This window comes from Mediterranea massiliensis, from assembly GCF_900128475.1.
Classification (GTDB): domain Bacteria; phylum Bacteroidota; class Bacteroidia; order Bacteroidales; family Bacteroidaceae; genus Bacteroides; species Bacteroides massiliensis_E.
The window spans coordinates 387998-445668 of sequence record NZ_LT635837.1 but is presented as its reverse complement, the minus strand read 5'-3'; the positions used below and the strand labels follow the sequence as shown (position 1 = coordinate 445668).

Here is a 57671-nt window from a genome sequence, read left to right as displayed (position 1 = left end):
GCACCCGCCAAACAGCATGCAGCACAAGGCAGGGATTGCCAGTTTGCTGAGTATATTCATTCGCTTGCTTTTTTTGGTCCGTTGGCAAAGGTAGGTCATTCGCTTGGCCTGTCAGTGTCCCGATTTTCCTTTTTAGAGTTCTAAAGAATGCTTTTTGAGATATTTGTATAAATATGTTTCCTCTTTGTTCGTAGTTTGTTGAATTGAATATTTTTTTTACTGTGTTGCAAAATTGTGATTTTATTTGAAGAATTCTCAATCTCTTTTATTGGATAATATGAAGTATATTGGATAGAAGTATGCTGGAAAAAGAAGAAACGCGGATTCATAGCTTTTCAATGCTACGAACCCGCGTTTCTTTTTCTGTATATGCTCTTTATTTGTTGGCGATAGCTCTCAGTATGAAGTAGCCGCCCAGCCATTGGAGCAACATGCCTGGTACTCCGATGCGGAAATCTTGCGCAGCGAGGTGAAAATCACCGCATAAAGCCCATTCGAAACCGGTACCGATTACCTGATAAGCTAATACAGCAATCAGCAGGCCTCCGAACCATACTTTGTTTTTGGCGTAACGGGCTACTGCGGCGGTTGCAAGTGCCAGCAGACCGGATTTGATAAGAATGGCCGGCAGTACGGCTGCAGCAGGCATTCCGAACAACAGGTGGTTGATGACGGGGGAAAGGATGGCTGTCAGCAGTCCGACGCGGAAGCCGAACTTATAGGCTGCTATCAGGGTGAAGAAATAGATGGGCAGCAGCGTAGGGCCTCCCAGGGGGACCAGGTGGCAGAGTTGCGGCAGAAGGATGTTGCCTGCCACGAACAACAAGGCAAACAGATAAGTTTTTACGTTTCCGAACGAAAGCGAATAGAGTTTTGCAGATGTATTCATAATTGTAATGTTATTAGTGTTGGGAGATTAGACAATCAGTTCATAGTTGCGGGTACCGATACCGATTTCTTCGGCATGTTTCAAGCCGGCCTGCCAGTTGGTATTGGGATGAATCAGGTGGAACTTGTCGCAGCCGCAGAGGTCCTCATGCTCGTGCTTGTTGCCCAGCACGTTGTTGCCGTGGAGCACGGGTGTATTGTTTACCAGGTCGGCACAGGCCTGGTCCAGTGCGACCGGATCGGTAGAAGCCAGGATGCCCAGGTCGGGGATGATGGCGGCATCGTTGTGGTTCCAGCAGTCGCATTCGGGCGACACGTTCATCACGAAGCTGACGTGGAAGTGAGGCTTGTCCTTCAATACGGCTTTGGTGTATTCGGCTATCTTGTAGTTCATGTTCTCGGAGGTGTCCCAGCTGCCTACGACGGCACCGTCGTGTTGGCACAGGGCCACACATTGGCCGCAACCCACGCACTTTGAGTAGTCAATCTCAGCCTTGCGGTTGGCATTCAGGTGTATGGCATCGTGGGCACAATGTTTCACGCAGATGTTGCATCCGATGCAGTTGTCCGTTTCAATTTTTGGCTGGGCCGAAGCGTGCAGTTCCAGTTTGCCGGGAACGGCAGCAGCTCCCATGCCGAGATTTTTCAGTGCTCCGCCAAATCCTGCCTGCTCGTGTCCCTTGAAGTGGGTCATGCTGATGACGATGTCCGCATCGGCGATGGCAGCACCGATTTTGGGAGCCTTGCAATATTGTCCGTCAATAGGAATTTCGCGGTAGTCAGTGCCTTTCAAGCCGTCGGCGATGATGACCTGGCATTGGGCGGAGATCGGATTGAAACCGTTCTCCATGGCGCTTTCCAGGTGGTCTACGGCATTGGAACGTCGGCCGGAGTAGAGGGTGTTGCAGTCGGTCAGGAACGGTTTGGCACCATAGCTGCGCAGCAGGTTGGCCATGCGTGCCGCATAGTTGGGACGGATGTAGGCCAGGTTGCCCGGCTCGCCGAAATGTATTTTGATAGCCACGAAGCTGTCTTTCAAAGGCAGTTGGGCGATGCCTGCCTTCTTCACCAGCCGTTCCATTTTGTCGAGTAGGTTGGAGGTGGGTGAAGTACGCAGGTCTGTGAAGTAGACTTTTGCTTTTTCCATGTCGTTTTACCTATTTGTGATGATATGTAGCGCAAATGTAGCTGAAAATATCCATATATATAGGTATTTGTTTCTAAAAAATACAGCAGCGGGCTTTTCTTCTGTAATTCTGGTAGTCGGAGCAGTAAATGGGGTATAATTATGTTTGTCGATAGAGAAGATAAGGTAGAAGATGAACTTAAGTAGTTTTATTTTTACAATTGGAGCGCTATTTCCAAAGTGCTCGTTTCCCCTCGCAATAAATGGGTTTCAACCCTACGGGGCTTATGTTTGAAACATAAAGGGGGAATGTTTGAAACATAAGGCCGCCATGTTTGAAACATTCCCCAAGACGCTCCTGGAAGTTGTTGCGGAAGCGGTTGAGGAATGTTTTTCGAAGAGAGTTATTTAATTTTACATCTTGATGAATTTCAAGCAGACGGGTTTCGTGGTTTTGATGCTCTGCCCGGTGTCGGTCAGCAGGCCGGTCGAGGCATCGCGGGCGAATACCTGGATTTCGTTGGTGTCGCGGCAGGCCACGAGTACATACTTCCCGTTGGGTGTGATAATGAAATTACGCGGATGGATGCCGGTAGGTTGATAACCGATTTTGGTCAGGGTGCCGCCTTCTCCGTTGATTTGGAAGATGGCCAGCCCGTCGCCTTTCAGGCGGTTGGAGGCATAGAGGTGGCGGCCGTCAGGCGAAAGGTGGATATCGGCACTTCCGCGGGCGTCCAGCGTGTCGGCCTGGATGGTCTGCATCCATGTCAGGCTGTCACCGTTATAGGTGAAAGCCATTACTTCGCCGGAGAGCTCTGTTATCAAGTAAGCAAACCGTCCGTCGGCGGAGAACTCGGTGTGGCGTGGGCCGGAACCGGGAGCCAGGAGGATGTCCGAAGCACTACTTTCGTCCACCAGCGGTGTGTCGCTGCCTTTCTGCCGGTTGTTCAGCGGGAAGCGGTGGATGCGGTCGGTACCCAGGTCGTTGGCCAGCAGGTATTTGTTGTCGGGAGTGAAATAGACAAAGTGCAGGTGCGGTTGGGCCTGGCGTTCCTTGTCGGCGCCATGACCGTCGAAACCGATGTTTTTTCCTGGTTTCAGGCGGCCTTCCGCATCGAGCGGGAAGAGGGTGATGTTGCTGCCGTTATAGTTGGCCGTTACGACGTAGTCTTCTTCAGGGCTCAGTGCGATGTGGCAGGGGGCGGCGCCTTGGGTGGGTTGGCTGTTGACCAGCGTCAAGATGCCGGTGGTGGCGTCAAAGGTCAGTGCATTGGCGCAAGCTGTTCCTCCGTCGTCTTCGCCTACGCTATATACTCGCTTACCGTCTACCGATACAGTCTGATAAGATGGGTTGGAGATGCCTTTCAGGCCGCTTACGTATTGTCCTTTGCCAGTCTCCTGATTGAATTTATATACTTTGATGCCTTCCTGGTCGGCAGGGCCATAACTTCCCACCAGCATATAGAGGGTATCTGTCTCGGTGGCAGGTGATGCCGGTTGTTTTTTGCCTGTGCAGGCTGTCAGAATGGCGGCTCCGGCACAGCAGCATAGAATCAGTTTCTTGTTCATAGGTTGATAAAGGGATAAAAAAAGGCTGCGTCATTCCGGAGAAGATGCAGCCTTTGGTGTGTTATCGGATAATTATAGGATTATGCGATACCGTGGGCAGATACGGTGCTGTCAATCTTCTTGATCAAGCCCTGCAGTACGGCGCCCGGTCCGCATTCGGTGAAGTCGGTAGCACCGTCGGCAATCATGTTCTTTACAGACTGTGTCCAGCGTACGGAAGCCGTGAGCTGTGCCACGAGGTTCTTCTTGATTTCTGCGGGGTCGGTGTGGGGCAGGGCATCCACGTTCTGGTAAACGGGGCACTTCGGCGTGTGGAAGTTGGTAGCGTTGATGGCAGCTTCCAGTTCAACCTTCGCGGGGTTCATCAGCGGAGAGTGGAAAGCACCGCCCACCTTCAGCGGCAGGGCACGCTTGGCACCGGCAGCCTTCATCAGTTCGCAGGCCTTGTTGATGCCTTCGATGGTACCGGAGATAACAATCTGTCCCGGGCAGTTGAAGTTGGCAGCGACACAAACTTCACCTTCCTTGCTTACCTGCTCGCAGATTTCCTCAACCTTCTCGTCGGGCAGGGCAATGATGGCGGCCATCGTAGAAGGATGGGCTTCGCAAGCCTTTTGCATGGCCATGGCACGTGCATATACCAGTTTCAGGCCATCTTCGAAGCTCAGGGCACCGGCAGCAACCAGGGCCGAGAATTCGCCGAGCGAGTGTCCGGCAGTCATTTCAGGCTGGAAGGCATCGCCCATGCAGAGGGCAGAGATTACGGAGTGGAGGAATACGGCAGGCTGTGTAACCTTTGTCTGACGGAGGTCTTCGTCCGTGCCGTTGAACATGATATCAGTAATGCGATATCCGAGGATATCATTCGCTTTTTCAAACAATTCTTTGGCTAAAGCCGAGTTCTCGTACAGGTCTTTGCCCATTCCTACGAATTGGGCGCCTTGGCCCGGAAATACAAATGCTTTCATCTTTTTAATTATTTGGTTGGTAAAAAATAAGCTTTTGTTTCTGAAAAACGCTGCAAAGGTAGGTCTTTTTCTGATAACCACCACACAAAATCGGTCTTTTTGTGCAATGGTGTCCTTTTCTTCTATATATAAGAGCCTTGTTGCTTTCGTTTATGTTGAGGCTGCATGTTGCGAGCGTTGATTTATGACCTTTTATGCAAAAAGCAGGTGCATTTCTTTTTCCTTTGGCGAAACATGCCTATCTTTGACAGGAACGAATCCTAAAAAGAATCATGATATTATTAGGTTACGACATAGGGAGCTCGTCGGTCAAGGCGAGCCTGGTGGATGCCGTGAGCGGCAAGTGCGTGGCCTCGGCTTTCTATCCGAAGACGGAGGCATCTATCTTGGCTGTCAGGCCGGGATGGGCCGAACAGGACCCCAAAAGCTGGTGGACGAACCTGAAGCTGGCCACGCAGGCTGTGCTGCACGAGTCCAGTGCCGATGGCAGGGACGTCAAGGCCATCGGCATCTCCTATCAGATGCACGGGCTGGTGTGTGTGGACCGTGAGCAGCGGGTGCTGCGTCCGGCCATCATCTGGTGCGACTCGCGCGCCGTGCCCTACGGACAGCGGGCTTTCGAAGCCCTGGGGCAGGAACGATGCCTGACGCATCTGCTCAACTCGCCGGGCAACTTCACCGCCGCCAAGCTGGCATGGGTCAAGGAGAACGAGCCGCAGGTGTATGAACGGATAGATAAGGTGATGCTTCCCGGCGACTACATCGCCATGCGCCTGACGGGCGAGGTGTGCACCACCGTCTCCGGCCTGTCCGAAGGCATGTTCTGGGACTTCCGTCGCGGCTGCGTGGCCGACTTCCTGCTGGACTACTACGGCTTCGACCATTCGCTGATAGCCGATATCCGACCTACCTTTGCCGAGCAGGGACGGGTGAGGGCTGACGTGGCCCGCGAGCTGGGTCTGGCCGAGGGTACGCCCGTCACCTACCGTGCGGGCGACCAGCCCAACAACGCCCTTTCGCTCAACGTCTTCAACCCCGGTGAGATAGCCTCGACGGCAGGTACGAGCGGCGTGGTCTATGGTGTGAACGGCGAGGTGAATTACGACCCGCGCAGCCGTGTCAACACCTTTGCGCACGTCAACCACACGGCCGACCAAACCCGCCTGGGCGTGCTCCTCTGCATCAACGGTACGGGCATCCTCAATTCGTGGGTGAAGCGCAACGTGGCTCCCGAAGGTATCTCCTATGCCGAACTGAACGATTTGGCCGCCCAAGTGCCCGTGGGCAGCGGCGGCGTCAGCATCCTGCCCTTCGGCAACGGTGCCGAGCGTATGCTGGAGAACCGTGAGACAGGTTGCTCTGTTTGCGGCTTGAACTTCAACCTGCACGACCGTCGCCACGTGGCCCGCGCCGCACAGGAAGGTATTGTTTTCGCCTTCAAGTATGGCATCGACATCATGGAGCAGATGGGCATCCCCGTGCAGAAGATACACGCCGGACGGGCCAACATGTTCCTTAGCCCGGTCTTCCGCGACACGCTGGCCGGCGTGACGGGCGCCACCATCGAGCTTTACGACACGGACGGCTCCGTGGGTGCTGCCAAGGGGGCAGGTATCGGCGCAGGTTTCTATCGCGATAACGTCGAGGCTTTCGCCACGCTGGAGCGCCTGGCCGTCATCGAGCCGGACATGAAGCGGCGCGAGGAGTATCTCGCTGCTTATGCCCGCTGGAAGCGGTGGTTGGAGAAACTGATTTAAGGAATAACGATCAATCATAGAAACCGAGGCTTGGGCCTCGCAAAACATCAGAAAGAATATGGCAACAAAAGAGTATTTTCCTGGCATAGGAAAGATTAAGTTTGAAGGTAAAGAGAGTAAGAATCCCCTGGCGTTCCGCTACTACGACGCCGGCAAGATGATTATGGGCAAGAAGATGAGCGAATGGCTGAAGTTCGCCATGGCCTGGTGGCACACGCTGTGCGCCGAGGGTAGCGACCAGTTTGGCGGCGGCACGAAGACTTTCCCGTGGAACGATTCGGTCGACCCCGTGGAGGCTGCCAGGCACAAGGTGGATGCCGGTTTCGAGTTCATGCAGAAGATGGGTATCGAATACTACTGCTTCCACGACGTGGACCTCTGCGCCGAGGCCGACACCATCGAGGAGTACGAAGCCCATCTGAAGGAAATCGTAGCCTACCTGAAGCAGAAGCAGCAGGAGACGGGTATCAAACTGCTGTGGGGCACAGCCAATGTCTTCGGCCACAAGCGCTACATGAACGGTGCCGCCACGAATCCCGACTTCGACGTCGTAGCCCGTGCCGCTGTGCAGATCAAGAATGCCATCGACGCCACCATCGAGCTGGGCGGATCGAACTACGTCTTCTGGGGTGGCCGCGAGGGCTACATGAGTCTGCTCAACACTGATCAGAAACGTGAGAAGGAACACCTGGCCACGATGTTGCGCATGGCCCGCGACTATGCCCGCGCCCACGGTTTCAAGGGTACTTTCCTCGTGGAGCCGAAGCCTATGGAACCCACCAAGCATCAGTATGATGTGGACACGGAGACCGTCATCGGCTTCCTGAAGGCACACGGGCTGGACAAGGATTTCAAAGTGAACATCGAGGTGAACCACGCGACCCTGGCCGGACATACATTCGAACACGAACTGGCCGTGGCTGTGGACAACGGTATGCTGGGCTCTATCGACGCCAACCGTGGTGACTATCAGAACGGATGGGACACCGACCAGTTCCCCATCGACAACTTCGAACTCATCCAGGCCATGATGCAGATTATCCGCGGTGGTGGCTTCAAGGACGGCGGTACGAACTTCGACGCCAAGACGCGCCGCAACTCCACCGATCTGGAGGACATCTTCATCGCCCACATCTCAGGCATGGATGCCATGGCCCGTGCTTTGGAGAGCGCTGCCAAGCTGCTCGAGGAGTCGCCCTACCGTCAGATGCTGGCCCAGCGCTACGCTTCCTTCGACAGCGGCCTGGGCAAGGACTTCGAAGACGGCAAGCTGACGCTGGAAGACATCGTGGCCTACGCCAAGCGGAACGGCGAGCCGAAGCAGATCAGCGGCAAGCAGGAGCTGTATGAGGCCATCGTGAATATGTACGTTTAATGATTTCTGAAATCTTAAATATCATGACAAACGAGAATGCTTATGAAAAAGTTTTTTATTCCTGTCCTGCTGGCCGGTGCCTTGATGTCGGCCTGTCAGCAGAAACTTCCCTATCAGGATGCCTCCCTGTCGCCCGAGGAGCGTGCGGCTGACCTGGTTCAACGCCTGACGTTGGAAGAGAAAGTGTCGTTGATGCAGAACAATTCGTCCGCTGTGCCGCGTTTGGGTATCAAGCCTTATGAATGGTGGAACGAGGCCCTGCATGGGGTAGCGCGCAACGGTCGGGCTACCGTTTTCCCGCAGGCCATCGGTATGGGCGCTGCCTTCAATGATTCGCTGCTTCACGTGGTGTTTACCGCCGTGAGCGATGAAGCACGTGCCAAGAATCACATGGCCCGCAGGGACAGCAGTTACCAGCGTTATGAAGGTCTGACTTTCTGGACACCCAATATCAACATTTTCCGCGATCCGCGATGGGGACGCGGGCAGGAAACCTACGGTGAAGATCCGTACCTGACGGGCCGGTTGGGCATGGCCGTCGTCAGAGGTCTGCAAGGCCCTGAAGACAGTCAATACGACAAGGCGCATGCCTGCGCCAAGCATTATGCCGTCCACTCCGGTCCCGAATGGAACCGTCATAGCTTCAATGCCGAGAACATTGATCCGCGCGACTTGTGGGAAACTTATCTGCCCGCTTTCAAGGACTTGGTGCAGAAGGCCGGCGTGAAGGAAGTGATGTGTGCCTACAACCGGTTTGAAGGATCGCCTTGTTGCAACAGCGACCGCCTGCTGATGCAGATCCTGCGTGATGAATGGGGGTACGAAGGACTGGTGGTAAGTGATTGCGGCGCTATTTACGACTTCTTCGAGGAAGGCCGTCACGGGACGCACAAGGACAAGGCGGATGCTTCGTCGGCAGCTGTCCTGTCGGGGACGGACCTGGAGTGTGGCGATGCCTATAAGTCGCTGCCCGACGCTGTCCGTCAAGGCAAGATTAAGGAGTCTGATCTGGACCGTTCGGTATCGCGTCTGCTGAAGGCCCGTTTCGAACTGGGCGAGATGGACGAGACTACGCCTTGGGATGCTATTCCCGACTCGGTTGTCAACTGTCATGCACACCAGGCGCTGGCTCTTCGTATGGCCCGCGAGAGTATGACTTTGCTTCAGAACAGGAACAGCTTGTTGCCGTTGAAGGCCGGCATGACCGTTGCCCTCGTCGGTCCCAATGCCAATGACTCGGTGATGCAGTGGGGTAACTACAACGGTTTCCCCGGCCATACCGTGACGCTGCTCGAGGCTCTGCGTGAACGGCTGCCCGAAGAACAGCTGATCTATGTGCCCGGCGCCCTTTATGCAGAAGGTTTTGTGCCGGAACACAAGAAAGAAGAGATGGAGCAGACGAAACCATTGGATGCGGCATCCCTGTTGAAGCAAGTAGGCCGTGCGGATGTCGTGGTCTTTGCCGGAGGCATCTCGCCGATGTTGGAAGGCGAGCAGATGTCGGTCAATATCCCTGGCTTCAAGGGGGGTGACCGTACGGACATCGAGCTGCCTGCCATCCAGCGTCAGTTGCTCAAGGCGTTGAAGGCTGCCGGCAAGAAAGTGGTCTTCGTCAACTTCTCGGGTAGTGCCATGGGACTGGAGCCTGAAACGCAGACGTGCGATGCCATCCTGCAGGCATGGTATCCCGGCGAGGCTGGTGGTACAGCCGTGGCCGATGTGCTTTATGGCGACTACAATCCGGCCGGACGCCTGCCCGTCACCTTCTACAAGAATGTGGGCCAGCTGCCCGACTTTCAGGATTACAGCATGAAGGGACGCACGTACCGTTATTTCGAAGGTACGCCGCTCTTCCCCTTCGGCCACGGATTGAGCTATACCACCTTTGCCTACGGCAAGGCCGAGGTGAAGGAGGGCTGTCTGCTGGTGCCCGTCACCAATACAGGTCGTATGGACGGCGATGAAGTGGTTCAGCTTTACCTGAACCGTCCCGACGATGCCAACGGGCCGCTCAAGACGCTGCGCGCCTTCAAGCGTGTACACATTCCTGCCGGAGCTACCCGCACGGTCAGCTTGCCGTTGACGGAGGAAACCTTCAACTGGTGGGATACGGCGACCAATACGGTTCATCCTCTGAAGGGCAGTTATAAGTTGCTATACGGAGGAAGTTCGGACGACCAAGCCTTGCAGACACTGATGTACGAGTTCTGAGGTGTGTAGTAAAGGAATAGTTGGATAAATCCCCTGCCTGGCGGTGAGGCCTGGCAGGGGATTTTTTGTACCGCGGGCGTCTCGTTGCTTTGCTTCACAGGCTTTGTACTTTCGGTTTACAGGCTTTAAACTGTCAGTTTACTCCGTTTAAACTATCAGTTTAACCGCTTTAAACTATCAGTTTAATACGGATAAACTGTCAGTTTATTTCTGGTAAACAAAAATAAACTCGTTTGTTGCTGACAATCAGTGGCCTATCTTTTCTCCATAAAAAGATGCCTGCCGTCGAACCGCGTGCTGAAATAAACCGTAACTTTGCACCCGAATTACTAAAAACATCCGAACCATGATACATTTTGATACCGACTATATGGAGGGCGCACATCCCGAAGTGATGCGCCGCCTGCTGGAAACCAATCTGGAGCAGACGCCCGGATATGGTTGCGACGACTATACGGCCCGTGCCAAGGACCTGATACGTGAGGCTTGCGGACAGCCGCAGGCAGCCGTGCAGTTCCTGGTGGGCGGCACGCAGACCAACGCTACCGTCATCGACGCCCTGCTGGCCCGTCACGAAGGCGTGCTGGCGGCCGAGTCGGCCCACATCAACGTGCACGAAGCGGGTGCCATCGAGGCTTCGGGCCACAAGGTGCTCACCCTGCCTGCCCATGACGGTAAGGTATTAGCCGCCGACGTGGAGGCCTACATCCGCAACTTCTACCGCGATGAGACCTACGAACATATGGTGGCGCCGGGCATGCTCTACATCTCGCACCCCACCGAGCTGGGCACGCTCTACACCCTCCGCGAACTGGAAGACCTGAGCCGCGTATGCCGTGAGGCGGATATACCTTTATATATGGACGGCGCCCGCCTGGGTTACGGGCTGGCAGCCGAGGGAACGGACGTCACGCTGGGGGACATTGCCCGTCTGTGCGACGTGTTCTACATCGGCGGCACCAAGGTCGGTGCCCTCTTCGGGGAGGCGGTGGTGGCTGCCCGTCCCGAACGGTTGCCCCATTTCTTCACCCTCGTCAAGCAGCACGGTGCGCTTCTGGCCAAGGGACGTCTGCTGGGCATCCAGTTCGGCACGCTCTTCACCGACGGCCTCTATCAGCGCATCGGCGCCCATGCCGTCCGTCTGGCCCTGAAGCTGAAGCGGGCGTTTGTAGAGAAGGGCTACCGTCTCCATCTCGATTCGCCCACCAACCAGCAGTTCGTCTGCCTGCCCAACGAGACCATTGACCGCCTGAAGCGCGAAGCCACCTTCGAGCTGTGGGGCCCCCGCGGCGAAACGGAGACGGTGGTACGCTTCGTCACCAGCTGGGCCACGCGCGAGGAAGACGTGGACAAGCTGATAGCCTTGCTTTGACTGTAACAGAAACGGATAACAAATAAAACTATAACGAAATGGATTCCATCAAGATTAACAAAGTGCAGATACGCAATCTGCAGATTGAAGACTACGACCAGCTGGCCCAGTCGTTCACACGTGTCTATACGGACGGAAGCGACGTCTTCTGGACACACAAGCAGATAGAGAAACTGATACGCATCTTCCCCGAGGGGCAGATCGTGACGGTGGTCGACGAGAAGATTGTGGGCTGCGCCCTTTCCATCATCGTCAATTATGACGACGTGAAGAACGACCACACCTATGCCCAGGTGACGGGCAAGGAGACGTTCAATACCCACAACCCCAAGGGGAATATCCTCTACGGCATCGAGGTCTTCATCCATCCGCAGTACCGCGGTCTTCGCCTGGCCCGCCGTATGTACGAATACCGCAAGGACCTCTGCGAAAAGCTCAACCTGAAGGCCATCATGTTCGGCGGCCGCATCCCCAACTACCACAAGTATGCCGACCAGATGCGCCCCAAGGAATACATCGACAAGGTGCGCCAGAAGGAAATCTACGACCCCGTGCTTACCTTCCAGCTCTCCAACGACTTCCACGTGCGCAAGGTGATGCGAAACTACCTGCCCAACGACGAAGAGTCCAAGCACTACGCCTGCCTGCTCCAGTGGGACAACATCTACTACCAGCCGCCCACGCAGGAGTACATCAACCCGAAGACCACTGTCCGTGTGGGCCTCGTGCAGTGGCAGATGCGTACCTACACTTCGCTGGACGACCTCTTCGAGCAGGTGGAGTTCTTTGTCGACGCCGTGTCCGACTACAAGAGCGACTTTGTTCTCTTCCCCGAATACTTCAACGCGCCGCTTATGGCCCGCTTCAACAACGAGGGCGAATCCGAAGCCATCCGCGGTCTGGCCGCCTATACCGACGAAATACGCGAACGCTTCATCAAGCTGGCCATCAGCTACAACATCAACATCATCACGGGCAGCATGCCGCTCATCAAGGAAGACGGCCGCCTGTACAACGTGGGCTTCCTCTGCCGCCGCGACGGCACGTACGAGATGTACGAAAAGATTCACGTCACGCCCGACGAAATCAAGAGCTGGGGCTTGAGCGGAGGCAAGGCCCTGAAGACGTTCGAGACCGACTGTGCCAAGATTGGTGTCCTGATCTGCTACGACGTGGAGTTCCCCGAACTGTCGCGCATCATGGCCGACCAGGGCATGCAGATTCTGTTCGTGCCTTTCCTGACCGATACGCAGAATGCCTACAGCCGCGTCAAGGTATGTGCCCACGCCCGTGCCATCGAGAACGAGTGCTTCGTGGTCATTGCCGGCAGTGTGGGCAATCTGCCCCGTGTGCACAACATGGACATCCAGTATGCCCAGTCGGGTGTCTTCACGCCTTGCGATTTTGCCTTCCCCACGGACGGCAAGCGTGCCGAAGCTACGCCCAATACGGAAATGATTCTGGTGTCCGACGTCGATCTTGACCTGCTGAGCGAACTGCACACCTACGGCAGCGTCCGCAACCTGAAAGACCGTCGTCACGACCTGTACGAGGTGAAGATGAAGAACCGCAGCGCAGAGTCGCAGAAGGCGAGCGAATAAGTCTGTCATCATTGACAAAGCAGATAAAGGCTGTGTCAGAACTTACCGCAGATTAACAAGGGCGGTTTCGTTTTGATACAGCCTTTTTTGTATGGGAGACTACGGACAGCTGTCTGCTGATGGGTGTGGACAAAGTCGTGGCTTTTGAAAACCGTTTATATGTGTTCGATAGCCAGCGTCCGGCATTGTACGAATTTGATGAAGAAGGCCGATTTGTGCGGCAAATTAGTCGTAAGGGCAACGGGCCGGGGGAGTATCAGTTGATTTGTGATTTCATGATCGACAGAGACAGACGGAACATTTGTCTGTTGAGCCCTTTTGGATGGATGGGAAGATATGGTTTGGATGGAAGTTTTATCAGACAGGACGAGCTGCCCGCCAAGCCCAATTATTATGCTGTCTCTTCTCTGGATGCGGAGAATCTGGTGTTTTGGTCGTGTGTGAGGGAGGACGAAGACGGACTGTCTGTTGTGGGGAAGGACTCCTTGAATGTGGTCTGTGGTTTCTGGAGGAACGACCGCATACTGGATATGGGCTGCATGCAGCCGTTCTATGAATACGCCGGTAAGGTATATTTTGCTTCGGGCTACCAGAATGTGGTCTATGAACTGGGACGGGAGAGTATGGAGCCGGCCTATTCGTGGGACTTCGGAAAGGACGGTATCAGTGAACAGATGTTGCAGAAGTATCGTTCTATCGAGAATGAGAGCCAACGGAACAGGCTTTTGATTGAAGATTTGTCGGAGGGTATATTGCCCTTCTGTATGAAGTTTCATCGGGAGAACCCTACGTATTATTATGTAAACCTGCAGAAGGGATTGGGTACGGCTGACCGTTCCATCCATGTCTTCTACCGGAAGGACGACGGTCGTACGTTCGTCTTTGAGACGATGGAAGGTGGCTTACGCTTGCGTCCGTTGTTGTTTACGGACGGATATTTCCTTTCGTTGGTCAATTTTACGGAGTATGAACTTCTTCGTCCCTACTTGTCGGAACAGGAATTTGCCGAACTGTCGTTGCGGACGGAGGAAGACAATCTTTGTCTCATCCGTTGTCGTTTCAAAAAATAAGTTGTGACCGTTCGGGCCATCGGACAATAAAATAAACGGACTTACCTGGAAGGTGCATTCAGACACCTCGGGTAAGTCCGTATTTTTTCTGGCTGAAGGAAGGACGGATACCTCAATATTCCACCTTGTCGGCCTTGTTTTCCCATGCCTGGAAGGCGGCGATGGCTTCGTCGGGCAGGAGTTCTTCCATGGCCTTGTTGCGGTCTTCGCGCTTCAGGGCCAGTTCGTCGTAGATGAACGAGTCGTCGAAGCCGATGCGGGCGGCGTCGGTCTTGTTGTTGCCGTAATAGATTTTGTCCAGATGGGCCCAGTAGATAGCTCCCAGACACATGGGGCAGGGCTCACACGAAGTATAGATTTCGCATCCGCTAAGGTCGAACGTGTCCAGCTTCTGGCAGGCGGCACGGATGGCACTTACTTCGGCATGTGCCGTAGGGTCGTGGTTGGCCGTCACGCGGTTCACGCCCGTGGCTACTATCTCGCCGTCTTTCACGATGACGGCTCCGAACGGACCTCCGCCGTTCTTCACATTTTCGATGGAAAGCTCGATGGCTTTCCGCATGAAGTCTTCTTTTTTCATCAGTAGGTTTTTGTTATTCGGGTTAATGTATGTCTTTTTCTTGGGTAAAGATAGGCTTTATTATCGTGACTTCCAAATGTTGCGGGCAGGAAAGTGCGCTAGGCCGATGCGCAGGAAGCTGTAATTGGGGTCGGTTTCTCTGTAAAACGGGTCATGGCGTTGTGGGCGGAAAGCGCTACTTTTGTCGTGTATCTGTAAACGAAAAAAACGAAGTGATATGAAACAACTGTTATTTGCATTAACCCTGCTCTGCGGCATGAGCCTCGCGGCCTGTGCCCAAAGCAAAAACAATCGGACAATGAAAGAATCTTCTAACGTGTTGGTTGCCTATTTCTCGGCAACCGGAACTACTGCCCGTGCGGCTCAGACGCTGGCACGGGTGACGGGTGGCGAGCTCTTTGCCATTGTTCCCCAAGAGGCTTATACGGGTGCCGACCTCGACTGGCACGACAAGCAGTCGAGGAGTTCGGTCGAGATGAATGACCCGAAGGCGCGCCCCGCCCTGAAGGGGAAAAAGGAGGGCATGGACGGATACGACGTCGTGTTCATCGGTTATCCCATCTGGTGGGATGCGGCTCCGCGCATCATCAACACCTTTATCGAGAGCCACGGCTTGAAAGGAAAGAGGCTGATTCCCTTTGCCACGTCGGGCGGAAGCAGCATTGCGCAGAGCGTGAAGGCCCTGCGGAAGCAATATCCCGACCTGAAGTGGGAGGACGGCCGCCTGCTCAATAGGGCAGGAGAGGCCGATGTGCGCCGCTGGACGGAGCAGTTGGGGCTTTGATGCTCGCAGACGTCCTGTCGGGAAAACGGGCTTTGTGCTTGACAAATGGAGGGGAAAAGCGCCTTTTCGCTTACTCCTCCTTTTTTCGTTCGGGCGGAAATAGCGGAAAAAGAGGGGCGGAAACCGTGTTTTTCGGGGCAGGAAGTAGACGTTTTGCGCGGACATTGTATGTTTTCGGCCGTCAGGTTGTGGGTTCCGTAGCGGAAGGTGGTATGAAATAGAAGAGAAAAAAGGATGTTTTCTGCTCCGAAAAGCATTGTTTTCCTCTGGCGAAAGCATTGTTTTGTCCTCGATGAGGCTTTGCGGCCGCCCGTTCGGGGCTTTTTTCAGCTGGTTGAAATGTAAGGATTTCGATAACTTGCTGTACGAGAATGGATAAGCCCCTTCGCGCTTCGTCCGTTGGAGGCGGCCTCTCCTTCGGGCCGAAACAGACGATTCTCAGGCCGTTTGTCCGACAAAGTGTCAAAATGTCAAGCCTTCCGTCGGTCGGAGTTCGGAGGGCGTTGCAGGCCGTCGGGACAGAGCGGTCGCGGGGCGGGAAATGTTTTTCTTCTCTAAAACAACGCTTTTCTCCACTTTTTTTATAATTTTGCAGCCTTAAAACAGGAGGCAGGGCCTCAAGCGTCCGAAGCGGGCGTGGCCGGAGGCTTCCGACAAACAACGTTCAAAGTAAAAACAAAAATAAAACCATGGGTAAATTTGCCGAACATTCAAAGTTTAATCTATCGGAAATCAACAAGGAAGTGTTGAAGAAATGGGACGAAAACCAGGTTTTCGCCAAGAGTATGACAGAACGTGAAGGATGTCCTTCCTTCGTATTCTTCGAAGGACCTCCCTCGGCCAACGGTATGCCGGGCATTCACCACGTCATGGCTCGTACCATCAAGGACATCTTCTGCCGCTACAAGACGATGAAGGGCTTCCAGGTGAAGCGTAAGGCCGGATGGGACACGCACGGACTCCCCGTAGAGCTGGGCGTGGAGAAGGCACTGGGCATCACGAAGGAAGACATCGGCAAGACCATCTCCGTGGCCGACTACAACGCCGCCTGCCGCAAGGACGTGATGAAGTTCACGAAGGAGTGGGAGGACCTGACGCACAAGATGGGCTACTGGGTGGACATGAAAGACCCTTACATCACTTACGATAACCGCTACATCGAGACCCTTTGGTGGCTGCTGAAGCAGCTCTACAAGAAGGGCCTGCTCTATAAAGGCTATACCATCCAGCCCTATTCGCCTGCCGCAGGTACGGGACTGAGCTCGCACGAGCTGAACCAGCCCGGCTGCTACCGCGACGTGAAGGACCTGACGGTGGTAGGCCAGTTCAAGATGAAGAACCCGAAGCCCGAAATGGCAGAGTGGGGTACACCTTACTTCATCGCCTGGACCACTACGCCCTGGACCTTGCCCAGCAACACAGCCCTCTGCGTAGGCCCGAAGATTGACTACGTGGCCGTGCAGACCTACAACGGCTATACGGGCGAGAAGATGACCGTCGTACTGGCCAAGGCTTTGCTCTATACGCACTTCAACAAAAAGGCCGAAGACGTTGCATTAGAGGACTATAAGCCAGGCGACAAGCTGATCCCCTTCAAGGTAGTAGGCGAGTACAAGGGTACGGACCTCGTGGGCATGGAGTACGAACAGCTCATCCCCTGGGTGAAGCCCACCGAGCTGGACAACGAAGGCAACTGGCAGGAAGCATCGGCCAAGGCGTTCCGCGTCATCCCCGGCGACTATGTGACGACCGAGGACGGTACGGGTATCGTACACATCGCTCCGACTTTCGGTGCCGACGACGCCAACGTGGCACGTGCGGCCGGCATTCCCTCGCTGTTCATGATCAACAAGCGTGGCGAAACCCGCCCCATGGTGGACCTCACGGGTAAATTCTACCTGCTGGACGAGCTGGACGAGAAGTTTGTGGCCCAGTGCGTCGATACCGAGGCCTACAAGGAATACCAGGGCCGCTGGGTGAAGAATGCCTACGACCCGCAGTTCACCGTGGACGGCAAGTACGACGAGAAGGCCGCCCAGGCAGCCGAGTCGCTCGACTTCTACATCTGCATGATGATGAAAGCCGCCAACCAGGCCTTCAAGATAGAGAAACATGTGCACAACTATCCGCACTGCTGGCGCACGGACAAGCCGGTGCTCTACTATCCGCTGGACAGCTGGTTCATCCGCAGTACCGCCTGCAAGGAGCGCATGATGGAGCTGAACAAGGCCATCAACTGGAAGCCCGAGTCAACGGGTACGGGACGCTTCGGCAAGTGGCTCGAGAACCTGAACGACTGGAACCTGAGCCGTTCGCGCTACTGGGGTACGCCGCTGCCCATCTGGCGCACCGAAGACGGCACGGAAGAGAAGTGCATCGAGTCTGTAGAAGAACTCTACAACGAAATAGAGAAGTCCGTGGCCGCCGGCCTCATGACGGGCAACCCCTATAAGGAAAAAGGCTTCGTGCCGGGTGAATATACGAAGGAGAACTATGACAAGATAGACCTGCACCGCCCCTACGTGGACGACATCATCCTCGTTTCGAAGGACGGCAAGCCCATGAAGCGCGAGACCGACCTGATTGACGTTTGGTTCGACTCCGGCTCCATGCCCTATGCGCAGATACACTATCCGTTCGAGAACAAGGAGCTGCTGGACAGCCATCAGGTATATCCCGCCGACTTCATCGCCGAAGGCGTTGACCAGACGCGCGGCTGGTTCTTCACGCTCCATGCCATCGCCACGATGGTGTTCGACAGCGTGGCCTACAAAGCCGTCATCTCCAACGGTCTGGTGCTCGACAAGAACGGCAACAAGATGTCCAAGCGACTGGGCAATGCCGTCGATCCCTTCTCGACCATCGAGAAGTACGGTTCCGACCCCTTGCGCTGGTACATGATAACCAACTCCTCGCCGTGGGACAACCTGAAGTTCGACGTCGAAGGTGTGGAGGAAGTGCGCCGCAAGTTCTTCGGCACCTTATATAATACGTATTCCTTCTTCGCACTCTATGCCAACGTCGACGGCTTCGAATACAAGGAAGCCGACGTACCCATGGAGAAGCGCCCCGAAATAGACCGCTGGATTCTGTCCCTGCTCAACACGCTGGTGAAGAACGTGGATGCCTGCTACAACGACTACGAGCCTACCAAGGCCGGCCGTCTGATATCCGACTTCGTCAACGACAACCTGTCCAACTGGTATGTGCGCCTCAACCGCAAACGCTTCTGGGGCGGCGGCATGACCGAGGACAAACTCTCGGCTTATCAGACCCTCTATACCTGCCTCGAGACGGTGGCCAAGCTGATGGCGCCCATCGCGCCGTTCTATGCCGACATGCTCTACGGCGACCTGATTGCCGTGACTGGCCGCGACCAGGTGGTTTCCGTCCACCTCGCCAAGTTCCCCGTCTGCGACGAGACATTGGTCAACACCGAACTCGAAGCCCGCATGCAGGTGGCTCAGGACATCACGTCCATGGTGCTGGCCCTGCGCCGCAAGGTGAACATCAAGGTACGCCAGCCGCTTCAGTGCATCATGATTCCTGTGGTGGACGAAGAACAGCGTGCCCACATCGAAGCCGTGAAGACGCTCATCATGAACGAGGTGAACGTGAAAGAAATCAAGTTTGTCGACGGAGCCGCCGGCGTACTGGTGAAGCGCGTGAAGTGCGACTTCAAGAAGCTGGGTCCGAAGTTCGGCAAGCAGATGAAGGCCGTGGCCGCCGCTGTAGCAGAAATGTCACAGGAAGCCATTGCCGAGTTGGAAAAGGACGGCCGTTACACCTTCCATCTGGACGGTGCGGAAGCTGTCGTCGAGGCCTCCGATGTCGAGATATTTAGCGAAGACATCCCCGGCTGGCTGGTGGCCAACGAAGGCCGACTGACTGTGGCACTGGAAGTTACCGTCACCGAGGAGCTGCGTCGCGAAGGTGTGGCCCGCGAACTGGTGAACCGCATTCAGAACATCCGCAAGTCCAGTGGCTTTGAGATAACCGACAAAATAAATGTCACATTGTCTAAAAATACACAGACAGATGATGCGGTGAATGAATATAAAGACTATATTTGCAACCAGGTTCTGGCAACCTCGCTCACGTTGGCCGATGAAGTGAAGGACGGCACCGAGCTGAACTTCGACGACTTCTCGCTCTTCGTGAAGGTTGAAAAGAACTGAGAGAGAATGGAAAAGATAATTTAATACCGAACAAACTAAACGCATTTACAATTATGGCAGAAAAGACAAGATACTCGGATGCAGAATTGGAAGAATTTCGCGCCATTATTTTGGAGAAGCTGGAGTTGGCGCAACGCGACTATGAATTGCTGAAAGCCAGCCTGACCGGTGCCGACGGCAATGATACCGACGATACCTCTCCTACGTATAAGGTATTGGAAGAAGGTGCCAACACCTTGTCGAAGGAAGAAACGACCCGCCTGGCCCAGCGTCAGCTGAAGTTCATCCAGGGACTTCAGGCTGCTTTGGTGCGCATTGAGAACAAAACGTACGGCATTTGCCGCGAGACCGGCAAGCTGATTCCGAAGGAACGCCTGCGTGCCGTGCCTCATGCTACCCTGAGCATCGAGGCCAAGAACAGTGGCAAGAAGTAATAGGGAACAGAGCAGGCTATGGGCTGTGCAGGGGCAATCGTCTCTGTACGTCCGTAGCTTGCGTTTTTTTATAATCGGTAGAGATTGGAATGAAGAACTTTTGGACCAAGGGACGGATAGCCCTGCTTGTAATATTTTCGGTACTGATTGTCGACCAGCTGATTAAGGTGGCCGTGAAGACGGGCATGTACTGGCACGACAGTGTCAATGCCATTGGCTGGTTGTACGACAAACTGGGTATCCATGCCGAACCTCCTACGTGGTTTTACATCTTCTTTACGGAGAACAACGGCATGGCCTTCGGTATGGAAATTGTAGGAAAACTGTTCCTGACCTCCTTCCGTATTGCAGCCGTGGCCGTCATTGCCTGGTTCCTGTATAAGTTTGTGCAGCACAAGATGAAGACCGGTTTCATCGTCTGCGTGTCGTTGGTGCTGACGGGAGCTTTGGGCAACATCATCGACAGTGTGTTCTATGGCGTGCTGTTCAGTGAAAGCACGACCTACCAGCTGGCTTCGTTCCTGCCCGAGGGTGGCGGATATGCTCCCTTGTTCTACGGAAAGGTGGTCGATATGTTCTACTTCCCGATTATTGAGACCGATTGGCCGTCGTGGATGCCTTTCGTCGGCGGTGAACATTTCATTTTCTTCAGCCCTATTTTCAACTTTGCCGACGCTTCCATCAGTTGCGGCATCATTGCCCTGCTGCTTTTCTACAGCAGATATTTGAATGAAGCCTATCATACAGTAATCCGGAAATGATGAAAAACAAAAATAGACTTCAGTGGTATGGAGCAGCGGTTTTCCTGTTGCTGGCCTTGGCTTCCTGTCAAGTGAAGAGGCCCGACGGCGTCTTTTCGGATGCGGAGATGGAAAACGTGCTTTATGATTATCACATTGCCAAGGCGATGGGGGAAGGGCTTCCCTATAATGAGAACTACAAACGTGTACTCTATGTGGAGGCTGTATACCGCAAGTATGGCATTACGGAGGCTCAGTTCGACTCTTCGATGACGTGGTTTGCGCGCAATCCGGAGGTGCTTTCCAAAATATATGAGAACATCAATACGCGGCTGAAAGCGGAAAAGGAATCGTTGGAAACGCTGATTGCCCAACGCGACAACAAACCTCGCACTTCGAAGCCGGGTGACAGCATTGATGTATGGGGCTGGCAACGGCTCTATCAGCTGTCTGGTATGCCGATGGACAACAAGATAACCTTTGTCTTGCCGGCCGACAGTAACTTCCAGGATCGGGACACGTTGCGGTGGAATGTGCATTTCGCTTTTCAGGGAACCGGTTTTGACAGTTTGTCGGCACCGGTAATGGCCATGCAGATTCATTACAAGAACGACAGCATCGTGGGGGATATCCGTAGGATCTTGTCTGCGGGCTACCATTCATTGACCTTGCAGGGCGATACGTTGGGTGCAATCGAGGAAGTGACCGGCTTTGTGTATTATCCCCGGCAGGCAGAGCAGCGTGCATTGTTGCTCAACCGGATCTCCTTGATGCGCTATCATTGTACCGACACGACGTCTGTAGCGGCAAAAGATACGTTGAAGACGGTTTCTGGCGAACAGCCTGAAACGGTTGTGAAAACCGATTCGGTGAAGGACAAACCCGCTGACATGGGTAAGCCGGGCAGTACGCCTCGTGTCCGTCCCAGGCCGTCCGCGTTTGAGGAAGACCGAAAAGTGCAGAAACAGCCTGTTGCACGTCCGGTGCAGAACAAGCCGTTGAAATTGAACAATCGTGAAAGAAATCCCCGTCGGCAATGATACGTTATGCGGCCCATTATGTCTATTTGCCCGACTATGGCTTTCTGAAACAGCATGTGGTGGAAATGCTGGACGGACATGTCATTGCCCTGTTCCCACTGACATCGGAGATTGAAAACACAGAATGGCAGCCGGGGGTAATTGTGCTGACGGCTTCGGAACACGAAGTGGATGCCTCATTGTTCAGAGTAAAGACGCTGTTGGAGGAGGTACCATCTGACGTAAAGGATAAGCTGTCGCAATGGATACCGATTCTGTTGTTTCCTTTCGATTTTACAGGGATGAAGCCTGTCGCCGGAACTCAGCACATACGATTGCGGTAGCAATGGCTACGTTGAGCGACTCTGCCGTTTCCCGTCCGACCGGGTAATTGGGAATATACAGTCGTCGGTTGATCAGGTTTCTTACTTCCGGGCTGATGCCGTTTCCTTCGTTTCCCATGACAATCAGTCCGTGGGTTGACAAAGATTCCTTATACATGTTTTCTCCATCGAGGAAGGTTCCGTAGACAGGAATGTCCTTGTCCAATGATGCGATAAGGTCGGGCAGGGGGGTGTAGTGCAGCTTTACATGAGCTATGCCGCCCATTGTGGCTTGGATAGCTTTGGGGTTGTAGATGTCGGCGGTATGGAGGGAGCAGTAGATGTGTTCGATGCCGAACCAGTCGGCCAGTCGGACAATGGTCCCCAGATTGCCGGGATCCTGTACATTGTCCAGTGCCAGACAGAGCGACTGACGGATGACGGACGGATCTGTTGGGTATTTGGGTTGTTCGAATATGGCCAATACTTGTTGGGGTGTTTTCAGCAGGCTGGCCCGTGAGAGTTCTTCTTCGCTGACTTCGGCCGTTTCGTCTGCAGACACCTTGCAACGGTTTTCAGGAACCGCGAACCACTCGGCTGTGGCAGCCAGGAAACGGCAGGGGAAGTGTCCCAGCAAGTCGCCGACCAATTTGTGCCCTTCGGCCAGAAAGACGCCTTCTGCCTGGCGGTTTTTCTTCAGTTCCAGTGAACGGATGTATTTAATTTTGTTCTTGCTCAGTGTCATACAGGTGTGGAATTGCTTTTTCCGCAAAAGTACGCCATTATTTTCAGATAATCAAAAACTCTTTGGCATCAGTTTGTTTTTAGGAACCGAAAATTAAGCCTATATTTGTAGCTGTTTATGTGCGTATCCGATATGAAGAAAGGCTTTTACAGTGTATTGTCCGTTCTGGTTCTGTTGTTGTCGGCATCTTGCTCTTCCACCAAGTATGTGCCCGACGGCTCTTTCCTGCTGGACGATGTGAAGATACAGACGGACAATAAGAATGTAAAGCCGTCGGATCTTTCTCCTTATGTACGTCAGACTCCCAATTCCAAATGGTTCAGCCTGATCAAGACCCAGTTGTATGTATACAATTGGTCGGGGGCAGACACGACACGTTGGGGAAATCGTATGTTGCGAAAATTGGGAGATGCGCCGGTCATCTACAAGGAAGAGGAAACGGCACGTACGGCCGAGGAAATGACAAAAGCCGTTCAGAACATGGGGTATTTGGGAGCCACCGTTGAGCCGCTGCGTTATGTGAAGAAGAAAAAGCTCAAACTGATTTATCGGGTACATACGGGCAATCCCTACATCGTACGCAGCATTCATTATGATATCCCCGATACGACTGTCTGGAACTATATGCAGCAGGACTCTGTCTCTACACTTTTGAACGAAGGAATGGTGATGAACGTTAATCGCCTGGATGCGGAGCGGTTGCGCATCACCAATATTTTACTGGAGAACGGGTATTATAAATTCAACAAGGATTATTTTTACTATTCGGCCGATACGGTGAAGAATACTTATCAGGTAGACCTTACTCTTCACCTCTCCCTTTATAGGCCGAGAGCTGGACAAAGGGAGGTACCCCATCCTCAGTATCGGGTGGATAAAGTAAGTTTTGTGACGGATTATGACGTGATGAAATCTTCTTCTACCAATGGCATTGAAGTGAACGATTCGTTGCATTACAAAGGCTTTCCCATTTATTTTAAGGACAAGTTGTACCTTCGTCCCCAAGTATTGGAGAATAACTTGCGTATCGTGCCGGGCAGTTTGTATAACGAACAGCAGGTGCAGCGCACCTATTCCAATTTCGGACGTCTGCAGGCTTTGAAATATACCAATATCCGTTTTTTAGAAAACCACAAGGACAGTACGCTCTTGAATGCTTATGTGATGTTGACCAAAAGCAAACATCAATCCGTTTCTTTTGAACTGGAAGGAACTAACTCTGCGGGCGATTTGGGGGCGGCAGCGGCTTTGTCTTTTCAACATCGCAACTTGTTTCGTGGGTCGGAAGGGTTGACGCTCCGTCTGCGTGGGGCTTACGAGGCCATTTCACCTTTGAGTAGTGGATATAGTCAGGAAAATTATACGGAGCTGGGAGCTGAAGTCTCCTTGAACTTTCCACGCTTCATGTTTCCTTTTTTAAGTAATGATTACAAAAGGAAGATAAGGGCTACTACGGAATTTGGTCTGCAGTACAATTATCAGATGCGTCCTGAGTTTACCCGTATCGTAGCTTCGGGCAGTTGGAGTTACCGTTGGGGGGTACAGCACCAGCGCGCGCAACATCGCATTGATTTGTTGGATATCAATTATCTCTATATGCCTTGGATTGATCCGAGTTTCAAGGAAAAATATCTGGAGCAGGAAGAGAACTATATTCTGGCCTACAATTACGAGGACCGCTTTATCGTTCGTACAGGTTATACGTATACCTATAATAGTGCAGGGCAAGCGTTGACCAACAATACGCTGATTGGAAATTCTTATTCTATCCGTGTGAACGTGGAGTCGGTAGGCAATATCTTGTATGGGTTGGCCAAACTGACCGGCATGAAGAAGAATGAGGCTGGAGAATATACGCTGTTGAATATTCCTTTTGCTCAATACGTGAAGGGTGATTTTGACTATGCCAAGAATATTGTGATAGACAACCGTAATTCTTTGGCTTTTCACATTGGCGGAGGAATCGCTGTTCCATACGGCAACGCCAGTGTCGTGCCTTTCGAGAAGCGTTATTTTTCGGGAGGAGCCAACAGCGTCCGTGGTTGGTCGGTCCGAGAGTTAGGTCCGGGATCTTATCAGGGGGATAAGAATAACTTCTTGAACCAGTCAGGAGATATCAAACTGGATGCTAGTGTGGAGTATCGTACTCGTTTGTTCTGGAAATTCCGTGGGGCGGTGTTTGTTGATGCGGGCAACATCTGGACATTGCGTGATTATGAAAGCCAGCCGGGCGGACAATTTAAGTTCAATCGGTTTTATAAGCAAATAGCTGTGGCCTATGGAATAGGATTGCGTCTGGACCTTGATTTCTTTGTCCTTCGTTTTGATGGAGGTATGAAGGCCATTAATCCGGTTTACGAAAGTGGTCGGGACCGTTATCCCATTATTCATCCTGATTTCGGTCGTGACTTTGCTTTCCATTTTGCGGTTGGATATCCTTTCTGAACACAGCCTTTTCATCTTTTGGAAATGGTGTAGATACCATATCGGGATTCTATTGCAGATTTTCCCTTATTTTCGCGTCTCTGTTACAGTTTTTTTGTATTTTTGGGCAATAAAAGAATGGAAGACGATTCAAAAATATAATAGATATTATTATGATAACACAACAAGACAAAGAGATGCTTGCCCAAAAAGGCATCTCGGAACAACAGATTGCCGAACAGCTGGCTTGTTTTGAAAAAGGCTTTCCCTACCTGAAACTGTATGCGGCCGCTTCGGTCGAGAATGGTATTCTGGCTCTTGATGCCGATGCTCAGAAAAAGTATCTGGATGCGTGGGAAGCCTATATGAAGACGGATAAAGTGGTTGTGAAGTTTGTGCCGGCTTCGGGCGCAGCCAGCCGCATGTTCAAGAACTTGTTCGAATTTCTGGGAGCTAATTATGAGGTTCCCCAGACTACATTTGAGAAGACATTCTTTGAGAAAATTGAGAAATTCGCTTTTTATTCCGATCTGAATGAAGCTTGTCTGAAGACTGCAGGCCAGGGAATTTCGGAATTACTGGCTGTAGGCAAATACAAAGCTGTTGTGTCGGCTTTGCTAGAGGCTGCGGGGCTGAATTATGGTTCTTTGCCAAAAGGCTTGTTGAAGTTTCACAAATACGAAGATGGCAACCGCACGCCGGTAGAAGAACATCTGGTAGAAGGCGCCCTTTATGCAGCCAACAAGAACGGAAAGGTGAACGTTCACTTTACCGTATCACCCGAACACCGGGCTTTGTTCAAGGCATTGGTCGATGAAAAGGCTTCCGCTTATGCCAAGAAATACGGAGTAGACTATAACGTCAGTTTCTCTGAACAGAAACCAAGTACCGATACAATCGCTGCGGATATGGAAAACAAACCTTTCCGTGACAATGGAAAACTGCTTTTCCGTCCGGGAGGTCATGGCGCCTTGATTGAGAACTTGAATGACTTGGATGCTGACATCATCTTTATCAAGAACATCGACAATGTGGTACCCGACAAGATGAAGGGGGACACCGTTCTTTACAAGAAATTGATTGCCGGTGTGCTGGTGGCTTTACAGCAGAAGACATTCAGCTATCTGCAATTGCTGGACAGCGGGAAATACACCCACGACCAGGTGCTTGAGATTCTTCAGTTCTTGCAGAAGAACCTGCATTGCAAGAATCCGGAAGTGAAGAATCTCGAAGACTCCGAACTGGCCATTTACTTGAAGAAAAAGCTGAACCGCCCGATGCGTGTCTGTGGTATGGTGAAGAATGTAGGCGAGCCTGGCGGTGGTCCGTTTCTGGCTTATAACAGTGACGGTACCATTTCTTTGCAAATTTTGGAAAGCTCTCAGATAGATATGAAAGATCCGGCCAAGAAGGAAATGTTCGAGAAGGGGACTCACTTCAATCCGGTAGATCTGGTGTGCGCTGTGCGCGACTATAAAGGTCATAAGTTTGACCTGGTGAAGTACGTCGACAAGGCGACAGGATTCATTTCCTATAAATCGAAAAATGGCAAGGATCTGAAGGCACTCGAATTGCCAGGGCTGTGGAACGGAGCGATGAGCGATTGGAATACTGTCTTTGTAGAAGTACCTTTGAGTACGTTCAATCCCGTGAAGACAGTCAACGATTTGTTGAGAGCACAGCATCAGTAATAAACTTTTTGGAAGACCTTTCCAACAAGATGATTCTTGTTGGAAAGGTCTTCTTCTTTTATTGGAATATATACATTTTATAATAGACAGATAGTACGATGAAGAAAATTTTGTTATTGGGTTCCGGTGAGTTGGGCAAGGAATTTGTGATTGCTGCCCAGCGCAAGGGACAGTATATCATTGCCTGCGATTCGTATGCGGGAGCTCCTGCGATGCAGGTGGCAGATGAGTGTGAAGTATTCAGCATGCTCGATGGCGATGCTCTGGAACGCGTTGTGCGCAAGCATCAGCCGGACATTATCGTTCCCGAAATTGAGGCTATCCGTACCGAACGCCTTTACGATTTCGAAAAGGAAGGCATTCAGGTGGTGCCCAGTGCGCGTGCGGTGAACTTTACCATGAACCGTAAGGCTATCCGTGACTTAGCAGCCAAGGAACTTGGGCTGAAAACGGCGAAATACTTCTATGCGAAGTCGCTCGATGAACTGAAGGAAGCAGCTGCTAAGATAGGTTTCCCCTGCGTTGTGAAGCCACTGATGTCATCCTCGGGGAAAGGACAGTCGTTGGTGAAGAGTGCCGATGAACTGGAACATGCTTGGGAATATGGTTGCAACGGAAGTCGAGGTGACATCAAGGAACTGATTATCGAAGAGTTCATCAAATTCGACAGTGAGATTACCTTGCTTACGGTCACTCAGAAGAACGGGCCTACGCTGTTCTGCCCGCCCATCGGTCACGTGCAGAAAGGTGGTGACTATCGGGAGAGCTTCCAGCCTGCCCACATTGATCCTGCCCATCTGAAGGAAGCGCAGGAGATGGCAGAGAAAGTAACCCGTGCCCTGACAGGTGCCGGTCTGTGGGGAGTGGAATTCTTCCTGAGCCATGAGAACGGTGTCTATTTCTCCGAACTTTCTCCCCGTCCGCACGATACGGGTATGGTGACCTTGGCTGGTACCCAGAATCTGAACGAATTTGAACTGCATCTGCGTGCTGTTTTGGGATTGCCTATTCCGAACATCAAATTGGAGCGGATGGGAGCCAGTGCAGTTATCCTGTCGCCCATAGCCAGTCAGGAACGTCCCAACTACCGTGGCATGGAGGAAGTGACAAAGGCGGAAGATACGTATCTGCGCATTTTCGGCAAGCCCACTACGCGCATCAACCGCCGTATGGGTGTGGTACTTTGCTATGCACCGCTGGGTAGTGATCTCGATGCGTTGCGCGACAAGACAAAGGCTTTGGCAGCCAAGGTAGAGGTGTATTGATAAAGATACTTTAGCATTGAATGGGAAGAGGCTGTCTCAAAATTAAAAACAGAGATAAGTTTACTTACAATTTATAAGCTACAACATAAAAACCTCCTGCTTTTAGTCCTATAATTGCAATAAATAAGGGCTAAAGCAGGAGGCTTTTTATTACTAAGTTTCAATCTGTAAGATTATTACTTTTGAATTTCTATTTTGAGACAGCCTCTTTTTTATTCTCCCATTACTTCAGATTCAGCTTGAATACTTGGCTGCCTGTACCGAAGTCAACATTTGGCAGTACAACGTCAGGAGCGAACAGACCGTAGACCGAAGAGCCAGAACCGCTCATCGAGGCATAGACGGCTCCCAGACGGTAGAGCTCTGTCTTGATGTCGCCGATGGCCGGGAATTGAGGGAACACACTCTCCTCGAAGTCGTTTATCATATAGTCCTTCCAGCTTTCCACGGGTTGGCTGATGAGGTCTCTCAAATTGCGTTCCGGGTGGCGGGGACGAATGCAGGCGAAGGCGTCGCGGGTGGAAACGAAGATATCCGGCTTTACCAGCAGCAGCTGCCAGCCGGTCAGCGAGAGTTCTACTGGCGAGAAGATATTCCCGATGCCCTCGGCATATGTCGGTTGGTTGCGGACAAAGAAGGCACAGTCAGCTCCCAGCCGGGCGGCGTATGCTTCCAGTTGGTCGTCTGTCAGGTTCAGCCGGTACATCCGGTTCAGCAGTTTCAGCATGAAAGCGGCATCGGCCGAACCGCCTCCCAGTCCTGCACCCGACGGGATGTGCTTGTGCAGATAGATGTCTACAGGAGGCAGGTGGTAGGTTTCGTCCAGCAGTTTGTAGGCCTTTACCACCAAGTTGTTTTCCGTATCTCCTTCGATGGACAGTCCGCTCTGTGAGAGCGAATAGCTGCCCGGCCCTTCCTTGCGAGGACAGGCTTCCAGGGCATCCTCCAGTGGAATGGGGTAGAAGATGGTTTCCAGGTTGTGGTATCCGTCGGGACGTTTCTCCGTGATGTTCAGTCCCAGATTTATTTTGGCATTCGGAAAAGTAATCATACGCATTTCATGTTAGCGGTTGTACGTGCAAATGTAGCAATAAACCATTGAACTGCCACATAAACGTTTCATAAAAAGACATCGTTGAAAGGATAGAGTATGGAGAATTTCCCGTATCTTTGTTTCCCCTTTGCCCGAAAGGGCCGGGAACAAACTATGTCAATCTTCTAAACCGTTATATTTCAAACCGTGGCAGAACAGAAACGAAACATACGCACGTCGCGAAGCAAGACGCCGCAGCCGGTGACCGACTACGGGCGCATACAACCCCAGGCTACCGAACTGGAGGAGGCCGTGCTGGGTGCATTGATGATTGAGAAGGATGCTTATTCGCTGGTGAGCGAAATCCTGCGGCCGGAGTCATTCTACGAACATCGGCATCAGTTGATTTACGCCGCCATTACAGATCTGGCCATCAACCAGAAGCCGGTTGATATCCTGACCGTCAAAGAACAGCTTTCCAAGCGGGGAGAGCTGGACGAGGTGGGAGGCCCCTTCTATCTGGCACAGCTCAGCAGCAAGGTGGCTTCGTCGGCGCACATCGAATACCATGCTCGTATCATTGCGCAGAAGGCGTTGGCCCGCGAACTCATCACCTTTACAAGCAACATCCAGACGAAGGCTTTCGACGAGACCATCGATGTGGACGACCTGATGCAGGAAGCTGAAGGAAAACTTTTTGAGATTTCCCAGCAGAACATGAAGAAGGATTATACGCAAATCAATCCCGTTATCTCCGAAGCCTATCAGCTGATACAGAAGGCTGCCGCGCGTACCGATGGTCTGAGCGGACTGGAAAGCGGATTTACCAAGCTCGACAAGATGACTTCGGGCTGGCAAAACTCCGACCTGATTATCATCGCTGCCCGTCCGGCCATGGGTAAGACGGCCTTTGTGCTGTCCATGGCCAAGAACATTGCAGTGAACTATCATAATCCCGTAGCTCTGTTCTCGCTTGAAATGAGCAATGTACAGCTGGTGAACCGTCTGATATCGAACGTCTGCGAGATCCCGAGCGAGAAAATCAAGAGTGGCCAGCTGGCCGATTACGAGTGGCAGCAGCTGGACTACAAGCTGCGCGACTTGATAGACGCCCCGCTCTATGTGGACGACACACCGTCGCTTTCGGTCTTCGAATTGCGTACCAAGGCCCGCCGTCTGGTGCGCGAGCATGGTGTGAAGCTCATCATCATCGACTACCTTCAGCTGATGAATGCCAGCGGCATGTCTTTTGGCAGTCGTCAGGAAGAAGTGAGCACCATCTCGCGTTCACTTAAAGGACTGGCCAAGGAACTGAACATTCCCATCATTGCCTTGTCGCAGTTGAACCGTGGTGTGGAGAATCGTGAAGGTGAGGAGGGAAAACGTCCGCAGTTGAGCGACCTTCGCGAGTCGGGAGCCATCGAGCAGGATGCCGATATGGTATGCTTCATCCATCGTCCCGAGTACTACAAGATATATACTTCGGCCGACGGTACCGACCTGCGCGGTATGGCTGAAATTATCATTGCCAAGCACCGTAACGGTGCGGTGGGAGATGTCCGCCTGAAGTTTATCGGACAGTATACCCGTTTCCAGAATCCCGAGGACGACTTGGTTATTCCTCCTCCCAGCGAGGGCGGCGGAACCACGTTCGGTTCGCGTATGAATGCACCGATTGGCAGTCCGGCCACGCCTCCGCCTCCTACCGAGGCCGACTTCAATCCGTTCGGTGGAGGAGGGAGCGACGGATCTGTTCCTTTCTGATGCGGATGCAGCTCTCTGCAAGAAATAGTTTTTTTCAATTCCTGCCCGAAAGTCTTTTTGAATGTGAACAGCTATGGCATCGTGAACTTTCGGGCAGGTTGAAAGCTACCTTATTATTGGTAGTCTTTTCCGTTTTCCCAGGCATTGGCATCCCATTGCTCACGCAGATGCTTCACCCAAATCTGTCGGATTGCAGGATAGCTTCCCAGGGCACGGATGCCACAGCCTTCGGCAATGCCGTGGTCGGCTCCGGCCTGTGCGATGGGGTGTGACTCGAATTCTCCCTGTACCTGAAATCCGATCTTCTCCAGACGTTCGCGCCAACTGAACTTGTTGGTGCTCAAGTCCACTTGACTTATGTTCGAACTTTCAGCCAAGGCTTCCAGTCCCCAAAGGTCGTTGTGGGCATGGTCTCCGGCGATGGACATGAATGGGGCAATATAAACCTTCACGTCGCCAGGTTGCAGACCGTTGTTGTCGCAATACTGCATCACTTGGGAATAGATGCAGTCGGGGTATTGGCTGCGGACGATGGCTGCATCGGTAATGCGGTTCGCCGGATTTTCCTCTACTTCTTTGGGCCAGAACAGCATGTCTCCATAGTCTACGGTGCCCACAAAGATATTCTTGTTGTCCGCTTTGTCCTGCAAGGCTTTCTGCACGTCGGCATACTTGTGGTTGGCACTGTAGTTTTCATCCGGATTACCGTGACCCATCAGCAGGACGATGCTGTGGCGGTCGGTCAACTGGGACGAATAATGCTTGTACAGGATGTCGGCCACGGCTTCGGTGTCTTCGTCGTCGGCCAGCAGGTTGGCGCCTTTCAGCACGTCGATGTTCGGGAACCACTGAATCATGAAATACTTCTTGATGTCTGTGTTCATCAGCGAGAGGTATTCCTCACCGGGGATGACGTGGAGGGACTGCACGGCCACGCGGGTGTAGCCGGCGTTGCCGATGGCCTTCAGCCATTGGTCCAGCTCATAGCGCTGGATGCCTGTGGAAGCCTGTACACGGTTGATGCAGGTGCGGGAGGTGAATGACATGTAGATGTCTACATCGGGGAAAGCAGCCTTGAAGTCGCCGATGATGTCGTCGTACACCGAAAGGGATTCGTTGTAGGTGCTTCCGAAGGTGCAGAGTAGCAGAGCCGTGTCGTGCCGTTTGGTCCGGGCGACCTCTTGCTGGGCTGGGTTCAGGGTACTTTCTTCATGGTCTTTGTCGCTGCACGAGGCAAGGCCTGTGCACAGGATGGCTGCCGCGACCACTGCCATCCGGCTGGATGAAATGAAACTTTTGTTCATACGTTTGATTTTTGGGGGTTAATAATAAGGGTTTATCGGTTCTTGAATTTGACGAGTGCCGAGGCATAGACCGTACGGCCGGGTGTCGTCGTGCCCCGGTTGCGTCCGAATGGCGTCCGGTCGACGTAGTTGAACAGATTGTCCACACCGACGTTCAGGGTCAGTGTCCATTTTTTCATGCCCAGCAGGGTATGGGCCGTGTTAATGCGCCAGGTCTGGAACGCGTCCGCATCGTTGTCTTCCACGTAGCGGCGAACCGACTGATAGCGCCCGTAGACGGCAAGCCCCAGCCGGTAGCGGCTCCACGTATGGTGCCACGAAGCGTTGAGCGTGGCATTGTGTTGGGAGGTGGCGTCGATGGGAATGTATTTCATGTAGTCGGCACCCTGGTCAGGATATTGCGCCCGTGGGTCGGAAAAGCTGTAGCCGCCGCTCACGGTGAGGGTCTGGACGGGCTGGTAGTTGAAGGTGAAGTCCACTCCCCAGATGCGTGCCTGGGTCAGATTGAGGTACATCTTGCTTTTCTCTATTTCGTTCAGTTTCTCTTCGGCGGTCAGGTTGATTTCCACCAGCTCGATCATGTTGCGGAGGAAGTTGGCATAGGCCGTCACGCTGGCCTGGAACTTCCGTCCCGCGTATTCCACTCCGACGGAGGCATACTGGGAAGTCTGAGCTTTCAGGTGCTTGTTGCCGTGGTAGGCTGTCAGGGAACCTCCGCCCAGGGTGGCGGTGTAGTTGTAGTACAGTTCCTTCACGGTAGGCGACTTGTATCCCAGGGCATAGGAGGCCCGCAGGCGGAAGTCGCCCTTGTTGTAGAGTACCGCAATTTTGGGGCTGAGGTTGAAGCCCGTTTCCTTGTGTACCGTGCCGCGTGCGCCGGCCGTGAGGACTACATCGTCGGCTGCCGTCCACTCTTCCTGGGCGTATGCGGCCAGTGTGTAGACTGAGGCCCGGTCTCCGTCTATGTGGTGGGGTGATTCGAGGTGGTTGTACAGGTATTCGAAGCCCGTGTTCAGCAGGTGGCGGTCGCCGATGTAGAACACGCCTTTCGCCTGTCCCAGTACCTGGCGTTGGACGCTTTGCTTGATGCGTTGGCCGGGGAAATAGGTGATGCGGTCTCCGTCCTTGAAGTAGTCGGTCACTTCCTGCAGCTTGTAGTCGTAGAAGTAGCCGTAGCGGTCGTAGGAGAGGTCTGCCGTCAGGTAGTTCCGTCCGCCCAGCCGGTATTTGCCTCCGGCGGCGAAGCCGTAGTTGCGGTAATAGAAGTCGTTGGGCAGGTAGCTCCACGGTCCGTGCGGGCGTACCACCCAGCGTTCGTAGCAGGAGCCCGATGCCGTCAGCGAGAGGCGGTCATTGACGTTCCAGTCCAGGCTCTCGGTCAGCGTATAGTTGGTGGAGCGGTTGACGGTCTTCATTGTGGAGCCGGGTTTCAGCTGCTGCTGGTTCCATTGCAGGTCGGTGTTGCGCCATCCGTCCGTGTGGTGGAAGTTCACGCCGGTCATGCTCTTTACCTGTCCGATGGTCAGTCCCAATGACGCGCTTTCGCGCACGTCGCCGTACGCTCCCACACGGCTGGTGGAGGTGAATTCCGTCTTGTCGTGATGCTTCTTCGTGATGATGTTGATTACTCCGGCTATGGCGTCGCTTCCGTAGAGCGACGAGGCGGCTCCCTTCACAATCTCGATGCGCTCGATGTTGGCCGGATTCAGCAGGTTGAGGTCGTTCTGCCCACCCACATCGCCGTTCATGCGCTTGCCGTCAATCAGGATAAGGATGTAGTCGTTGTTCAGCCCGTTGAGCTGGATGTGGCTGCCCATACTCCCGTCGTGGAACGTGAGCGAAGGGGATAGTCCTGCCAGCAGCTCTTCCATACTACGGGCCTGGAACTGTTCCAAAGCCCGTCTTGTAATGACTTCGGTTTGTACGGGAGCGTCCTTCAGATAATGTTCGGTCCCCGTTCCTGTCACGACCACTTCTTCCAGCATCAGGGAGAGGTCTTCCGTCTCCTTGCCCTCCAAAATGCTCTGCGCCGATACCTGTGGAACTGCATACAGCAACAGCGCAATGATTCCTGCCTTCATCTGCATCATGCGTAAGGTTTTAATGATAATAAATAATGCGCACGTTGCTTCAGAAGGACGACTGACAATTTCCCGTTTCCGCAAGGGATGGATGGGGCATGAACCGGATGATTGCTTCTTCAATATATGCCATACTTCGCTCCTGATCCCGGAAGCTCCGTGCTTTTTGTTGTGGACATTAGCAGGTATTCTGGCTTCCTCCTGTCTGCTTTGCCTTCCCATCGCCCGTGGGCAACAGTGGCTTCTGCGGTTGCAGACCTTGGTTGGAATGGAGGTTACAGCTGCGGGTACAGCTCCGGTCTTTCACCGGATTCCCTTGCATCGCCGACGGATGTGTCTGGTCGATTACTAATTCCGGGGGCAAATATACTTCTATTATTTATATTGGCAAATGGAAGAGCGGTTTTTTTGTGGCAGAGAATTGACTTTGTTGTCAGTACTTCCATGTAAATACTCCAATACTTGCGTAGGATTACTCAAGTACTTGTATAGGATTACTCGAGTACTTGGCTGGAAGTACTGGTGGTTTGTTGCTATGTCCGGTGTTCTTTGAACGGAGGAAATCCGATTCTCGCTCCATCTTTCAGTTTTTCTTGCTATATTTGTCAAATCAAACGAACGGAAATATGGACAACATCAAAGGGAAAAATAGAGGGAAATGGAAAAGATGCGTCGGAGTGCTGTGCTGCTGCCTGCTGGCGTGGGTGGCAGTGTCGGCACAGGAAAAATTGTATCATGCGGCAGACTGGGGCGTGAAGCCCGGACTGAAGACGGTGCAGACCGAGCAGCTGCAGCGGATGATAGACGATGTGGCTGCCCGGGGAGGCGGCATCGTCCGCCTGTCGGCTGGAGCCTACATCACCGGGTGTATCGAACTGAAGTCCAATGTCTGGCTGGACTTGGAGCGGGGAGCGGTATTGCTGGGCAGTACGAACCCCGATGACTACCGTCCGCAGCGCATGGCGGGCGAGCCGGTGTCGCCCAACGCCAAGGACAATTCGGCCCTGGCACTGATTGTGGCCAACGGGGCACGGAACATCGGCGTCACGGGGCAAGGCGTGATAGACGGGCAGGGATTGGAGCTGGCCTTGAATATCGACAGCTTGCACCATCGGGGTGTGCGCATTGACCCCAACTACAACAACCGTCGCAAGCGTCCGGGCGAGACGGCACGGCCCAAGCTGTTCCGTCTGTCGCATGCGGACGGTGTGACGCTGCGTGACGTAACCCTGCGTAACAGTGCCTGCTGGGGCGTGACGCTGGAGCTGTGCCGCAACGTGGTGATGGACAACCTTACCGTATACAACCGGGCCTACTGGAACAACGACGGGCTGGACATCACCGACTGCCGCAACGTGCGCATCACCCGTTGTGACATCAATGCGGCCGACGACGGCATCTGCCTGAAGTCCTATTATCCGGGCTGTGCCAACGACTCCATCTACATAGCCGACTGCCGCATCTGCTCCAGCGCGAGCGCGGTGAAGTTCGGTACGGCTTCGCACGGAGGTTTCCGCCGTGTGACCATCGACAACGTGGAAGTGTACGACACCTACCGCTCGGCCATCGCCATCGAGACGGTGGATGGAGGCGGACTGGAAGACGTGCGGGTGACTCGCGTCCGGGCACGGAATACGGGCAATCCGCTTTTCATCCGGCTGGGCCACCGTTCGGGCGAAGCGCCGGGCTTCCTGCGCAACATTTATATCGGACAGATGGAGGTGGAGGTTCCTTTCGGCCAGCCGGACGAGGACTATGACCTGCGGGGGCCGGCTCTGACCTTCTTCCACAATCCGATACCGGCCTCCATTACGGGCATACCCGATGCGGCGGTCGAGAACGTGGTGATAGAAGACGTGACGGTGCGCTATCCCGGTCGGGCGACGAAGGGCATGGCCTACGTGCCTCTGTGGAGGCTCGATGCCGTACCCGAGGAAGTGGACGGTTATCCGGAGTTTTCGATGTTCGGCGAGTTGCCTGCTTGGGGCTTCTACGTGCGCCATGTCCGGGGCATTGCCTTCAGGAACGTGAAGCTGCAGCTGGCTGCCGATGACTTCCGTCCCGCCTTTGTGCTGGACGATGTGGAGGATGTCACTTTTGAACGCCTGCAACTGCCCTCGTACAAGGGTCAGATAGTCGTGAGGGGTGTGAAGCATTTGCAGCTGCCCGAAGAACTTGGAGTGGTGCAGAGGGAATGAAAAGGATTGTTTCTATTTCCTGCCTCCTCTGTTCCCGCCATACAGTTTGTCTATCAGGTCGGTGCGGCCGATGCGTCGCAGTTCGTTGACGATGTTGCGCCGTTCCTCGGGCTTGTACCAGAAGAAAAACTGCCGCTGGGCCAGCTTCTCGCGCTGCGTCTTGGCGCTGAACACCGGTTCGAGCGTGTAGGGATGGTAGCCCGTGTACCACGCTTCGGTAGAAACGGTCATGGGGGTGGGCGTAAAGTCCTGCACCTGCTCCAGATGGAAATCCAACCGTTTGGTAATGACGGCCAGTTCGGCCATGTCTTCTTCGTGGCAGCCGGGGTGGCTGGAGATGAAGTAGGGGATGAGTTGCTGGCGCAGGCCTTCTTCGCGGTTGATGCGGTCGAAAATATTCTTGAACGTCTCGAACTGGGCAAACGGCGGTTTGCGCATCACGCTGAGCACACGGTCGCTGGTATGTTCGGGGGCCACCTTGAGGCGGCCGCTGACGTGGCGGGCGATGAGTTCGCGCGTATATTGGCGGGTACTTTGGTTCACCTGCGGATCCTTGCTCTCGTGGAGCAGCAGGTCGTAGCGCACACCACTTCCGATGAACGACTTCTTGATGCCCGGCAGGGCGTCCACGGCGTGGTAGATGTCGAGCAGGGGCCGGTGGTCGGTGTTCAGGTTGGGGCATACCTTGGGATGGATGCACGAGGGGCGCTTGCACTTCTTGCACAGTTCCTGGTTGGTGCCGTGCATGCGATACATGTTGGCACTCGGTCCGCCCAGATCACTCAGATAGCCCTTGAAGTCGGGCAGCTCCATGACGGCCTTCACTTCCTTCAAGATGCTTTCCTTGCTTCGGCTTACGATGAACTTGCCTTGGTGGGCGGAGATGGTGCAGAAGGCGCAACCGCCGAAACATCCGCGATGGATGTTGATGGAGTGCTTGATCATGTCGTAGGCGGGGATGCGCTTGCCCTTGTATTTGGGGTGGGGCAGGCGTGTGTAGGGCAGGTCGAATGAGTGGTCCAGCTCCTCGGTAGTGAGGGGCGGGTAAGGCGGATTGACAACGACCACCTGCTTGCCTACCGTTTGCAGGATACGCGAGGCGGCATATTTGTTGCTCTCTTCCTCAATGTGGCGGAAGTTGGCGGCTTCCTTCTTTTTGTCCTTCAGACATTCCTCATGGGAATAGAGGGTGATATCATCCTCCTGTGGATGGACTTCGCGGGTGAGGTAGGCAATTTGGGGTATATCGTCCAGCGGCAGTCCCTGCTGCATGCGGCGTGCCAGTTCGACTACCGGTTTTTCGCCCATGCCATAGATAAGCAGGTCGGCACCGCTGTCGCACAGGATGCTGGGGCGTACGCGGTTCTGCCAGTAGTCGTAGTGGGTGAGGCGGCGCATGCTCGCCTCGATACCGCCCAGAAAGACAGGTACGTCGGGATAGAGCTTCTTCAGGATTTGGGTATAGACGATGGACGGATATTCGGGACGCATGTCGGGGCGCGCGTCGGGTGTATAGGCATCGTCGCTGCGCAGGCGCTTGTTGGCTGTATACTTGTTGACCATGGAGTCCATGCAGCCGGCTGATACGCCGAAGAACAGACGCGGACGGCCCAGTTTCTTGAAGTCGCGCAGGTCGTCGCGCCAGTTGGGCTGGGGAACGATGGCTACCCGCAACCCCTCGGCCTCGAGGATGCGTCCGATGACGGCGGCTCCGAACGAGGGATGATCCACGTAAGCGTCACCGCTGAAAATGATTACGTCCAATTCGTCCCATCCGCGAAGTTCCACTTCTTTCTTGGTGGTGGGCAACCAGTCTGTCAGTCTGTATTCTTTCATGGGTACAAAGATACGACCTTATTTCGTAAATTGTACAGTCATCCGTTCGCCTTCGTAGATTTCGCGGAAACCGATGCCCTGTTCGGCCAAATATTCTTTCAGGTCGTTGAAGGCGCCGGCATTGTCCATGACGATTTCCAGAACTTCGCCGGGGCGAGCTTCACACAGGGCTATGACCGCCGGTATGAGCGGGCTGTAGGGCAGGGGGCCGCAGGTGTTGATGGTCTTCATGTCATTCTTCCTCTTCTTCTTCCAGCGGATGGGCGGGCAACCATTCCAGGTAAAGTCGGATGAGCTGCTGCAGTCCGAAGGCTTTCATGTTATTGTGATAGATGACGTCGATACAGAGGTCGAGCAGGTCTTTGCTGTCTTCCACCTGCGCGGCGATGAGCGAGCGGATGTTCAGTTTCAGTTTGTCGAGTACGGTTTCGTCCACGATGCCATTGCTGTCAATCAGATGTTGGAACAGTCCGTACTTCTGTATGGTGGCCAGGTTTTCGTCCGAAACATTGATGCTGCGTGTGCCGCTTGTGTTGGCTTGTATGGTGTACATATCTTTGGTTTTATAGGTTCAACATTCTTTTCAGTTGCAGCAAAGATAGTGTTTTCACGATACATTACATCATTCGTACCCGAAATTCTTATAAAAAAACAGCGTTGCCACCTTGTATGGGAAGATATGGCAACGCTGGATATTGTATAAAATGATTTGCTTCTTAAAGGGAGCATTTTAAGGTTGGGTCAATTTCAGAATACTTTCGGGTTGTAGGCTGACCGTTGGCTGGAAGGCATCGCTCAGCATGTATTGCTTCAGACTGAAGAGCAGTTGGCGTGCAGCCGGCCGACGTTCCATGTCTTGGTGAAAGTCGATACCCGATACCAGTAGTTTGCCGTTACCTACCTTTACTTCGAAAAGCAGGCCCAGCGAGCGGTTAGTCACCCAGTCGTCAATGACGCGCACCAGTGGACGGATGTCTTTCGACAGCTTGCTGAGGTGGATGGCGTCTGAATGGCTCATGGCATCCCACCATTGATAGTTACTGTAGTAGTCGGTCGGGAAGTAGCGGAGAGCCGGGTGAGCGGGATCGCACAAGATGCCTAAGGTGTGAGGGGCTTGTCCGTTGGTCCAAGCCGTGTTCCAGAAGATGCTGGAAAATCCTACCGCTACTTCACCGCCCATCGTTTTGATCAGTGAACCTTTCTTGAGCGAGAGCAGTACTTTACCGCCGGCTTGCAGCCGGTCGAGGGCTGTCTGGTCGAGTGTATCGGTCAGCAGCAAGGTCTCGTCCCAGACTTGCTTTTGCGACGGATAAACCCAAAAGTCCCAGTCGTTGCTGTGCCCGTCTACGGTGACTTCCAGTTTCAGTTGGCTGGCCTTGTGGATGTCGCTCAGATTGAATGAGATGTTCCCCAGGGGCAGGCAGTTGCCAATGTCCAGGCGGGCTACATCGAAGCTGCCTTGTCCCAGTTTGCGGCCGGAGGCGTCACGGATGGTCCATTCGGCTTTAGGCTGTGTAATCGGACGATAGAAATTGGCCACTTCGACCGTGGCGATAAAAGTCTCGCTATTTTCGAGTACCAGTTTGGGGATGCGCGCCAACGGAACGAGACTGTTGCAGAAACGGCTGTATTCTTTGGCTGTGACATAACCTTTCTCTTCCCAGAACACGTCGAGTGCACCTACAAGCGCCGTTCCCTGGCCGGGGAAGTCATTGAGTCCCAGCAACTGGAAACCTCCGAAATCCGGAGTGCGCAGGGCAGCTTCAATGTCGGCTTTGTAACAGAGGGTCTGCAACTTTCCCGATGCATACAAGAATCTGTCTGCCAGCTGGATAAGACCGTTTTCCTTCAGGCTTTCTTGGAAAATCTCGAAGTTGCGTGCTTTATAGACTCCGGTGTATTTCTGCATTTCGCGGAAGTTGGGATATACGCACCACTGACCGATTTCGTGGCTGACGAACGGCTGGGTGAACTTGCCGGTATACTCCCGCCAGTCGTAAGTGGTGGAGGGGGCTTGGGCATTGATAATACTCTTTACTCCGGCTCCCCATTGCTGGATGCGGGGATTGGCGTCGCTGAGAAAATCATTGACCGGCAGGTTGGGCCAACCGGCGGCCGAAGTATAGAGGCGGCGCGGATCGCGTTCTTTCCATTCGCTGACGAAACGGGTCAGGTAGTCGTTGGAATGCTTTCCGGCAGGTTCGTTACCATAAGCCATCAGGCAGAACGAAGGATGGTTGCCATAGGCGTTGACAATACGTTCGGCTTCCTGGCGGATGAACTCGTCGATGGGTTTCCCATCGCCGATAGTCGTTGACTGGTTGGCCCAGGAAGAACACTCTATCATGTAATACATGCCCAGTTCATCGGCGGCTTGGAAGGCTGCTTCGGGCGGACACCAGGAGTGGAAACGGATGTGATTGATTCCATATTGTTTGCAGATACGCAGTTCGCGCATCCATTCTTCCTTGTCGGTGGCGGGATAGCCGGTCAGGGGGAAGGATGCACAATGGAGGGTGCCGCGCAGAAAGACGGGAGTACCGTTGAGGTAGAGCCGGCCGTTGTTCACACTCCAGGTGCGGCAGCCGAAAGTGACTTTCCGGTTGTCCAGCTCCTCTTTACCGCTTTGGAGGGAACAGAACAGCGTGTAGAGATTGGGGTTGAACTCGTCCCAAGTCTTTACGTCTTTGGGAAGAGCAAGGGTTACCTCCAGCTGGTTTTCACCCGGTTGCAGGGTAAAGGATTGCTTGGTTTCTTTTCCTTGCAGACTGAAAGTCTGCGTTACTTTCCGGCGTTTGTCGGTTGTGTTGCATACATTGGCTTTTATTGTCAGGCTGCCTTTTTCGATCTGGGGGAAGACATGCAACTGTTTGTAGTAGGAACTTCCCTTGGCTTCCAGGTACATGGCACCGACAATGCCGTTCCAGTTTCCTTGTGTGTGGTCGGAGATGGAATGGGAGTTCTCACCCGGATCGATATCGTGCACAGCGTTGTCCACACGGACGGAGAGGGTGTGTTTGCCTGGGGTGAGGTAGTCCGTCAAATCGTATTGCTGCGGAGCACTCAAGGCGTTCTGCATGCCTACTTCCTTGCCGTCTATCCATACGCGGCTTTCCCAATGACAGCGTTCGAAGAAGAGATGGATACTTTTCTTCTTCCACGATTTGGGTATTTCGATGTCGCGTTGGTACCAAGCTACACCGGAATAATAGTTGTCGGGTTGCAGCCAGTAGGGAATCTTGAAGTTTTCGCGGGTGCGGTAGGGAGCATAGCGATCCAGTTTGAAGAAAGTCTGGTCGTTGAAACTGCCTACCCACGGGGTGTTCAGGTCTACGGGGTCACCTTTCCCGTTGGTAATCATGGAGCCTGGCAGCTGGACGTGGTCGTCCAATGAACGGAGGTACCATCGGTCGGATATACCTTGGTCGTTGCGGTCGACGGCAAAACGCCAGGTTCCCGACAGATCCATTACTTGGGCGTGGACCGAGATGCAGAAAGTCACGCATAACAATTGGAGTAAGAGGTGGTGTATTTTCATGACAATTGGAGTTTGATTAGAGTTTGTGTACTATAAATTCCTTGGTGATTGTTGTCCAGTGCGGCGGCTTCGTCCAGCAGGTGCAGGGCCTTTTTTCGTTCGCCCAGTCCCCAGTGTCCCAAAGCCATCATGTATTTGCAGTGGACGATGTTGCGCGTATCGAGGCTGTCGTCCCAAATGAGGAGGTCGGGCAGTGATACGGCGAAATAGTCCATCCGTACCTGGTCGAAGAGATGTTTCTCGCCATAGGATACGAGTTTGTGGAAGCGGCCTTTGGCCTGGTCGGTACGTCCCAGCTTTAGCAAGGCCATGCCCTGGTAGAAGATTTTGTCGGGCTTGGCATCGTTGTAGTAGAGGGCGGCAGCAGGTTCGGTTGGTCCGTTTGTCGCTTTTTCCCAACATTCGACAGCTTTTTCCTGGTTTCCCATGGACTGGTAGGCACATCCCATGAAATAGTAGAAGTCGTTTTCCTGTGCGCCATAGAGTTTCCCTTCGCCCAGGTTGTGCGGGTAGACCAGACATTCTTCAAGCAGGTGTATGGCTTCGGAGGCTTTGCCGTCGGCCAGAGCTTGCTTGGCCAGTTCGATGCGGGCAAACTGGTATTGGCCGGAAACCTTGCCTTCACCGCCTTCCCAAGGATGGAAGTGGTGGCTATCTACGATTTGTTTGGCTTCTTCGTAACGGCCGGTCTGGTTCAGAAGGGTCGCTTCTTTAAGGATGAGGTCGTCGCGGCGGGCTATCAGTTCCGGATATTGTTGCAGGAAGGCCAGGCGCTGTCCGTGCGGACGGTGCAGGCGTTTGTACAGCTGGTCGAGTTCCATCAGGATACGGGCATCGGTGGGGTCGAGGCGGAAAGCACGCTCCATACACGATACGGCTTTCTCTTCGTCCTGCTGCTTGTTGAAGTAGGCCAGGGCCAAGTTGCGCCAGGCAATGGGGAAGGTGTCATCTTTCTGAACGGACGCTTCCCAGGCCTGGACGGCCAGGTCGTATTGGCGTTTGTCGTAGTACAGGTTGCCCAGGTAGTAGGGGGCCTTGGCGTCGGACGGATTGACTTCCATGGCACATTGCAGGGCCAGGATGGCTTCCAGACGGTTGGGGAAGCAATAGTCGGGACAGGCCTGCGAGGCTTGTACAAAGATGTCGGCGTATCCCTCTTTGCCACCCTGCTTCATGCACCAGCCCATGTAATAATAGGTCATGGGGCTGACGGCCTGCTGGCCGATGGCCAGTTGCCAGAGGGAGATGGCCTCGTCCCAACAGCCGGCGGCACAATAGTCGAGGGCTATCTCGTCGTAGTTGTGGGCTTCGCCGCGCATCATTTCTTGGAAGGTCTGTAAGGTCTGTTCGTCGTGTGTGAGAAGATACAGCTCGTAACGGCATCCGAAGTTGAAGGCATCGATGGCCAATGATTCCTCGATGAGCTTCCGGGCAGCTTCAGACTGGCCGTTGCGGCGCAGGAGGGTTGCTTTCAGGGCGCGTGCCTTGTGGTTGTGCCAGTTGCGGATGAGCGAATGGTCTATCTCGTAGAGGGCATCCTCCAGACGGTTCTGCCAAGTGGAGATTTGTGCGCAGGCCAGGTAACCGGCATCCTGCCAGGCAGCATTCCAGCACGACTTATAGAAGCGGTTGTAGGCTTCGTCGATACGTCCTTGATATTTCAAGGCAAGGCCCAGGTTGTACAGGGGCTCGCCGTCGTAGGGGTTGGGATTGCGTTTCTGCAAGGTCTTGACGGCCGTGAGCAGGTACTGCTCAGCCTTCTGGAAGCGGCCTTTGCGGATGTACCACAGGCCCAGTGCGTTGTTGTTTCGTACATCGATGGGGTCGCGGCGCAGGGCTTCTTCATAATAGTCCACGGGGTTGTATGTGGCGTGGCGGTACTGTTCCAGATGTAGGCCGGTGAGGTAGAGCTGCTCTGTCGTCTTGATTTCGGCAGGGAGCAGGGCTGCTTCGGCTGCGTCGGGGATGGGCTTCACTTCGTCGGACTCGGCATGCCAGCTCAGCAGTTCTCGTCCTCCGGCAGTAATGTCGAGAGTCAGCCGGTTGAAGGCTTCGCCTTGGACATCTACCACTTCGTTGAGCACTTCTTCGGGGCATACCGTTACGTTGCGGTCGTAGTAGATACGCCCTCCGTCGCTCCGCAGAGTGATGTGGATGGCCTGGCGCGAGGTGGCGAACAGCTTGAAGCGTACGCGTCCCTCGCCTTCGGGGTCGATGTTCAGCAGGAGGTCTTTGGTGGCGTTCTTTACGATACCCAGCTCACGGTAGGGCAGGAAGTATTGTACGAAGCTCTTTTCCTCGTAGGGTTGCAGCCAGGTGAAATCGGGCTGGTTTTCGGTATAGACGCCCGCCATCAGTTCGATGTAGGGGCCGTCTTCGTCGGTGAGGTTGCGGTCCCAGGCACGACCGAAGTCGCCGTTGCCCCATGTCCATTGCTTCTTGCCTGGCGATACGTGATGGCTGGCTACGTGGAGCATGCCGGCCTGAGTATCGTTTTCGTAACCGCCCTCGAAGTCGAAGCGCGAGTTGACGGCCATGTAGGACGTAGGAACCTTGATGTTCTTGTAGTTCGAGATGTCCACGCCAGCCGAGTAGTCCATCTTGTAATATGTACCTGTGGCGATGGGGAAGCTGCTGACGGCCCGCTTGCCATGGTCGAACACGGCGTTGATATCGGGTGGGAAGACGCTCTGGTAATAGTCGTTGACGGCTACGGCCGGATTGGCCCACCACAGGAAAGTTTGCGGCACTTCCGTTCGGTTATAGAGCACGCCTTTGATTTCGAGGAAGGCATGTCCCGGCCGAAGGGTGAAACCAGCCATACCTTTCTGATGGAACATGCGCTCCATCTCGCTGACCCATACCGTGACACTGCCGTCGGCATTCTCTTCGATGGTGGTGTCAACGGGCATATAGGTGCTGGGGCGGTGGTGTTGAGGCCAGTTGAACTCGATGCCGCCCGAAATCCAGGGACCGGCCAAGCCTACCAATGCAGGCTTGATGACGTGGTTGTAGTAGATGAAATGGCGTTGCTTTATCTTGTCGTAAGCCATCTGTACACGTCCACCCAGCTCGGGCAGAATCATGACTTTGATGTATTCGTTCTCGATGAATACGGCGTTGTAGGTCTTGTCGGTCTTCTCGTCGGCAATGGACTCGATGACCGGATAGGGATAGACTACACCACTGCTGCCCTGATAGACACGTTTCTCCAGAAACATCGGGCTCTTTTCGGGTTTCCCCACTTCGTAGGTAGGGATGGTTACTTGTTCTTTCCAGGCTTTAACCATAGTTGTATGTGTTGTTTTTAGTTCACTTCCCATAAGCGGAAGGTGATATGTTAAGTGTTTAATTTTCAGATTGATATTGCTTTGTTTTTCTTTACCGGAAATAAAGTGTTGCTTTACTCCGGATAAAGCATCGCTTTAATGCTTTTAAAGCATTGCTTTAATCGGACTAAAGCATTGCTTTAAAGTCTGTAAAGTAATGGCAAGGAAATAACCTTTGGTTTGGTTCTGCCGTTTCCTTCGTCATTCATCTACCATTTCCTTTTCCAGCTGCTCCAGCGATTTGCCTTTGGTTTCGGGCATGCGGAAGAGGAAGAAGACAAGACCGGCGGCGCAGATGGCTGTATAGATCCAGAAAGTACCGGCCGTCCCCAGTGCTTTGTTCAGGAAGGGGAAGGTGTAGGTCAGGATGAAGCTGGCCACCCACAGGGTAAACGTACCGGTAGCCACGGCCACACCCCTCACTTTGTTGGGGAAGATTTCGGACAACAGTACCCACGTGACAGGTCCCAGCGTCATGGCATAACAGGCAATGGCGGTTACTACCAGTACGACCATGAAAATGCCGCTTACCTCGAAGTAATAGCAGGTGCCCAGTATCAGGTAGATGCCGGCCAGTCCGCCCGCTCCAAGAAGCATCAGTGCGCGGCGTCCCAGGCGGTCGACGGTATAGATGGCCACGAACGTGAAGACCAAGTTGGCGATGCCCGTCACGACGATGTTGATGAACGTATTGTCCACATCGTAACCAGCCGACTGGAAAACCTCCTGAGCGTAGTTGAAGATGACGTTTGTGCCGCACCATTGCTGAAACATGGCCACGATGATGCCCAGCATCAGTACCCGTCGGTAGGGCTTGCTGAAGAGCAGCGCGAGGCCGCCCTGAGTTTGTTTGCGTTGCATATCAGTCTGCAAGGTGTTCAGCTCGTTGCGGGCATAGTCGTTTCCGCCGATACGGGCCAACGTCTCGAGGGCCCGTTCCCGTTGTCCGGTCATGGCCAGCCAGCGGGGACTTTCGGGAATGAATGCTGCCAGTACCAAAAAGGCTAAGGCGGGGAAGGCAGCGGCCCAGAACATCCAGCGCCAGGCCATGGCAACATTCCATGCCGTATCGTCGCTGAGCAGCAGCCAGTTGACTATCTGGGCGGCCAGAATGCCGATAACGATGGTCAACTGATTGAGTGATACCAGCTTGCCGCGAATGTGTGTAGGAGCCACTTCAGCAATGTACATGGGCGACAGGCCCGAAGCGATGCCGATGGCAATGCCCCCGCAGAAGCGTGCCAATAGGAAAAGGTGAAAATTGCTGAAAGCTCCCGTCCCGTAGGCTGTCAGTACAAAGATGAGGGCCGAAAGCAGAAGCAGCGGCTTGCGTCCCAATTTGTCGGCCAGCATACCGGCTGTCAGGGCTCCGATGAGGCATCCGGCCAACGCAATGCTCATGGCCAGCCCTTGCATGCCAGGATCACCAGCAATGTCGAAGAACTGTTCGTAGAAAATCTTGGCACCGCCGATGACGACCCAGTCGTAACCGAACAGCAGTCCGCCCATGGCAGACACCAGGCAGATGAAGTAGATGAATCCTTTGTTGTACGTTTTCATGTTATCAGATGAACTTTTTGTTTTCTGCTGCAAAAGTAACAACTACCAACGAACTGAAAAATAGAAAGTCTTATTCTGTATATGGACAATCTTACGATTTTACTTGCGCATTCCATTTTTGTTGTGTATGTTTGCCTCCGGACTAAAAACGTGTCTATATGATTGAATTGAAGGACGGATTTCAGGGGGAGCAGTTACTGGTGCTTCCCAAACTGATTGTGGAGTCTATGGAGGCCGATCCATTGCTTTCCAGGCTTCATATTACGGATATCGGCTATTTCCCGCGGGCCTTGCATCATTACAGGGAACGTAAAGTGCCCATCAATCAGTATGTCTTTATCTATTGTACAGATGGTGAAGGCTGGTATCGCTTGGGCGGGCATACCCATCCGGTGGTTGCCAATCAGTATTTCATTCTTCCGGCTGGAGTCCCCCATGCTTATGGAGCCGATGAATCCGCTCCATGGACTATTTATTGGATACACTTTAAAGGCGATATGGCAGTTTATTATGCCAAGGATGCCGCTATTCCCATGGATATACGGCCTGGGAACCGTTCACGTATCAGTGACCGTATCGGACTTTTCGAAGAGATGTTCACCATCCTGAAGTCTGGTTATAGCAACGAAAATTTGCGGTATGTATCTTCTCTTTTCCATTATTTCCTGGGTTCTTTGCGTTATGTACAGCCGTATCGCAATGCCAATGGTAACAGACATGATGAAACGGATGTAGTGGAGGAGGCCATTCATTATATGAAAGAGAATATGGAGAAACGCTTGTCTTTACAGGATATGGCTTTGCATACGGGATATTCGTCTTCACACTTTTCGGCGCTGTTCAGGCAGAAAACAGGGCATAGTCCGTCCGCCTACTTTAATTTGCTGAAGGTCCAATATGCTTGCTCATTGCTGGATAAAACAGATATGAAGGTGAATCAGATTTGTTACAAGGTGGGGATGGAAGACATGTTTTACTTTTCGCGTCTGTTCAGTAAGATTATGGGAATGTCTCCTAAGGAATATCGGAACTCAAAGAAGGGATGATATAATAACATTGGAGGGTGTGCCACAGCACACCCTCCAATAATAATAGATGTATAAGGAGATAGCGTTACAGCGGAATATACTCCACAAACGCTTCCATCGCTTCGTAGCTGGCCAGACCCAGGCTGTTGTACAGGTTGGCTGTGCCGCGGTTGCGGTCTTCGCTTCGTTGCCAGAAGAGACGTTCGTCGTTGCCCAAGAACGGAGCGCTTTCCATCTGGCTCTGGTGCTTCAGGATGGAGTTTCGTTTGGCTCTCAGTTCTTCGGGGCTGATGGGCACGGCCATCTCGATGTTCTCGATTTCCCATTCAGCCCAGGCACCACGGTACATCCAGATGCGGCAGTCCTTCAGCCATTCGGCCCCTTCTTCCTTCTCCAGGTCGATGGCGGCGAATACGGCGTCGGTGCAGACGCGGTGTGTGCCGTGCGGGTCGGCCAGGTCGCCGGCCACAAATACCTGATGGGGCTGCACTTCACGCAGCAGGTTGCGTACGATTTCCACGTCGGCCTCGCTGATGGGGTTCTTCTTGATCTTGCCGGTCTCGTAGAAGGGCAGGTCCAGGAAGTGGCAGTGGTCCAGCGGGATGTTGTTGTAGGTGCAGGCCGTACGTGCCTCGCCGCGGCGGATAAGGCCCTTGATAGTGAGTATGTCTCGCGTATCCATGTCGCCGTCCTTCTTCTCGCGCAGGAACTTGCGGATCTCGGCATACTTCTCGTTGATGACCTGGTCGGCACTGTTGTTGAACAGCTGGTTGAAGCCGTTGATGAAGTGCAGGAAGCGAACCACCTCTTCGTCGCCCACGGCAATGTTGCCGCTGGTTTCGTAGGCTACGTGCACATCATGACCTTGCTCTACCAGGCGGCGGATGGTGCCGCCCATGGAGATGACATCGTCATCGGGGTGCGGAGAGAATACCACGACGCGCTTCGGGAAAGGTTTGGCACGTTCGGGACGGTAGGTGTCGTCGGCGTTCGGCTTGCCGCCCGGCCATCCCGTGATGGTGTGCTGCAGGTCGTTGAATATCTTGATGTTCACATTGTAGGCCGAACCGTAGAGAGCCAGCAGTTCGCTTAAGCCGTTCTCGTTGTAATCCTTGTTGGTCAGCTTCAAGATGGGTTTGCCCGTGAGCTGGCACAGCCATACGATGGCACTGCGGATGAGCTTGTCGTTCCATTCGCAGGACGTCACCAGCCAGGGACGCTGGATGCGAGTCAGGTTGGAGGCGGCCGAGAGGTCGATTACAATGTGGGCGTTGTTGTGCGTCTGCAGGTAGGAGGCGGGGATGGTGTCCGTAATGTTGCCTTCCACGCATTCTTTCACCATCTTTGCCTTTTCCTCGCCCCAGGCCATGAGGTACACCTTCTTGGCACCTAGGATAGTCGATACACCCATCGTGATGGAGCTGACGGGAGTATTGTCAATCGTACCGAACAGCTTGGCCGCATCGTTGCGCGAGTCGCTGTCCAGCAGGATGAGGCGGGTGGTGGAGTTCAGTCGCGAACCCGGTTCGTTGAAGCCGATGTTGCCTACGCGGCCGATGCCCAGCAGGGCCACGTCCAGTCCGCCGAAGCTCTCGATGCGCTGTTCGTACAGGCGGCAGTATTCGAAGATGGTATCCTTGGCGATGGTGCCGTCGGGGCTGAAGACGTTCTGCTTGTCGATGTCCACATGGTCGAGGAGCATCTCCTTCAGGGCATTCAGATTGCTGGTGGCGGCATCGGGAGCCAGCGGATAGTATTCGTAGAGGTTGAACACGACGACGTTGCGGAAGCTCAGTCCCTCTTCCTGGTGCATGCGTACCAGGTGGGCATATACGTTGCGGGGCGAATTGCCGCCTGCCAGGGCCAGTACACAGAAGCGTCCGGCCTTCTGCTTGTCGCGTATCAGCTGGGCGATGTCGCGGGCTATCTGGTCGGCTCCTTCTTCAGGAGTCTCGTAGATGTCGGTGGGTACTTTCTCCAGACGGGTCAGTACGGAGCGTTCGAAGGCGTTCTCCGGGCGGTAGTATCGGGGGGATACTCGGTTCAGCGTGATTTGTGAGCTTAGATTGGTCTTCATAAATTGATTGTATTATAAGTGTATGACGTTATTTCAGATGGTATAGGTGTCGGGAACAAGCTTGCCCATGGCCCATACGGCGCGAACGTTCAGGTTCTCGTCCATCACCATGATATCGGCGTCCTTGCCTTTCTGCAGCGAGCCCTTGCGGTCGTATATGCCCATGATCTTGGCAGGTGTCTCGGATACCATGCGCGAGGCGTCGGCCAGCGGTATGTCGGCTTTCTGTACCACGGTGCGGATCAGGCGGTCCATCGTGGCGATACTTCCGGCCAGTGCCGAGCGGTCGGCCAGTTTGCAGACACCGTCTTCGATGATGACGCGGGGGTCAAAGGCCTCCTTGCTGTCGCTGGCGGCGCAGGCCAGGGCGTCGGTGATGAGGCATGTGCGCTCCACACCTTTTATCTTGTAGACCAGTCGCAGGATGGTGGGCGGCACGTGGATGCCGTCGGCTACGACTTCCACCGTCATGTCGTCCAGCAGGTAGATGCTCTCCACGGTGCCTTCGTACTTGTATTCGCGGCGCTTGTGGAAGCCCGGCATGGCGTTGTAGAAGTGCGTGGCGTGGGTATATCCGGCTTCGTAGGCGGCCAGGATGTCTTCAAACTCGGCCTGTGTGTGTCCCACAGAGGCCAGGATGCCTTTTCCGGCGATGTACTTGCCGAACTGGATGGCACCCGGCAGTTCGGGAGCGGCGTCCCAGCGCTTGATGCACGACCAGCGTTCTACCAGCGGGATGTATTCGTTGGGGTCGGGGTTCTTGATGTTTTCGGGGAGTTGTCCGCCTGCCATGGCCGGGTTGAAGTAATGGCCTTCGAGGTGCAGGCCCATGATGGGGCTGTCGGGCTCGGCCATCAACTTCGTACAGGTTTCGGCTGCTTGCTCGATCATGGGGACAGTCGACGACGACATCGTGGGGAAGATGCTCGTCGTACCATATTTCATGTGCGTTGCTACCGCCTGGCGGAATGCGTCCTCAGTACACTCCATGAAGTCGCGTCCGCCGCCGCCATGCGCGTGTATCTCGATGCCGCCAGGCAGTACGTACATGCCTTTGACGTCGATGAGCGTAGCGCCGATAACGGCCAGGTCGCAGTTAGTTACTTCCAGAATCTTTCCGTCGCGGATCAGGACGGAACCATCCTTCAGCCACCCCTGTGGGGTGAGGATGCGGGCATTGATGAGTTGAGTCAGCATAGGATTTAGTGGTTAGTTATATTGTTTTCTTTTCAGTCATTGTTGTAACAAAGATTATTCAGATACAAAAATACGGACTTTCTTCCGAATATAGACTCGCAAGTGGTAGGTATTTTCTATTAAATACTCTAAATTTCCGTGTCCGTATCTGAAAAAATGGGCTTTATCGGCCGCACCAGTTGCCGGCGAAGGCAGCGGTGGTGCCCAGCACGATGCTCAGCGCCACGTACAGCAGGAACAGGCTGCCGTATCCCTGCTTGAGCAGCGTCAGGCCGTCGTTGCTGAAGGTCGAGAAGGTGGTGAACCCTCCACAGAGGCCGGTCGTCAGCAGGAGGCGGATTTCTGTTGGCAGGTTGAAGCGGGCCGACCAGGCATAGAAGAGGCCGATGAGGAAGCTGCCCACGATGTTGACGGTGAATGTGGCCCATGGAAAATTGTAGGGCACGATGCGTTCGTGCAAAGCCATTTGCACGCAATAACGGAGCACACTTCCTGTGCCTCCTCCGATAAAGATAGCTATCAGTTCTTTTGTCATGGCGTCAGTCTTATGTTTGGCGGCAGGCAGGTGCCTGCCCGATTACGGATGCAAAGGTAGGAAAACATCGGGGCTTTCCGAAGCAACTTTCTTCTTTTTGCAGGAAAAGGCTGTTTGGCGAGGCAGAAAAGGCTGCTTTCCTGTCGGGAAAAGGCTGTTTTGTTTTTTCGTTCCCTATGGGGCGTATGCAAACGTTTGCTGAATGGCTTTCAGGCTTTTTATCGGCAACTGCCTGCTACTTTCTTTTCTCTTTTCTATCTTTGTCCCACGAATTACTAACATTGCACATGAGAAACATGAAAACATTCATTTCAAAATTTCTATTTCTGTTGCTTTTCCTTGGCGTATCCGCAGGAGTGGGGGCCGAAGAACTCACTTCGCCCAACGGACAACTTCGTCTGAACTTTACGGTCAATGTGCAGGGAGAACCCGTCTACGAATTGTATTATAAGAATAAAACCGTTATCAAGCCATCCAAGCTGGGATTGGAACTGAAGGACGATCCGGGTCTGATGAATGGCTTCTCGCTGGCTGGCGTGAAGACTTCTACGTTCGATGAAACTTGGCAGCCCGTCTGGGGCGAGGAGAAGGAAATCCGCAACCATTACAACGAGATGGCTGTGACGCTCAACCAGCAGGCGCAGGGCCGTCACATCGTCATCCGTTTCCGCCTCTTCGACGACGGCCTGGGCTTCCGCTACGAATTCCCTTTGCAGAAGAACCTCAATTACTTCGTCATCAAGGAAGAGCATACCCAGTTTGCCATGGCGGGCGACCACACGGCCTTCTGGATACCTGGCGACTACGATACGCAGGAATATGACTATACCGAATCGAAGCTGACGGAGATACGCGGCCTGATGGAAGGTGCCATTACGCCCAACTCTTCGCAGACTCCCTTCTCGCCTACAGGCGTGCAGACGGCCTTACAGATGAAGACGGCCGACGGCCTCTACATCAACCTGCACGAGGCAGCATTGGTCGACTATTCGTGCATGCACCTCAATCTCGACGACAAGAACCTTGTGTTCGAGTCCTGGCTGACTCCCGATGCACAGGGCAACAAGGGCTATTTGCAGGCTCCCTGCACCTCACCCTGGCGTACGGTCATTGTGAGCGACGACGCACGCGACATCCTTGCCTCGCGCATCACGCTGAATCTGAACGAACCTTGTGCCTATGAAGACGTGTCGTGGATCAAACCCGTGAAGTACGTCGGCGTGTGGTGGGAGATGATTGCCGGCAAGAGCACATGGGCCTATACCGACGAACTTCCTTCCGTCAAGTTGGGGCAGACAGATTATACGAAGACCAAACCCAACGGCCGTCATGGAGCCAACAACGAGCACGTGAAGAAATACATCGACTTTGCGGCTGCCAACGGGCTTGATCAGGTGCTGGTCGAAGGTTGGAATGAAGGTTGGGAAGACTGGTTCGGCAAGTCAAAGGATTATGTGTTCGACTTCGTGACCCCCTATCCCGATTTCGATGTGAAGATGCTGAACGACTATGCCCGTAGCAAAGGGGTGAGACTGATGATGCATCACGAGACATCTTCTTCCGTACGCAACTACGAACGCCATCTGGACAAGGCCTACCAGTTTATGGTAGACAATGGCTACAATGCCGTGAAGAGCGGATATGTAGGAAACATCATTCCTCGTGGCGAGCACCATTACGGTCAGTGGATGAACAATCACTACCTGTATGCCGTCAAGAAAGCGGCCGAATACAAGATTATGGTCAACGGACACGAAGCCGTGCGTCCCACCGGCCTTTGCCGTACGTACCCCAACCTGATAGGCAATGAGTCGGCCCGTGGTACTGAATACGAAGCCTTCGGCGGTAGTAAGCCTTTCCACACTACACTCTTGCCCTTCAACCGTCTCATCGGCGGTCCGATGGACTATACGCCGGGTATCTTTGACACGAAGCTCGACTTTATGGGTGATTTGCCTCACGGACAGGTGCAGACAACCCTTTGCAAGCAGCTGGCCCTCTACGTAACCCTCTACAGCCCCTTGCAGATGGCTGCCGACTTGGTTGAGAACTACGAGAAGCGCATGGACGCCTTCCAGTTCATCAAGGACGTTGCCGTAGATTGGGATGAAAGCAATTACATCGAAGCCGAGCCGGGCGACTACATCACCATTGCGCGCAAAGCCAAGGGAACGGACAACTGGTTCGTAGGTGGTATTACCGACGAAAATGCCCGTACGGCCGAGTTCAAGCTCGACTTCCTCGATGCCGACAAGAAATACGTGGCTATCCTTTATGCCGACGGCAAGGATGCCGACTATAAGGAAAATCCCACTTCCTATCAGATAAAGAAAGGTATCGTGACTTCCAAGACCAAGATGGCCGTCAAGGAAGCACGTGGCGGGGGCTTTGCCTTGAGCCTGATTGAGGCTAAGCCCGACGACCTGAAATCTGTGAAGAAATGGAGAAACTGAAAAAGGTAAGAAGATAGCTTCATAGGTGTTGGTAAGCGCTCTGCGAGTTTTTATGCTTGCAGGGCGTTTTTTGCTGAAAAAAACTGGGCATTTCCGAATGTTGCCTGCCGACTTATTTGTACCTTTGCAATCGTTTTTATAAGCGGACACTATACATAATATATTAAAGAATATACATATATGGGAGGTTTCTTCGGTACAGTCGCCAAAGAAAGTTGTGTGACTGATTTGTTTTATGGTACAGACTACAATTCACATTTAGGTACGAAACGGGGTGGTATGGCTACTTACGACGGCGCGACCCAAAGCTTCAACCGCTCTATCCACAATCTGGAAAGCACCTATTTCCGTACGAAGTTCGAAGACGAGCTGGATAAGTTCAAGGGCAATTCGGGTATCGGCATCATCAGCGATACGGACGCGCAGCCCATTATCCTGAACTCCCACCTGGGGCGTTTCGCCATTGTGACAGTAGCCAAGATTGTAAACATAGCCGAGCTGGAGGCCGATTTGCTCAAGCAGAACATGCACTTCTCCGAGCTCAGCTCCGGCCAGACCAACCAGACGGAACTGATAGCCCTGCTCATCATCCAAGGCAAGAACTTTGTCGAAGGTATCGAAAATGTCTACAGGCACATCAAGGGTTCCTGCTCCATGTTGCTTCTGACAGAAGACGGTATCATTGCCGCCCGCGACAAGTGGGGGCGTACGCCGATTGTCATCGGACGCAAGGACGGTGCCTATGCTGCCACCAGCGAATCGAGCTGTTTTCCCAACCTCGACTACGAAGTGGAGCGCTATCTGGGGCCGGGCGAAATCGTTCGTTTGCGGGCCGAAGGTATCGAGCAGATGCGTAAGCCGGAAGAGAAGATGCAGATTTGTTCGTTCCTGTGGGTTTATTATGGTTTCCCTACGTCGTGTTACGAAGGACGCAATGTCGAAGAGGTCCGATTCACCAGCGGTTTGAAAATGGGGCAGACCGACTCGTCTGAAGTAGATTGTGCTTGTGGCATTCCTGATTCGGGTGTAGGTATGGCTTTGGGTTATGCCGAAGGCAAGGGCATTCCCTATCATCGTGCCATTGCCAAGTATACTCCGACCTGGCCGCGCAGCTTCACTCCCAGTCGGCAGGAGATGCGTAATCTTGTAGCCAAGATGAAGCTTATCCCCAATCGTGCGATGCTTCAGGGCAAGCGCCTTCTCTTCTGCGACGATTCCATCGTACGTGGTACACAGCTCCGCGACAATGTCAAGGTGCTCTATGAGTATGGTGCCAAGGAAGTGCACATCCGCATAGCTTGTCCGCCGCTCATCTACTCTTGTCCGTTCATTGGGTTTACGGCATCCAAGAGTCCGCTTGAACTGATTACACGCCGCATCATCAAGGAACTGGAAGGCGACGAAAACAAGAATCTTGAGAAATATGCTACGACCGGTTCGCCCGAATACAACCGTATGGTCGAAATCATGCGCGAGCGTTTTGGCTTCACTTCCTTGCGTTTCAATACGCTGGAGACGCTGGTCGAGAGCATCGGCCTGCCCAAGTGCAAGCTTTGTACGCATTGTTTTGACGGCAGCAGCTGTTTCTGATTGACAAATAGTTAAAATAGAAATAAAAAAGGGGCGTGGATTGCTTGGCAATTCACGCCCCTTTTCCTACCTTTACGGGCACAATGAACAAATATTGTTGAATCTCAATTTTATTTTGAATGATATGACTTTAGTAGAACGCTTTTTAAAGTATGTCAGCTTTGATACCCAGTCGAGCGAAGAGACGGGTGTCACTCCCAGTACGCCGGGGCAGATGGTGTTTGCCCGCTATTTGAAGGAAGAATTGGAATCCTTGAGGTTGGAGGATGTCACGTTGGATGACAACGGTTACCTGTTTGCCACGCTTCCCGCCAATACGGACAAGCCTCTTCCTACGGTAGGTTTTATTGCTCACATGGACACGAGTCCCGATATGAGCGGCAAGAATGTGTCGCCGCGTAAGGTAGAGAATTACGACGGTAAGGACATTGTGCTTTGTACCGAAGAAAATATAGTGCTGTCTCCCTCTCAATTCCCCGAACTGCTCGAACACAAGGGGGAGGACTTGATTGTGACCGACGGAAAGACTTTGCTGGGAGCTGATGACAAGGCTGGTATTGCCGAAATCGTTTCGGCCATTGTCTATTTGCAGGAACACCCTGAAATCAAGCATGGAAAGATACGCATCGGCTTCAATCCTGACGAGGAAATAGGCCTCGGTGCCCATAAGTTCGATGTGGAGAAGTTCGGTTGCGACTGGGCTTACACGATGGACGGCGGTGAGGTAGGCGAACTGGAGTTTGAGAACTTCAACGCTGCTTCGGCCAAAATTACGTTCAAGGGCCGCAACGTGCATCCGGGCTATGCCAAGCACAAGATGATCAACTCTATTCGGGTGGCTAACCGTTTTATGGCCATGTTGCCCAGTCACGAGACGCCCGAGCATACAGAAGGTTACGAAGGATTCTATCACCTGGTAGGTATCAGCGGCGAAGTAGAGCAGACGGTGGTTTCTTATATTATCCGCGATCATGACCGTACTCGCTTCGAGAGCCGCAAGCGGGAGATGGAACACCTTGTCCGTAAAATCAATGCTGAATATGGTGAGGGTACGGCCACGCTCGATCTGCACGACCAGTACTACAACATGCGCGAGAAGATAGAGCCGGTGATGCATGTCATCGACATCGCTTTCCAGGCCATGAAGGATGCCGGTGTGGAGCCTCATGTAAAAGCCATTCGTGGCGGTACGGACGGAGCGCAGCTTTCGTTCAAGGGATTGCCTTGCCCCAACATTTTTGCCGGCGGACTCAACTTCCACGGCCGTTATGAGTTCGTGCCCATCCAGAGCATGGAAAAAGCCATGAAGGTGGTGGTGAAGATTGCCGAGCTGGTGGCCGCACGCTGATGAGATAAAAATACTGAATGCTTAAATATTAGTTTCATGAAAACCACTCCATTTACTGAAAAACATATCTCGCTGGGTGCCAAGATGCACGAGTTTGCGGGATATAATATGCCGATTGAATATTCGGGCATCATCGACGAACATCTGACCGTATGCCACGGTGTGGGCGTCTTCGACGTGTCGCACATGGGCGAATTTTGGGTAAAGGGTCCGCATGCGCTGGATTTCCTCCAGAAGGTAACCTCCAACAATGTGGCTGCTCTCACTCCCGGCAAGGTGCAGTACACTTGTTTCCCTAACGAAACGGGAGGCATTGTGGACGACCTGCTGGTCTATTGTTACGAACCCGAAAAGTATATGCTGGTTGTGAACGCGGCCAACATAGAGAAAGACTGGAACTGGTGCGTGTCCCACAATACCGAAGGGGCCGAGCTTGAAAACGCTTCCGACCGCATGGCCCAGTTGGCCGTACAGGGCCCGAAAGCCATTCTGGCCTTGCAGAAACTGACGTCCATCGATTTGTCGTCACTGCCTTATTACACCTTTACCCACGGCGAGTTTGCGGGTGAGAAGGATGTCATCATTTCGAATACCGGCTATACGGGAGCCGGTGGCTTTGAGTTGTACTTCTATCCCGAAGCTGCCCTGAAAATCTGGGATGCGGTGTTCGAGGCCGGTGC

General features: G+C 53.4%; 40 protein-coding genes, 1 pseudogene and 1 riboswitch (2 of these 42 running past the window's edge). Of the genes and pseudogenes, 22 read left to right on the top strand and 19 right to left on the bottom strand.

What is annotated here, in order from left to right; translation table 11 throughout:
- The 5 genes from BQ7483_RS09680 to fabD form a co-directional block, all read right to left on the bottom strand.
- Positions 1-60, bottom strand: the start of a protein-coding gene (locus tag BQ7483_RS09680; RefSeq protein WP_072545802.1) for a metallophosphoesterase family protein. It extends 750 nt beyond the left edge of the window; the window shows 60 of its 810 coding nt (coding positions 1-60); it begins with the start codon at positions 58-60; the stop codon falls past the left edge of the window.
- A 316-nt stretch (positions 61-376) separates the two neighbouring features.
- Positions 377-889: an ECF transporter S component gene (locus BQ7483_RS09675; RefSeq protein ID WP_072545741.1), complete on the bottom strand. Its 513-nt coding sequence runs from the start codon at positions 887-889 to the stop codon at positions 377-379.
- Positions 890-916: 27 nt separating this feature from the next.
- On the bottom strand, positions 917-2035 hold the full coding sequence (locus tag BQ7483_RS09670) for a DUF362 domain-containing protein (protein WP_072545740.1): 1119 nt from the start codon (positions 2033-2035) through the stop codon (positions 917-919).
- A gap of 393 nt (positions 2036-2428) precedes the next feature.
- Complete coding sequence (locus BQ7483_RS09665; protein ID WP_072545739.1) at positions 2429-3583, bottom strand: lactonase family protein; 1155 nt, start codon at positions 3581-3583, stop codon at positions 2429-2431.
- Positions 3584-3663: 80 nt separating this feature from the next.
- Complete coding sequence (gene fabD / locus BQ7483_RS09660; protein WP_072545738.1) at positions 3664-4551, bottom strand: ACP S-malonyltransferase; 888 nt, start codon at positions 4549-4551, stop codon at positions 3664-3666.
- 272 nt (positions 4552-4823) lie between these two features.
- On the opposite strand from fabD, the gene BQ7483_RS09655 reads away from it, so the two are divergent.
- The 6 genes and pseudogenes from BQ7483_RS09655 to BQ7483_RS09630 form a co-directional block, all read left to right on the top strand.
- The gene (locus tag BQ7483_RS09655) at positions 4824-6308 is read left to right on the top strand and encodes a xylulokinase (RefSeq protein ID WP_072545737.1); all 1485 of its coding nucleotides are present in this window, start codon (positions 4824-4826) and stop codon (positions 6306-6308) included.
- Between the two features lie 58 nt (positions 6309-6366).
- Entirely contained in the window at positions 6367-7683 is a 1317-nt protein-coding gene (gene xylA / locus BQ7483_RS09650) for a xylose isomerase (protein ID WP_072545736.1), read from the top strand.
- 42 nt (positions 7684-7725) lie between these two features.
- Positions 7726-9894, top strand: a complete 2169-nt coding sequence (locus BQ7483_RS09645) for a glycoside hydrolase family 3 C-terminal domain-containing protein (RefSeq protein WP_072545735.1) — start codon at positions 7726-7728, stop codon at positions 9892-9894.
- Between the two features lie 346 nt (positions 9895-10240).
- Positions 10241-11266, top strand: coding sequence for a threonine aldolase family protein (locus BQ7483_RS09640; protein WP_072545734.1), 1026 nt, complete (start codon positions 10241-10243; stop codon positions 11264-11266).
- Between the two features lie 38 nt (positions 11267-11304).
- Positions 11305-12867, top strand: coding sequence for a carbon-nitrogen hydrolase family protein (locus BQ7483_RS09635; RefSeq protein ID WP_022019642.1), 1563 nt, complete (start codon positions 11305-11307; stop codon positions 12865-12867).
- An 86-nt stretch (positions 12868-12953) separates the two neighbouring features.
- Positions 12954-13937: pseudogene (locus BQ7483_RS09630) on the top strand (6-bladed beta-propeller); the annotation flags it as partial.
- A 112-nt stretch (positions 13938-14049) separates the two neighbouring features.
- Here BQ7483_RS09630 and BQ7483_RS09625 read toward each other — a convergent pair.
- Positions 14050-14517: a nucleoside deaminase gene (locus BQ7483_RS09625; protein WP_072545732.1), complete on the bottom strand. Its 468-nt coding sequence runs from the start codon at positions 14515-14517 to the stop codon at positions 14050-14052.
- 217 nt (positions 14518-14734) lie between these two features.
- Here BQ7483_RS09625 and BQ7483_RS09620 point away from each other — a divergent pair, with 217 nt between their 5' ends.
- The 6 genes from BQ7483_RS09620 to BQ7483_RS09595 all read left to right on the top strand — a co-directional run bounded on the left by BQ7483_RS09620 (position 14735) and on the right by BQ7483_RS09595 (position 22016).
- On the top strand, positions 14735-15301 hold the full coding sequence (locus BQ7483_RS09620) for a flavodoxin (RefSeq protein WP_072545731.1): 567 nt from the start codon (positions 14735-14737) through the stop codon (positions 15299-15301).
- A 689-nt stretch (positions 15302-15990) separates the two neighbouring features.
- On the top strand, positions 15991-19479 hold the full coding sequence (ileS, locus tag BQ7483_RS09615) for an isoleucine--tRNA ligase (protein ID WP_072545730.1): 3489 nt from the start codon (positions 15991-15993) through the stop codon (positions 19477-19479).
- 53 nt (positions 19480-19532) lie between these two features.
- The gene (locus BQ7483_RS09610) at positions 19533-19913 is read left to right on the top strand and encodes a TraR/DksA family transcriptional regulator (RefSeq protein ID WP_022021102.1); all 381 of its coding nucleotides are present in this window, start codon (positions 19533-19535) and stop codon (positions 19911-19913) included.
- 89 nt (positions 19914-20002) lie between these two features.
- A complete protein-coding gene (locus BQ7483_RS09605; RefSeq protein WP_022021101.1) occupies positions 20003-20674 on the top strand; it encodes a lipoprotein signal peptidase in 672 nt (223 codons plus the stop codon).
- Positions 20674-21693 (top strand): DUF4296 domain-containing protein, encoded by a 1020-nt coding sequence (locus BQ7483_RS09600; RefSeq protein WP_072545801.1) that lies wholly within the window; start codon positions 20674-20676, stop codon positions 21691-21693. Before BQ7483_RS09605 ends, BQ7483_RS09600 begins: the two co-directional genes overlap by 1 nt.
- A complete protein-coding gene (locus BQ7483_RS09595; protein WP_022021099.1) occupies positions 21690-22016 on the top strand; it encodes a hypothetical protein in 327 nt (108 codons plus the stop codon). Before BQ7483_RS09600 ends, BQ7483_RS09595 begins: the two co-directional genes overlap by 4 nt.
- Here BQ7483_RS09595 and BQ7483_RS09590 read toward each other — a convergent pair.
- Entirely contained in the window at positions 21967-22740 is a 774-nt protein-coding gene (locus BQ7483_RS09590) for an RNA methyltransferase (RefSeq protein WP_072545729.1), read from the bottom strand. The two genes, BQ7483_RS09595 and BQ7483_RS09590, sit on opposite strands and share 50 nt — an antisense overlap.
- A gap of 132 nt (positions 22741-22872) precedes the next feature.
- Here BQ7483_RS09590 and tamL point away from each other — a divergent pair, with 132 nt between their 5' ends.
- The 3 genes from tamL to purT all read left to right on the top strand — a co-directional run bounded on the left by tamL (position 22873) and on the right by purT (position 28120).
- Entirely contained in the window at positions 22873-25185 is a 2313-nt protein-coding gene (gene tamL, locus BQ7483_RS09585; RefSeq protein ID WP_072545800.1) for a translocation and assembly module lipoprotein TamL, read from the top strand.
- A gap of 152 nt (positions 25186-25337) precedes the next feature.
- The gene (locus BQ7483_RS09580; protein ID WP_022021096.1) at positions 25338-26855 is read left to right on the top strand and encodes a DUF4301 family protein; all 1518 of its coding nucleotides are present in this window, start codon (positions 25338-25340) and stop codon (positions 26853-26855) included.
- Between the two features lie 98 nt (positions 26856-26953).
- Entirely contained in the window at positions 26954-28120 is a 1167-nt protein-coding gene (gene purT, locus BQ7483_RS09575) for a formate-dependent phosphoribosylglycinamide formyltransferase (RefSeq protein ID WP_022021095.1), read from the top strand.
- A gap of 223 nt (positions 28121-28343) precedes the next feature.
- Here the strand turns inward: purT and ispE are convergent, their stop codons facing one another.
- Positions 28344-29171, bottom strand: a complete 828-nt coding sequence (ispE, locus tag BQ7483_RS09570) for a 4-(cytidine 5'-diphospho)-2-C-methyl-D-erythritol kinase (RefSeq protein WP_022020601.1) — start codon at positions 29169-29171, stop codon at positions 28344-28346.
- Positions 29172-29360: 189 nt separating this feature from the next.
- On the opposite strand from ispE, the gene dnaB reads away from it, so the two are divergent.
- A complete protein-coding gene (gene dnaB, locus BQ7483_RS09565) occupies positions 29361-30917 on the top strand; it encodes a replicative DNA helicase (protein ID WP_022020600.1) in 1557 nt (518 codons plus the stop codon).
- A 113-nt stretch (positions 30918-31030) separates the two neighbouring features.
- Here dnaB and BQ7483_RS09560 read toward each other — a convergent pair whose 3' ends face one another.
- Together BQ7483_RS09560 and BQ7483_RS09555 are read right to left on the bottom strand one after the other, a co-directional pair.
- Entirely contained in the window at positions 31031-32221 is a 1191-nt protein-coding gene (locus BQ7483_RS09560; protein ID WP_022020599.1) for a sirohydrochlorin cobaltochelatase, read from the bottom strand.
- Between the two features lie 32 nt (positions 32222-32253).
- Positions 32254-34302, bottom strand: coding sequence for a TonB-dependent receptor plug domain-containing protein (locus BQ7483_RS09555; protein ID WP_072545799.1), 2049 nt, complete (start codon positions 34300-34302; stop codon positions 32254-32256).
- A 163-nt stretch (positions 34303-34465) separates the two neighbouring features.
- A riboswitch (cobalamin riboswitch) is annotated at positions 34466-34670 on the bottom strand.
- A gap of 258 nt (positions 34671-34928) precedes the next feature.
- On the opposite strand from BQ7483_RS09555, the gene BQ7483_RS09550 reads away from it, so the two are divergent.
- Positions 34929-36500: a glycoside hydrolase family 28 protein gene (locus BQ7483_RS09550; RefSeq protein ID WP_022020597.1), complete on the top strand. Its 1572-nt coding sequence runs from the start codon at positions 34929-34931 to the stop codon at positions 36498-36500.
- 12 nt (positions 36501-36512) lie between these two features.
- Here the strand turns inward: BQ7483_RS09550 and BQ7483_RS09545 are convergent, their stop codons facing one another.
- The 6 genes from BQ7483_RS09545 to BQ7483_RS09520 form a co-directional block, all read right to left on the bottom strand.
- Positions 36513-38336, bottom strand: coding sequence for a YgiQ family radical SAM protein (locus BQ7483_RS09545; protein WP_072545728.1), 1824 nt, complete (start codon positions 38334-38336; stop codon positions 36513-36515).
- Between the two features lie 18 nt (positions 38337-38354).
- The gene (locus BQ7483_RS09540; RefSeq protein WP_022020595.1) at positions 38355-38567 is read right to left on the bottom strand and encodes a sulfurtransferase TusA family protein; all 213 of its coding nucleotides are present in this window, start codon (positions 38565-38567) and stop codon (positions 38355-38357) included.
- A gap of 1 nt (position 38568) precedes the next feature.
- Positions 38569-38889: a hypothetical protein gene (locus BQ7483_RS09535; protein ID WP_022020594.1), complete on the bottom strand. Its 321-nt coding sequence runs from the start codon at positions 38887-38889 to the stop codon at positions 38569-38571.
- Positions 38890-39066: 177 nt separating this feature from the next.
- On the bottom strand, positions 39067-41874 hold the full coding sequence (locus BQ7483_RS09530; RefSeq protein WP_022020593.1) for a glycoside hydrolase family 2 protein: 2808 nt from the start codon (positions 41872-41874) through the stop codon (positions 39067-39069).
- Positions 41871-45164, bottom strand: a complete 3294-nt coding sequence (locus BQ7483_RS09525) for a DUF5107 domain-containing protein (RefSeq protein WP_072545727.1) — start codon at positions 45162-45164, stop codon at positions 41871-41873. Before BQ7483_RS09525 ends, BQ7483_RS09530 begins: the two co-directional genes overlap by 4 nt.
- A 240-nt stretch (positions 45165-45404) precedes the next feature.
- Positions 45405-46763 (bottom strand): sugar porter family MFS transporter, encoded by a 1359-nt coding sequence (locus BQ7483_RS09520; RefSeq protein WP_072545726.1) that lies wholly within the window; start codon positions 46761-46763, stop codon positions 45405-45407.
- 158 nt (positions 46764-46921) lie between these two features.
- On the opposite strand from BQ7483_RS09520, the gene BQ7483_RS09515 reads away from it, so the two are divergent.
- Complete coding sequence (locus tag BQ7483_RS09515; protein ID WP_022020589.1) at positions 46922-47809, top strand: AraC family transcriptional regulator; 888 nt, start codon at positions 46922-46924, stop codon at positions 47807-47809.
- Positions 47810-47876: 67 nt separating this feature from the next.
- Here BQ7483_RS09515 and BQ7483_RS09510 read toward each other — a convergent pair whose 3' ends face one another.
- The 3 genes from BQ7483_RS09510 to crcB all read right to left on the bottom strand — a co-directional run bounded on the left by BQ7483_RS09510 (position 47877) and on the right by crcB (position 51600).
- Positions 47877-49868 (bottom strand): glucosamine-6-phosphate deaminase, encoded by a 1992-nt coding sequence (locus BQ7483_RS09510; RefSeq protein WP_072545725.1) that lies wholly within the window; start codon positions 49866-49868, stop codon positions 47877-47879.
- Positions 49869-49901: 33 nt separating this feature from the next.
- Positions 49902-51065, bottom strand: a complete 1164-nt coding sequence (nagA, locus tag BQ7483_RS09505) for an N-acetylglucosamine-6-phosphate deacetylase (protein ID WP_022020587.1) — start codon at positions 51063-51065, stop codon at positions 49902-49904.
- Positions 51066-51228: 163 nt separating this feature from the next.
- Positions 51229-51600 (bottom strand): fluoride efflux transporter CrcB, encoded by a 372-nt coding sequence (gene crcB / locus BQ7483_RS09500; protein ID WP_072545724.1) that lies wholly within the window; start codon positions 51598-51600, stop codon positions 51229-51231.
- A gap of 287 nt (positions 51601-51887) precedes the next feature.
- Here crcB and BQ7483_RS09495 point away from each other — a divergent pair, with 287 nt between their 5' ends.
- The 4 genes from BQ7483_RS09495 to gcvT all read left to right on the top strand — a co-directional run.
- On the top strand, positions 51888-54053 hold the full coding sequence (locus BQ7483_RS09495) for a glycoside hydrolase family 97 protein (RefSeq protein WP_072545723.1): 2166 nt from the start codon (positions 51888-51890) through the stop codon (positions 54051-54053).
- A 180-nt stretch (positions 54054-54233) separates the two neighbouring features.
- Positions 54234-55643, top strand: a complete 1410-nt coding sequence (locus BQ7483_RS09490) for an amidophosphoribosyltransferase (protein ID WP_072545722.1) — start codon at positions 54234-54236, stop codon at positions 55641-55643.
- 124 nt (positions 55644-55767) lie between these two features.
- Complete coding sequence (gene pepT / locus BQ7483_RS09485) at positions 55768-56991, top strand: peptidase T (RefSeq protein ID WP_072545721.1); 1224 nt, start codon at positions 55768-55770, stop codon at positions 56989-56991.
- 36 nt (positions 56992-57027) lie between these two features.
- Positions 57028-57671, top strand: the 5' portion of a protein-coding gene (gene gcvT / locus BQ7483_RS09480) for a glycine cleavage system aminomethyltransferase GcvT (protein ID WP_072545720.1). 442 nt of this gene lie beyond the right edge of the window; only the first 644 of its 1086 coding nucleotides appear in the window; the start codon lies at positions 57028-57030; its stop codon lies off the right edge, out of view.

Bases quoted from the DNA above. Each gene is read 5' to 3' on its own strand.
- BQ7483_RS09675 (WP_072545741.1), bottom strand. From the start codon at position 889: ATGAATACATCTGCAAAACTCTATTCGCTTTCGTTCGGAAACGTAAAA.
- BQ7483_RS09670 (WP_072545740.1), bottom strand. From the start codon at position 2,035: ATGGAAAAAGCAAAAGTCTACTTCACAGACCTGCGTACTTCACCCACC.
- BQ7483_RS09665 (WP_072545739.1), bottom strand. From the start codon at position 3,583: ATGAACAAGAAACTGATTCTATGCTGCTGTGCCGGAGCCGCCATTCTG.
- fabD (WP_072545738.1), bottom strand. From the start codon at position 4,551: ATGAAAGCATTTGTATTTCCGGGCCAAGGCGCCCAATTCGTAGGAATG.
- BQ7483_RS09655 (WP_072545737.1), top strand. From the start codon at position 4,824: ATGATATTATTAGGTTACGACATAGGGAGCTCGTCGGTCAAGGCGAGC.
- xylA (WP_072545736.1), top strand. From the start codon at position 6,367: ATGGCAACAAAAGAGTATTTTCCTGGCATAGGAAAGATTAAGTTTGAA.
- BQ7483_RS09645 (WP_072545735.1), top strand. From the start codon at position 7,726: ATGAAAAAGTTTTTTATTCCTGTCCTGCTGGCCGGTGCCTTGATGTCG.
- BQ7483_RS09640 (WP_072545734.1), top strand. From the start codon at position 10,241: ATGATACATTTTGATACCGACTATATGGAGGGCGCACATCCCGAAGTG.
- BQ7483_RS09635 (WP_022019642.1), top strand. From the start codon at position 11,305: ATGGATTCCATCAAGATTAACAAAGTGCAGATACGCAATCTGCAGATT.
- BQ7483_RS09625 (WP_072545732.1), bottom strand. From the start codon at position 14,517: ATGAAAAAAGAAGACTTCATGCGGAAAGCCATCGAGCTTTCCATCGAA.
- BQ7483_RS09620 (WP_072545731.1), top strand. From the start codon at position 14,735: ATGAAACAACTGTTATTTGCATTAACCCTGCTCTGCGGCATGAGCCTC.
- ileS (WP_072545730.1), top strand. From the start codon at position 15,991: ATGGGTAAATTTGCCGAACATTCAAAGTTTAATCTATCGGAAATCAAC.
- BQ7483_RS09610 (WP_022021102.1), top strand. From the start codon at position 19,533: ATGGCAGAAAAGACAAGATACTCGGATGCAGAATTGGAAGAATTTCGC.
- BQ7483_RS09605 (WP_022021101.1), top strand. From the start codon at position 20,003: ATGAAGAACTTTTGGACCAAGGGACGGATAGCCCTGCTTGTAATATTT.
- BQ7483_RS09600 (WP_072545801.1), top strand. From the start codon at position 20,674: ATGAAAAACAAAAATAGACTTCAGTGGTATGGAGCAGCGGTTTTCCTG.
- BQ7483_RS09595 (WP_022021099.1), top strand. From the start codon at position 21,690: ATGATACGTTATGCGGCCCATTATGTCTATTTGCCCGACTATGGCTTT.
- BQ7483_RS09590 (WP_072545729.1), bottom strand. From the start codon at position 22,740: ATGACACTGAGCAAGAACAAAATTAAATACATCCGTTCACTGGAACTG.
- tamL (WP_072545800.1), top strand. From the start codon at position 22,873: ATGAAGAAAGGCTTTTACAGTGTATTGTCCGTTCTGGTTCTGTTGTTG.
- BQ7483_RS09580 (WP_022021096.1), top strand. From the start codon at position 25,338: ATGATAACACAACAAGACAAAGAGATGCTTGCCCAAAAAGGCATCTCG.
- purT (WP_022021095.1), top strand. From the start codon at position 26,954: ATGAAGAAAATTTTGTTATTGGGTTCCGGTGAGTTGGGCAAGGAATTT.
- ispE (WP_022020601.1), bottom strand. From the start codon at position 29,171: ATGATTACTTTTCCGAATGCCAAAATAAATCTGGGACTGAACATCACG.
- BQ7483_RS09560 (WP_022020599.1), bottom strand. From the start codon at position 32,221: ATGAACAAAAGTTTCATTTCATCCAGCCGGATGGCAGTGGTCGCGGCA.
- BQ7483_RS09555 (WP_072545799.1), bottom strand. From the start codon at position 34,302: ATGAAGGCAGGAATCATTGCGCTGTTGCTGTATGCAGTTCCACAGGTA.
- BQ7483_RS09550 (WP_022020597.1), top strand. From the start codon at position 34,929: ATGGACAACATCAAAGGGAAAAATAGAGGGAAATGGAAAAGATGCGTC.
- BQ7483_RS09545 (WP_072545728.1), bottom strand. From the start codon at position 38,336: ATGAAAGAATACAGACTGACAGACTGGTTGCCCACCACCAAGAAAGAA.
- BQ7483_RS09540 (WP_022020595.1), bottom strand. From the start codon at position 38,567: ATGAAGACCATCAACACCTGCGGCCCCCTGCCCTACAGCCCGCTCATA.
- BQ7483_RS09535 (WP_022020594.1), bottom strand. From the start codon at position 38,889: ATGTACACCATACAAGCCAACACAAGCGGCACACGCAGCATCAATGTT.
- BQ7483_RS09530 (WP_022020593.1), bottom strand. From the start codon at position 41,874: ATGAAAATACACCACCTCTTACTCCAATTGTTATGCGTGACTTTCTGC.
- BQ7483_RS09525 (WP_072545727.1), bottom strand. From the start codon at position 45,164: ATGGTTAAAGCCTGGAAAGAACAAGTAACCATCCCTACCTACGAAGTG.
- BQ7483_RS09520 (WP_072545726.1), bottom strand. From the start codon at position 46,763: ATGAAAACGTACAACAAAGGATTCATCTACTTCATCTGCCTGGTGTCT.
- BQ7483_RS09515 (WP_022020589.1), top strand. From the start codon at position 46,922: ATGATTGAATTGAAGGACGGATTTCAGGGGGAGCAGTTACTGGTGCTT.
- BQ7483_RS09510 (WP_072545725.1), bottom strand. From the start codon at position 49,868: ATGAAGACCAATCTAAGCTCACAAATCACGCTGAACCGAGTATCCCCC.
- nagA (WP_022020587.1), bottom strand. From the start codon at position 51,065: ATGCTGACTCAACTCATCAATGCCCGCATCCTCACCCCACAGGGGTGG.
- crcB (WP_072545724.1), bottom strand. From the start codon at position 51,600: ATGACAAAAGAACTGATAGCTATCTTTATCGGAGGAGGCACAGGAAGT.
- BQ7483_RS09495 (WP_072545723.1), top strand. From the start codon at position 51,888: ATGAGAAACATGAAAACATTCATTTCAAAATTTCTATTTCTGTTGCTT.
- BQ7483_RS09490 (WP_072545722.1), top strand. From the start codon at position 54,234: ATGGGAGGTTTCTTCGGTACAGTCGCCAAAGAAAGTTGTGTGACTGAT.
- pepT (WP_072545721.1), top strand. From the start codon at position 55,768: ATGACTTTAGTAGAACGCTTTTTAAAGTATGTCAGCTTTGATACCCAG.